Below are 57,671 nucleotides of genomic sequence, written 5' to 3' on the forward strand. Positions count from 1 at the left end.
GTCGCGGGTCACGCCCGCGAGCGCGCCGGCGTACGGACGGAACCGCCGGCGGTCCAGGTGTTCCGCCGGGATCCGGTGGTGTCTGTCCCGAAGCTCGCTCTCAGTTGCGCGCCCTGTTCCGCTACCCCGCACCAAGCCCATCGCCACTAGCCTGGACCTCCTGGACTTCTTGGACCTCCTGGACGCGATCCGGGGTTCCTCGCGCGAGTGTCCTCAGCCGGGCGATCTCCTCCAAGCGGGGGTCGTCCTCAGCGCACGCGGTCCGGGCGGCGTCGAGAGCCGGGAGCGCGAGGTCGGGCCGTTCCTCGTTGAGGAGAACCTGGGCCCGCAGGATGTCCATGTCGATCGCCGCCGACAGTTCCCCCGCGTCTCGGCAGGCGGCCGAGGCACGTGCCGCGTCGCGGGCCGCTTCGGGACGTTCCGCCGCCACAGTGATTCGGGCGCGTGTCTCCGCCAACTGCGCCTCGCACGTGGCGCGGATCGCGACCGGTTCCACCGGCACGGCCGCCACCGCCTCCTCCGCGACGGGCAGACAGGCGAGCGCGGCCTCGGTGTCGCCCGACCAGAACAGGGCCTGCGCCTGTTGACACCGGCAGGACGCCGCCGCGACTTGGTTGCCGAGGACGGCGAAGACCTCCGCCGCCTGTTGGAAGCGTTCCGCGGCCTCGGCGTCTCGGTCCAGCCCGTAGAGCACCATGGCCATGTCCTTGAGAGCCACGGCGACCGGATGCGTTTCCCCGCTCCCATACTCCTGTGCCTTGGAGACCAGGTAGGCATAGTGCTCGATCGCGGTGGTGTGCTCGCCGAGGTTGCGGTAACTGTCGGCGAGGATCAGCCAGCAGGCGTCGGCCCAGGCCGGGTTGGCCAACGTCCCCTCCGCCCGCTTGTCGAGCACCCGGTTCGCGATCCGGTTGGCGGCGTGGCGGGCCTCGTCATATCGGCTAGTGACGTGGCAGGCGGTGGCGAGGTAGTACCAGTGGTCGGTGCTGTCCAGATTGAGGGAGCTCAGCACGGTCACCGCGTCGGTCAGGTCGGCGACGGCCTCAGCTCCACGGTTCCCCTCCTCCACGAGGGCGCGACCGCGCTCGTAGCGGAGGTGGGCGCGTACCGCCTCGGGAGTGTTCGAGGGCAGGTGGTCCAACTGCTCCCGCACCAACGCGACGAACTCGGGAAGACGGCCGGCACGTTCGTGCGCGGACTCCAACCGCGTGAACGCGCTCATCGTCGCGGCGTAGGACCCGGCCGCGAGCAGGAAGTCCTTGGCGGTGGTCGCGAGGCTGATCACCCCCTCGGGCGCGGAACGTTCGTGCTCCCGCCAGAACGCCTCCAGGTCGGCGATGATGCCCACACTGAGGGGGTCGCCGCTGGCGGCGGCGTACTGGGCGGCGCGACGCAGCGCTGGGTAGGCTCCGTCCTCGCGCAGGATGACGAGCACCTGCGCCATGCGTAGCTCGCCCCAGGCGATCGCCCACGGGTCGCCGGCCTCGTGGAGTTCTCGGAGGGCGGATCTGGCCTCGGCGAGGGCGTCCTCGGCCCGCTGGTTGTGGGCGAGCCAGCGGGCGAGCCAGGTCCGGCAGAGGAGATGTCGACGATGGTCGTCGTTGCGCCGGTGTTCCTCAGCCGCCCGGCGCAGCCCGTCTCCGGTGTCGGCGTCCCACGCCAGTACGGCGTGGAGTTCGGTGATCCGACCCACCAGGTGTTCTGGGGGCTCGGCTGGAAGGGCGTCCAGGTAGTCCCGGGTCTCGGTGTCCTCTTGGGCCCGTTGGTGCCATTCGGCTCGCTCGAGCAGGTCCTCTGGGGACATGCCCCGTGGGGCGGGCGTCCGGCGCGGTGCTCGGCTGGTCGGCGTGAGCGGCAGGAAGTCGACGACCGGTTCCGCGGCGAGGAGGGACCGGATCCGGTCGCCCTGGGCGGTGGTTCCGTTGCGCTCGTCGAACCGTGCGGCGAGGTCGAGGGCCAGCTCTGTCATCTCCTGGCGCATGGTCGCGACCGGAGTGGTGGGGTCTTCGTGCACGCTCCAGGCGACCAGCTCCTCGCCGCGTCCAGCGTCGTCCAGCCTGCGCATGAGCAGCGCGATGGCCGCCGCCATCTCCATCGTGCCGTTGGGGCGGTTGAGGTCGCGCAGCCGGTGGGCCGAACGCCGCACCTCGATGAGCCCCTGGTCCTCGTTGCCGGTCATCGCGCAGAACTCGATGTGCATCGCCATGTACTCGATGCGGTACGGCCGCTCGCTGAGCTCCCACGCGGAGCGGCGTCGCGCGAGTGCCACGTCGCTGGTCGCGCCCGCCTTGGTCAGGGGAAGGAGCATGAGGCACTGGATGGGGGTAGGTGGCTCGTCGAACTCGACGTCGCCCACGAGCGCGGGGCGGGCGATCTCCCGCGCCCGGGCGAGGGACGTCTCGTCCCCCCGCCGAACCAGGCGTTCGACGTCCACTTCGAAGTCCCACACCGATCGCGGCCTGGGGCCGCCCGACTCCCACCACAGGCGATGGTTTCGCTCCTCTTCCTCCCAGTCGCAGGTGACCTGCGCGACCCAGCGCCTCATGTCGTAGACCGGATGGAGGTTGTGGCCGCCGGCCTTGAAACGCCGCTCGACGTCGCTCATCGCCTGGTCGAGCTGCGCCATGGTGATGTCGGGGAACTCGACCATGGTGTGCACGATGTGCGTGTACCAGAGGCGCAGCGCGCGGTCGTCCTCCGGTTCGAACAGTTCGGGCCGTTGGTCGTGGTCACTGAGGCACCGGGAGAACAGCGGAAACGCCATGTGCCACTGTCCGGCCACGCTGTAGGCGTCCGCGAGCCGGCGACGCGCCTCGAAGGCGAGCCGTGCGAACCCCCCGGCGTCAGCGTGGCGAACGACGTCCTCCATCGCCGCCTGCTGCGCCTCGCCGAAACGCATGGCCGAGGCCTCACTCAGCCGCTCCCGCAGTTCCGCTTCGCCGCGACTCATGGCTTTCCTCCCGGGGGCATCGCCCAGTCCAACAGGCCGAGGAAGGACTGGTTGAGTAGTGCGCTGTCCTGCGAACGCAACGGATGGTGCCCGTGCAGCAGTGCCTGGCCGTACAGCGCTTGGACGGCGAGGCCCACGAGGTCCGCGCTGGGCAGGTCGATCATCCGACGCAGCACGGGACTGTTCAGGTTGAGCACGAGCTGCGGTCGACGAGGCTCCGGGCTGGTGTCCGCGGACCCCACCGAGGACAGAACCGCGGACCACAGGTCGTCGGCCGACTCTCGTGCCGCGCGCATCTCCTCGGCCTGGATGGCCTGCCTACTCACCAGGTACAGCGCCGGAAGGGACGAGGGGTCGAACGCACGGGGCAGCGGGTCACATCCCAGTGGTTCCAGCACGCGAGTCGCCGCGCTCAGCAACGGTCCCAGCCGACGCTCCTCCTCCGCGTCGGGTGCCGCGAAGCGGGTGGTGAGCTCGCTCGGTTCGAGGGGGCGCACCTCGAGCGCGCGGTCGAGGGCCGACAGGCGTCGCATGATGTCGATGTCGTAGGCGTAGCCCCCATTCACCACGCCGATCCCCTGCGCGTGCGCGACGGCGGCCAGTTCTCGGAACCCGTCGGCGGTGGTCGTGTAGCGGATGACCGGGTGGGTGCGCCGGAATTCCGCGAGTGTCACGGGGCCCTCGTTCGTCTCCATCGGCCACCAACGCTCGACGATCCGCAGCATCTCGGTGTCGTGGAGCGCTAGGGCCTTCACTCCGAGGTGGTGGACGGTCAGGAACCGACGCAGTCGCCGGGGATCGGTGCTGGCCAGGCGTACGAGCCAGTCGCGGATCTGACTTCCCAGGGCCTCGCGGGTCCGTGCCAGCAGGTCGTCGTCGTAGACCTCCTCACGGCTGGCGGTCGGCCGCAGCTCGCTCGTGTCCACCACGCAGCGGACGAAGAACGCCCAGTCCGGGAGTAGCTTCTCCACCCCGTCGGCGACCAGCATCCGGCGCAGATACACCCGGTGCCCCGCTCGCTGCGCCGGGTTGGCGGAGGTGGGGAGAACGAAGGCGAGACCGGAGAGTCCGGCCTCGGGGACGTGGAGATGGATGACGTCGAAGGGCTCGAAGCCGAAGAGCCGCTCCGCGTAGGAGGACAGCGCCGCCCCGCGCCTCTCGGGCGTCGAGTGGCGGGTCCGCCAGGGCAGTTCACCGGCGCTCACCACCTGGCCCGCCACCGTGACCGGGATCGGTAGCAAACCGCCGTACCAGGTGGCCAGCCGCGTCACCGTGTCGCCGGCCAGCCAGTCCCGCATTCCCGGACGCGGGACGAGCGTGACGGTGGTGCCCGGCTCGGATCGTTGTTCCTCCGCCCGCTCTACTCTGTAGCGCCCGTCCGCGAAGCCGGTCCAGGCGACCGTCGGGCCACCGTGGGCGGAGCGGGTGCGCACCCGGATCTCGTCGGCCACGAGGAAGCAGGACAGCAGTCCGATCCCGAACTGCCCCAGGAACTCCTGGCGCGCGAACCCGAGTTCGTCGCGCTTGGAGCTGCGACCGATTGTGGCCAGCAGCTCGTGCACCTCCGTCTCGGTCAGACCGATGCCGTTGTCGTGGACGCGCAGCGTTCCGTCCCCGGTGCTCTCCCACGGCTCGACGGACACCGACGGGGCCGTGTCCGGGTCGAGCGGCGCCCGTGCGCCGCACGCGTCGACGGCGTTTTGCAGCAGCTCCCGTACGTACACCCGTGGACTCGTGTAGAGGTGGCGGCTGAGCAGGTCAACGACCCCGCGCAGGTCCACCTGAAACGCGCGTTCGGTCACCGTGCCCCCTTTGTCGATCACTCGAGACGGCCAGGAGTATAGGAAACAAGGGGGATCCACCCGAACACACTTACGCTCGTTCGCGGCCGGCTGGTGGGCGGCGAGCGGAAACGCGTGGTATTGGGGGCGCCGCCGCCCGCGACCGGCGATTCGTGGGTCACCCCCGGGCCCCACGACTGGCCCGGGCGCCGACCGCTCCGCCGGTGTCGCGGGTCCATCGACGACTCCAGGCGCCCCAGGTCCCCGCCCAGTGCCGTGGCCACGTCGGTCTCGGGACGCTCGGACCAGTGCGGGGACGCGTGGTACGTCGCCGGCCAGGTCTTCCTGGCGAGTACCGCGACGAACACGTGAGGGGCGCGACTACTCGTCCGCCTCGCGCGCGGCGGCGAGCGCGTCGTCGACGGCCGTCTCGTAGTCGCCGAGGAACGTTGGCTCGGGGTGGAGGACCATGGTCGCCAACGCGGACACCGCGGCGGGGACCTCGCGCACCCATCCTTGGATGGTGCCCCCGGTCCGCTCGCTGATGGCGGAGTCGGCGACGCCGACCGTGTCGATGCCGGCGCTCTGGCACAGGCGCACGGCACGCGGCAGGTGGAAGTCCTGGGTCACGACCGTCGCCGCGTCAACCCCGAACACCTCACGGGCCCGAGCACAGGAGTCCCAGGTCGAGAAACCGGCGTAGTCGGCCGCGATGTGCTCGGCCGGAACCCCCTCATCCTCGAGAAAGTCGCGCATGGTGTCGGTCTCGTTGTAGTGGTCGACGCTGTTGTCACCGCTGACGAGCAACACCTCCACGCTGCCGGCGAAGTACAGCTCCGCCGCCAGCTCCAACCGACGGGCCAACACCCGCGACGGCTCCCCGTCATCCCGCACCCCCGCCCCGAGGACCAGACCGACCGGGCGCTCGGGCACCTCGTCGGCGGTGTCGTAGCGGTCGTCCGCGGTTCCCGAGACGATCCACACGAACGGAACGAAACCAGCCACCACCGCTACGACGCACAGGACCGCCATTAGCCGCCAGCGGGAGAACTGCCGGCGCCGCTTTTGGTTGGGCCCGGTGGTCCGGGTGGAGGGAACTTCCTCGGAGGTCGTCACATCCTGTAGGACGAGCGAACCGGTAGACGGGTTCCGGTCCCACATCAGCGGTCGTCGAGGGAGGTGAGCGTCCCGCAGCCTCGTCCCAGCGTGGCGGGCGTGGCCACGGGTCGACCGGACGTTCGGCGCTCGGGAGACGTCGGGGTGACGCCCACTCCCTGGCCTCCACACCCGAACCGGACGCCGTCGGCGACACCGACACACCCCACGGTCAGGGCGGGGGTTCCTGCCGCCGCTTTTCGGTCTTTTCGGGATGCCATAAGAAGGACCGGATACCACTAACGAAGAACAGAGGGACACAAACGACGCAATCCTGGCGATGTTGAATTAGTGCGGACGAGTGGTGACGTGTTTTCTGGGGGCTTGGTGCCACCTGATGCTCTTTGGGTCATTGTGCCGACTCGCCCCATCCGCCCATCCGAGTTTCGGCTGGTGTGGGGAACGAATATACCGGGTACGGTTGCCCGAATATCCATTTCCACACCACTCGAAAGCAATTCCCGTTTCTACTGCAAAAACGCTCGTTGCTGCGGTCTCGTGTTGCGCGTAAGGAAATGGCGGCTAATGGGTGATGGTGTCGATGTCGTCCCCGCGCCGCCTCCACACTGATTCCAAATGGTGGTGCTTCCTGTGACCGAGACGGCCGAGTCGAGCCCTGTCCCGCAGCACGAACAACGACCGATGAGCCTTGGGACGTCGGCGGCGCGCAACCTGGCGACGACGACGAAGTCCGCCCCACAGATGCAGGGGGTGACGTCACGGTGGCTGCTGCGGCTGCTGCCCTGGGTGCAGGCACGAGGCGGCGTCTACCGGGTGAACCGCCGACTCGTCTACACGATCGGTGATGGTCGGGTCTCGTGTGTCAGCACGGGGGCCGAGGTGAGCGTGGTGCCCGCGGAGCTGCGCGAACTCCCGGCACTGCGGGAGTTCGGCGACGACTCGGTGTTGGAGGCGCTGGCTGGGCGGTTCGAGCAGCGTGAGTACGAGCCGGGCGACGTCATCGTGGAGGCGGGGCAGCCCAAGGACGCGGTCTACGTTCTCGCGCACGGCAAGGTGAACCGCGTCGCGCGGGGCGAGTACGGGAACAACGTCGTCCTGGACGTGCTGGTGGGGGGCAACTACTTCGGCGACGACCTCCTCACCGGAGCCCAGGACACCTGGGATTTCACCGCGAAGGCCAGCACCCGATGCACGGTGCTCGCCCTGTCACAACGCGCCGTGGGCGAACTGACCGAACAGTCCGACGCTCTGCGCGGGCACGGTTCGGATCGGGTGTCAATCGGTGCGGGTGAGTACGAGTGTGGACTGGGGCTCGGACTTCTGGGGGCCGGGCTCTTCGCCGGCGTCTTCGAGGCCTTCGCGGTAGAAGTGGATCGTCATCGTGTCGCCCTCGAAGGTCAGCTCCACCTCGTCGCTGGGGGTCCAGAGCGAGGCGCTTTCCCGGTCCACACAGCGATAGGCGTGGACGTTGGCCACTCCCTGCCCCGTGAACGCGACGTTCGCGTCATAGCCGTCCTCGTTGTCGTTGACGCCGAGCAGTCTGATCTCCGTCGAACAGGAATCGTCATCGGGCACCCGTAGTGCGGCGGCCCGCTCCCCGGTCTCGACCTCCGCCGTGAAGAGGTTGCCCGAGTCGGCGACACCTTGCCAGGTCCCGGCCTCCTCTTCGGAGAATCGGTGACCGTCGCTTCCCGCCGCCCCGTTTCCGCTGTCCCCCGCTTCGCCACCGACCTCTGTGCCATCCCCCGAGGTGCCCCCCGCGCCCAGCGCGTGCCCCAGCAGAACGCCCGCTCCGAGAAGACCGACGGCGGCCACCGCGCCGACCGGGAGGAGCCACCGGGGTGGTCGCCGCGGCGGGGTCGGACCGGCGTGCGACGGACGTGGGTTCGTGTTCGGGGTCGACCATGGCACCGTGGCCGTCGCGGCGGACGCACCGTCAATCACGGCGCTGTGAGCCTCCTGGACCGCCTGGTCGAGACTGGAGGCGTCAGTGGGGCGTTCCTGTCGACCAAGGAGGGCCATGAGCAGGTCCACCGCCCCCGGGCGGGCGGCGGGGTCCTTCGAGAGCGCGGCCGCGGTCAGCGGACGCAACGGTTCGGGAATCGCGCTCAGGTCAGGTTCGGCGTTGAGTACGTTGTGCAGCACGTTCGGGACCGTGCTTCCGTCGAACGGCGAGGCCCCGGTCGCGGCGAAAACCAGAACCGCACCCCAGGCGAACACGTCAGAGGCGAAAGTGGCGCTCCCGTCCGTGATCTGCTCCGGTGCCATGAACGACGGAGCCCCGACAGTGGAATTCGTCAACGTGCCCGTGCCTTCGGTGATCTGGGCGATGCCGAAGTCGATCACTCGTGCTCCCCCCTCGCCGAGAAGCACGTTTCCGGGCTTGAAGTCGCGGTGCACGATCCCGGCCTCATGGATGGCGACCAAGGCGGTGGCCGTCGCGACCGCGAGACGGATGAGGTCGCCGCCCACAATGACGCCGCCCTGACGAACACGCTGATGCAGTGACAGACCCTCGACGTATTCGCTGACGATGTAAGGAGTGTCGGCCTCGAAATCGGCCGCCAGCACCGCCGCGGTGCAAAAGGAGGCGACCTGGCGAGCGGCTTCGGCCTCGCGGACGAACCTCTGGCGGACACCGCTCTCACCTAGCGCTTCGTGGCTCAGGCACTTGATGGCGACGCGGGCCCCGTCCTGGTCGCGCTCGGCGAGATAGACGGTGCCTTGACCCCCCGCTCCAAGGCGGCCGAGCAGGTTGAAACCGGCGATGTTGGGGGGATCACGGTCCAACAGGGGTGTCGGATCAGGCATATGGTGCTCCCGAGGGGTGAGGCCCCACCGGCGGGGATCGACGTGGCAGGGAGTCCTCGACTGTCTGGGATGGGTGAACCCGTCTTCGGTCGGAATCGGACGGAAACGACGCGCTCCTCGCCGAGTGAACGCTGCGGTTTCGCTGGCTTCTCGATCCCCCTGACTACCGCTGGATCCGCACGTCCCGAGCGTCCCCGATGTCCGCGAAGGAGATGTCGACGGTGGTGCTGCCGGGTGTGATGGGCAGGAACGCGTAGTAGTTGTGGGTCCGTTCGGGTCGGATGATCAACGCGCTGAGGTCGCTTCCGGACGCGGAGGTGCACAGACAGGAGGGAGAGAAGTCGTCCCCGTCGAGGGACTCCACCCGGAGGGGGTGTGCCGTGGCGTCGCCGTCCACGAGACTCACGGCGTGCGCGGAGTGGACGCGAAAGTCCATCCACGACTGCCCCATGTCCAGTCCCACCCCGATGTTCTCGTCCTCCGGATTGGTGACCTGGTACGTCAACAGCGCGGTCGAGTCGGTCACCGCGCGCAGGTCGGTGAGGGCCACGTCGGCTTGGAGTTCGGGGTTGTCGGGGTCGCCCGCGGGTCCCGTGAAACTCACGTCCTCGGGGGCCGTGCCCTCGCTCCGCTCGGGCTCCTCCCCCGTGACGCGTTGGTCCACGGACGCGTCCTTGGGCACGCTGATCGTCACTCGACGGTTGAGTGCGCGGCCCTCCTCGCTGTCGTTGCTGGCGATCGGGTCGTCCGCGCCGTAGCCCTCCGTGGTGTAGTCGACGTCCGCGTCGACCGACTCCTCGAGGCCGTCCCGCACAGCGTCGGCCCGGTCCTGGGACAGGGGGTCGTTGATGGCGTCGTCGCCGGTGCTGTCCGCGTGGCCCTCGACCGTGACCTCAGCGGCCTCGGCGTCCTCGATCTGGCCCGCCACGTCCTCGATCAACGCGTCCGCTTCGCCGGTCAGCTCTGACTCCTCGACGTCGAAGAGCACGTCGGTGGAGAGGTTGATGTTCGTGGCCTCACTGTCCTCGATCACCGTCTCCTCTTCGGAGGTCACCACCGACTCCAATTCCGCGGGCTGCGGCTCGGCCTGGGGGGCGTCCGCGGGCGCCGCATAGTCCAGCCCGTCCGGCGCCCCCTCCTGAACCGGGACGTCGACGAACGGCGGTGCCACCCTAGTGACGACGGTTAGCTCCTCCACGTCCTCCGGAGGCGCCTGGAGGACGGCGTACCCCTCCCAGGTATCGCGCTCGCTCCCCGCCGAGCCGAGAGTGCTTGCGTCCCCGGTGTCACTGCACAGGCAGGACCCCTCATCATCGACGAAGGGCTTGTGCAGCACACGCCCCCCGGGATCCAGCCACGCGACTCCCGTGAGCACTTCCCCCGCTGCCTGTTGATACTCGTCGTTCAGGAGGGTGTAGAGGGGCTCCATGTTCGCCGGCAGCGACGCGTCGCCCTCGTTGACCAGGGACATCTGGGCGACCATGTGGTCGTCGTCCACCCGGTGCAGGCTGATGTCGGCTCGGGCTTCGGGCAGCGTCCACAGGTTGGTCTCCTGGGACTCGGGGTCTTCCGGTCGTGCACCGGAGTCCCCCTGCTCACCGTCTTCCCGCTCTTGGGGCTCGCTCCCCGACTCCGGTGCCTCCCCCTGACCTGACGCGCAGGCGCTGACGAACAGTAGGACCGCGATCCCCGCCACACGAACACAGTGAGCGGTCGGACTCACCGCAGCGTAGAGCCAGCGCATTCCCGTTCCCTCGATCGTGGTTACCCACTCTGGGTCAAGCTCGCCGCGAGTCTCGCACTCACCCTCACCCTCGTCAACTCCTTTCGGGCAACACCGAATTGATTCGAGGAGGATCGGATCGTATCGGCGGCGTGGATGGACCCTTCAGCGACGGCTACCCTTGCGGCCATGAGTGTGCCGACCCGAGGAGAGACCGCCCAACGCAGGCGGGAGAGCGCGGATTCCACCTCCAGCCAGCGTCTGGTTCGACGGGAGCAGATTCACTCGGCGTTGCTGGCCATCATCGAGACCACGGGCAAGTCCCTTGGTGAGATCCAGCTCAGCGAGATCGCCGCTGGCGCCGGCCCGACGGGCATCAGCCCCGCGAGCGTCTACACCTACTACGCCTCAAAGGAAGACATCCTGCGGGACGCGGTGGAAGCACGGGTCACAGCGTCGCTGGCCGACTTCGACGCGCGCTTTCGCCGCACTGAGAGTTTCGGCGAGTACATCAGTCGGATCGTCGACCGTGTGATGGCGATGTGGAACGACAACGCCGCACTCCTCCGCTCCGCCGCTGGACTCGCCGCCAGCAGCCCGGAACACCAACGCTGGTGGCAGACCTTGTTCAGCCCGTGGGTCACTGAGATCCGCGTGGCGGTCGAGGAGGCACGAACCGCCGGGGAAGTCCCCACTGTGCCCGGCGATCTCGAAATGATGGTCACCGTCTCCGCATGGGCGGTCGCGTCGAGCTGCCAGCAGCTCGTGACCACCCCCGAGCTGGCCGAGCGACAGGACCTCGTCCGGGAGACACTCACCCTCACCTGCCGCCGCACACTCGGGGACCCGTGTTGAGCACGGGCGTCGGCCGAGGCGTCACGACTGTTCGCGGTGACTTCCCCGCGGGAGTCCACGGCCGATAAGCGCACCATCCCCGTGTCCGGCCCGATCCGAGTCTGACTCACTCGGACGCACGACGAAGGCCCTGAGTTGGATCGCTCCTACTCAGGGCCTTCGGTTGGCGTCTGTGCCGTGGTGCACCATCAGGGACTCGAACCCCAAACCCACTGATTAAGAGTCAGTTGCTCTGCCAATTGAGCTAATGGTGCTGGTGTGGTGGTGGGCGGGCCTGTCCGCTCACCGGCGAGTTAACTCTAGCAGCGCCGGGGAGTGCTCGCGAACTGGATTTGCAGTGAGGACTCCCACCACCGGGGTTACATCATCGCGAACACGGCGATGATGATGACGGCCACGAGCGCGACCGCGGCGATGATCCCCAGGACGATGGGGAGCACCGGGCGGTGCGGGGTCGGCTCCTCTTCTGGGTTCTCGCTGACGAAACGTTGGAACTTTCCGGTGGTCGCGGCGGGATCGATGTCGCCGTCACCGTTCTGCTGTGCCATGTGATCACCCTAGCGATTCCTGTGTCACGCGCGAACCGGCCGATCACAAACTCTTCTCCCTGTTGGCGTCGGTGGTGGGGTGCGGCTTGTCCGGCCCGAACAGGGCGGATCCCACGACGGCGATCAGGGTGTTGAGCGCCAGCCCGACGACTCCGGCGTGGATCCCGAAGAGGGTCCCGGCACCGGCCAGCGCCATGCCGCCGGACAGGACGGCGCCGGCGAGCATCCCGACGAACACCGGGATCCGGGCCATGCGCTTCCAGTAAAGACCGATGATGAACGCCGGGGCGATCTGGATCAGCAGCTCGAACTTGAGGACGAAGATGTTCACGAGCAGCGTCGGTGGGTTCCAGGCGAGCACGAGCAGTCCCGCGACGGCGAGGAGCCCGGCGACCTTGCCGACCAACAGCGCCCGCTTCTCGCTCGCCCCGGGGTTGATGTGGCGCTGGTAGAGGTCGCTGGAGACGATCGAGGAGAAGCTCAGCAGCACGGAGTCCGCGGTGGACACGATCGCCGCGATGATCCCGCCGAAGAGGAGGATCATCATGACGTAGTAGAAGGGTCCGAGGGCGGCGACGTCGTTGGCGATCCGGCCGACCAGCTCCTCGGACTCACCGTCGGACAGTCCGGGATAGAGCTGAATTCCGATGATTCCAACGACGAAGATGACCGCCGTGGTGACAAGCGGCATCCAGGCGATCCACGCGAACGATCGACGAAGGGTGCGGGTGCTCTCCGCGGCGTAGATGCGCTGAATGGCGTGCGGATACACCGCCGCCCCGATCCCCACCAGCACCAGCATCGACAGCCACGACACCGACCCCTCGAGGGAGGGGACGGCCGCCTTGTCGGGTTCTTCGGTGACGACGTGGGTGAAGGCGTCGCCCAGGTCGCCGCCGATGAGGACCAGTCCCCCGATGACCAGTACGGCGACACCCACCAGCAGGGCGACACCCTGCATGACGTCGGTGAACGCGACCGCACGCATTCCGCCCATCCACGAATAGGCCACCATCACGAAGACGAAGCCCAGCATGGCGACCTGGTAGGGGACGGTTCCGCCGGTGAGGCCCGCGATTCCGTGCCCCATCGCGACCAACTGCTCCAGCATGAAGTTGCCCAACCCCCACAGCATCAGGAGCGCGGCGAGGACGGAGATCGGCGCGTAGTCGAAACGGTGGCGCAGCCAGTCCGTGGGTGTGAGGAACCGTTCGCGGCGCGCGATGCGCTGGAGCCTCGGCGCGAAGAGCAGGTAGCCACCGATGATCACGGTCATGAACATGACCGACTGCCACCACTCGAACCCGAGCCGGTAGGCGGACGGAGCGTAGCCGACGATGTTGTTGCCGCTGTACTGGGTGGCGTACAAGGTGAAGAACAGGACGATGATGCCCAGGTGTCGGCCGGCGAGATAGTAGCTCTGCATGCTGTCCCGCACACCGACGCGGGTCCGGCTCACCCACCATCCGATGCCGAGCATGGCGGCGCCGTAGGCCACCAGCACGATGACGCCGGGCGGACCGGCGAAGGTCAGGTCATTCATCGGTGTCCTCCTCGTCGGCGTCGGGCCACTGGGTCGCGCACAACCAACTGAGATAGCCGCACAGGGCGACCGAACCGGCGAGAGTGGTCCAGGCCCAGAGCGGAAGCCCGAGCACGACGGGTTCCAGGGTTCCCGCGGGCCAGTACCAGGGGACGGACACGAGAAGGATCAGCACGAGGACGACCCACAGCCACGGCCGACGGATCGGCTCGGCTGGAGGGGCCTTGGGGTGAGGGGACACGGCACTCCTACATACGGACAAGACGCAGATATCGCACAGGGGTCCGTATGTTAGACGTCATCTCAACAGATGGATACACCGGCCTACGGGTAGGGCCGGAGGGATCGGGGGACGGAGGACCCGGCATCACCCGAGGGCGACCTCGGGAAGCGCCAACAGCGCGGCGTGACTATGGGCCGGCGCGCCGTGGGAGCGCAGCGCGATCCCGGCCGCGCCGAGCGCGCCGTCTCCCGCGAACACCGGCTTCCGACCGAGGCGGCGCCGCAGGCGTCGGACCACGAGCGACCCGACAGGGCCACTGTTGAGCACGGAGCCCGAGAGCACGACGGTCTCCTCCGGGCCCGGACGCAGCGCGGTCACGTTGTCGACGAGCCGCTCCGCGGCGGACGCGGTCACCCGGCAGGCGACGGCGTCACCCGCGTCGGCCGCGGCACCGACTGTCGGCGCCAGCAGACCAAGTTCGGCGGGCGGCCGGGAGTAGACCGCGGCGCGCAGGTCCTGGGGACGGTGCGGGTCCACTCCGAGCTCGAGCGGCAGCAAACGTCGCAACACCGTGTCCGCGCCGCGATCGTCCCAGGCGGCGAGCACCGCGCGAAGTCCGGCCAGCGCGATCCACACGGCCGACCCCTCGTCACCGAGAAGCCATCCGTTTCCGTCACAGCGTCGCACCACGGTGTCGTCCTGGATTCGCGCGGCGACGGCGCCGGTCCCGGAGATGAGGACGAGCCCGCCGCGTCGCTCGGTGCCGGCGGCGAAGGCGACGGAGATGTCGTCGCGCACGGTGGGAAGCCCGGGCAGTCCGAGGCCCCGCCATACGCCGTACACCATGTCCGCGGCGTGTGGGGCGCTGGCGACGCCGGCCATCCCGACGACCCCCCGCCGGATCCGGTCAGCCTGGACCGAGGCGATCGCGCCGCCGATCGCGTCCCGGAGCGCGTTCTCTGGGTAGAGACTGGAGTGTGGATTGGCTCCCGCTCCCCTCCCCCGGCCGCGGACCAGGCCGTCCTCGTCAGCCACAACGCAGGTGGTGCTGGTCCCACCAGCATCGACACCGAGTACGAGTTCTCCCACCGGCACCATTGGTTCCTCCCCTGGACCAAACACGCGTTGATTATTCGGAGTTGGATCACAAAACGTCCGCACGTTACTACGCTGAGCGTCCACCGAGTGCACGTATAGCTCCGATAACGAAAAGTATTGACGAACTCAAAGCCGACGAAGGAAAATTTCATACATGGCAACAATTGATCCCTCTCCCGACGACACAACGCCCGACACTTCCGCCCCGACACGTGCCGCTCCCAGCACGGTAGTGCGGATCCGGGCGCTCATCCCCTCCCTAGCGCCAGCGGAACGTCGGGTGGCCCGGGCGGTGGTGGACAATCCGGACCACGTCACGACGTGCTCGATTACCCAGCTCGCGAAGGAATGCGGAACGTCCGAGGCGACCATCATTCGCTTCTGTCGCACAATCGACTTCTCCGGGTACCGTGACCTGCGAATCACGCTCGCCACGGAGTCGGGACAGGCGCGGAGCGCCGGGCAGGAGCATCGGGACATCGGTGGTGACATCAACCCCGACGACACTCTGCTCACCGTGGTCGAGAAGATCGCCTACACCGACGCCCGCGCCGTCGAGGAGACCGGCGCGCAGCTCGACATCGAGGAGCTCCGCCGCGTCATCCTCGCCCTGTCCGGTGCGCGACGCATCGACATCTACGGAGTGGGCGCGAGCGCCTTCGTCGCCGCCGACTTCCAGCAGAAACTGCACCGCATCGGAGTGACGTCCTTCGCCTGGTCCGACTCCCACACCATGCGCACGAGCGCCGCGGTGCTGGAGGACACCGACATGGCGATCGGGGTTTCCCACAGCGGTGCCACCACTGACACCATCGCCGCCCTCGCCCAGGCCCGGGCCCGGGGGGCGACCACCGTGGCCATCACCAACTTCCCGAGATCCGCCATCACCGAGACCGCGGACCACTGCCTGACCACCGCGGCTCGGGAGACGACGTTCCGATCAGGAGCCACCGCCAGCAGGCTCGCGCAGCTCACCGTGGTGGACTGCGTTTTCGTCGGACTCGCGCAATTGCGCTACAGCGACAGCCGCGCAGCCCTGGAGTCCACCTTCGAGGCCGTGAAGGGGTTGCGCATCGACCGTGGTGAACAGCAACGTCGAGCCCGGAGCCGCGATGACTGAGTCAGTGCCCGTCATGCACGCCCCCACGGAAGAACGCAACCACGACACCCACGACATCGACCTCCTGCCCAGCCTCGGCATCCTCCAACACATCAACACCGCCGACGCCACGGTGCCCAACGCGGTCGCCCTGGTTCTGCCGCAGCTCGCGCGGGTGGTCGACGCGGCCGTGGAGCGGGTACGCCACGGTGGTCGCGTCCACTACTTCGGCGCCGGGACGTCCGGTCGGCTCGCCGCTCTGGACGCGGCCGAGGTTCCGCCCACCTTCGGTGTGCCTCCTGACCTGTTCGTGGCTCACCACGCGGGCGGCCCCCGGGCCCTCTCCCAGTCCGTCAAGGAGGCGGAGGACGACGATCGGCTCGGCGCGTCCGACGCCGCCTGTGTCCACGCGCAGGACGTCGCGATCGGCGTCACCGCGAGTGGCACCACCCGCTACGTCGGGGGCGCGTTACGGGAGTGCCGCAGGGTGGGCGCCGTGACCGCCCTCATCAGCGCCAACCCGGGGTCCCCACTGGCCCACCAGGTCGACGTCCATGTCGGCGTGGACACCGGAGCGGAGGTGATCGCGGGGTCCACCCGCATGAAAGCCGGAACGGCGCAGAAGCTACTGCTCAACGCGTTCTCCACCGCGACACTCGTCCGGTTGGGCTGCACCTTCTCCAACCTGATGGTGGGTGTCGACGCCGGAAACGCCAAACTTCGTGGCCGCATGGTGGGACTCCTCGCCCAGGCCACCGGCTACACCGAGGACACCTGCGCCGAGACCCTGGCCGAGACCGGCGGCAACACCAGGGTCGCCCTGGTGAGTATGCTCGCCGGCGTACCGGTCGAGTCGGCGGTCATCGCCCTGCGCGACGCCGGTGGTTCCGTACGTGGAGCCCTGGAGAGCCTGGGCACCGGCCCGACCACTCCGACCCACGTCCCGGACGCGACGTACCCCTAGTCCTCCACGGTCCGGCACTCCGCTCCCCCGTCGTCACGGACCCATCACGCATGCCCCGGTCGTCGGCAACGGTGCGCCGACTTCACGACAACCCACCGACCGCACGGGGGACGGGCCGACACGACTCCCCCACGACTCTCGTCCGCTCCACACCACTCACCCGAACGGCCACTGCCACGGCACGACAACACGTGACGCGGAGCACACCGCGGTGGGCGGGTGCTCCCGCCCACCAGCGCGGGGCCGGCGCCCCACACGGTTCATGGGAACCGGCGACTACTCGCCCGATCCCCCGTCGCGGACCCAGCCTTCCGACCCGTCCGAACCGAACAAAGGCACGTACGCGTCCCGCTCGGCGGGCAGTCCCCACGCCGCCGCGAGCTCGCTGACCTGGCTGTGTTCCCACGCCTGGGGTGACAGAGTGGCGACGGCGGCCAGGGCCTGTCGCCCGTGCGCGTCGACGGAGTCCGGGGCGACGTCACCGGAGGCCTGGGACCGTGGGCCGAGGGCGAACTCCAGGGCGTCGGTCACCAGGAGGGTCGCGTCGACCTCCGCGTCCCACACCGCGCACAACGTGCCGAACGCGTCCGCCTTCGCGCCCCTTGCCCGCTCGCCCAGCAGCCCCGCCGTCAGCATCAGGTGGGTGTGGTCGTCGACGTCGGCGTAGGGCGAGGGGAAGATCTCGTCCAGGTCCGGCGCGGCCAGGTGCGGCAACAGGACCTCTGTGGTGTGTTCGGGAACCTTGGTACCGAACACGTGCACCTGGCCGACGGCCGCCGCGATGCTCGTGGCGTCATCGGCGTCGAAGACCTTGGACTCGAGGAGTTCCAGGGCGCGGGCGTCACTCTCGTCGCTGAGCACGCCGATCGCGAACAGCGCGGAGGGGAGATCCTCGTCGGGAATGTCGCTGAGTCGCTCATAGGCGCGCAGGAGGGGAACGAGCCGGCTGGCCTCCTCCGGGAAGAGCGAGAACAGGTTCGCGGCCTCCTGGGGGACGTACTCGCGGTTGCGCAGCACGGGATCGTGCACGAGGCGCATGAGGCGCGGTATCCGCTCACGGATGGCGTCGTGGGTGGCGAGCTCCGCGGCGACGAGGGCGCCGCCGCCGGTCGTGAGCGCCTTCAGTTGGGTGGTGTGCCGGCGATGCCGCTGTTCGGTGGGCGCCTCGGCGATCCACGTCCGGTAGCGGTCCGTGGCCTCGTCCACTGTGTGTCCGGAGACCCACGCCACCTCGTCGCGCCAGAGCTGGACGTCGCGCGGACGGGGGATCGCGTCGCCGGGGCGGCCGGCGGCGAACTCGTGCAGCAGGGCGAGCACGTCGTAGGGGCGGACCGTCGCCGCGTCGGTCGCGATACGAACCAGGTAACTGACCACACCGGGTGCGGCCACATGCCCCGGAGCGGGATAGTTCAGGAGCTCCGCGAGGGCATAGCTGGCCTCCAGCGGGTCCTCGCTGTGGTGAAGTTCCGCGAGGAGTTCGGGAACCTGCTCTCCTCCGTCGCCCACCCGGCCGCGCCAGTCAATGTCGCCCACACCGCTCAGTGGGCCGTCACCCGAGTCACTCAGCATGCTCATGACCCTATAGTCTCGCCGCGCGTCCTCGGCGCCCCGCGGTTGACCTCCGCGCCGGGCTTCGTCGACCGGATTCGGACGTCCGTGGTGGGCGCCGCCGTCCCGTGACCGTGTACGCGGCCCGCGACGGTGGTGCGCCGTCCCGCGAACCCGAGGAAGGCGGCTCAGTCCGCGATCCAGCCTCCGCCGGCGACGAACCGGTAACTGCCACTCCAGCTTCCCCAGGAGGAGGACTCGACACCATTGCTCTCGGTGGACTCGTAGGAGTCCTCGCCCGGCTCGATCACGATGGTGACCGTGCCGCCGTCCTCGAAGGTGATCTCGCCGGCATGGACCGCGGCCAGACACACCGCTGAGTCGTCGGTGTAGAGCTCATCTCCCCACAGGGGACCCGCGCTGTCCTCATCGCCGTCGGCTGGGCAGTCGTAGACGAACTCGGATCCGTCCTGGCCACGGTGTTCCCGGGGGGTGGTGGACCAGTCGGCCTCCTGGATCGATCCGTCGCCTCCGTCGCCCGATTCCCCGCCCTCGTCAGCGTCCTCCTCGGCGGCGTCCCCGCCGTCCTCCGGCGCGGTCTCGGCGTCCTCTGGTGGGGGCTCCTGCTCGGAGGAGTCCCTCCGCAGGCGGTGAGTAACAGACCGCTCAGAACCGCGGTCAGCGCGATCCCCGCTTTCGCCGTGTGTGCTTCGTACCGCATCCTGCCCGTCCCTTCTGGTCGTTCCTGTCGTCGGCGGCGCACAGCGTACAGCAGTAGTGTGCGCCGAATCACGGCGGGTTACCAGGCGAGGGCGATCGTCGCAGGTCATCGGACACGAACCGGGTGGACCCGGTGCGGCCCACCGCGCGGGGGTCTACTTCCGGCGCCGGACGCGGCCGTATCTCGTGCGCAGGTACCCGCCCTTGCACTCACCCGTGATGCGCACATGGGGCATACCGTCGGCGCCGCCGACCTCGTCGAGCTTGTTGACCACGTGCCCCATCCAGGAGGTGTCGAGGTCCAGTTGGGCGGTCACGCCGGGCGGGAAGATGAGGTCGGCGGAACCCCAGGAGAGAGTCACCTCGATCTCCACCTGGGAGGACTGGAAGCTGGCCTCACGGAAGTCCAGGCGGGTCGCCCCACCTGGGTTGCTGAGGACGATCTTGTGCGGGACCACCCACTGCCCTCGGCGGATGATGTTGCCCATCTTCTCGCGGAGCTCCAGGACCTCACCACCCTGCCGGGCGAGGTGGGCCGCGCCGGCGGCGGGCGCCACCTGCCCGTCCGGCAGGTCCGCCGTGATGGGAATCAGGTCACCGTAGGTACGCGCCTGGTAAGTGCGCTCGAGACGTTCGTCCAGCTCGTCCAGCGCGATGCGCCCCTCGGCCGCGGCCTCACGGAGCCGTTCGGCGACCTGGTCGCGGTCGGAGTCGGCGGCACGCATCGAATGCGGGTCGATACTACTCACGGCTCTCCTGGCATCGGGGTGTGCGAATCAAGACTAATCCCTCCCAACCCCATCTCTCGGCAGCGGATCCGGACGTGGCTCCGCTCGTGTGGCCTTTGGGTCGAGGGCGGAGGCGGAGGACGGCCATCGCGGCGGCCGTGGGGTTCTCATTCCGCGGTGTTCGGCCCGCCGACGAGTCCGGGGGCGGTTCCCGTTCGGCCGCGCGAGCGAATCACGGTGGTCATCGGGAGGGTGAAGGACCAGTTCTGGTTGGCCGGGCTCAGGGAGGTACCACCGGGGGCTGGCGGCTCGGGCGAGCGCGTCGGCACGCGGCAGGCACCGATCTGACACAACGGCTGATGAGCGCACTCCGACCGGCGCCGCGAAGGGTGGAGACCTCCGCGTCAGCGCCCGGCGCGACCTTCCCCACCGATTCCTCGACTGAGTCTTCAATCGCCGCCAGCGCGGCTGCGCCCCCTCCCCCCGGCACGAGAACCCGCGTTCCCGAGCGCTCTCACCCCCGACCTCCCAGCGGTGGCGTGACGTCCTGGACCCACTGGACAGCGGCTGCCTTGGGCAGGTCCGGTCACGGGTCACCGGCGCGGCGGTGGGTGGGCCGGCCCAGACGCGGGCCGGCCCAGCCTTTCAGTGGTCATGAGCGGCGGAGCGCTCGGTTCAGCGTGCGATCAGTCGCGCGGGAGGAGCCGACTGGGTGTGTCCGCGTAGGAGAGGTAGAGGGAGTCCCGTGCGCTCATGGCGGCCGCGTAGAGGACGTTCCGTTCCGTGGTGTGGACCTGGGCCAGGCTCACGGGGTCGCCCCCGGTGGAGCGCAGCGCGGCGCGTGGGGGAACCAGTGTCTCCCCCAGCCCCACCAGGGCCACTCGGCGGAACTCCTGCCCCGCGAGCTGGTGCATCGTGTCCACCCGCACCGCCCCGGGATCGTCCACGGCGGTCACGGGCGCCGTACGGACGCCCGCCGCCTCCAGTTCCTTGCGCAGCCGTCGCACGATCCAGTGGTTGCGTCCGGCGACGGCGATCGCGTGGGGTTCACCGTCTCTCTCCACCCAGTGACCCACCAATCGGGTCACCGCGTCGTATTCCTCGGCCCGACCTGTCGCCTGGTGGACGGTCGGCCGCGGCCCCCGCAGAGTGGACCAGGGCGCTCTGTGCGTCGTGTTGGTCCGGATCCCGGTGGCGAACTCCTCGATCTCCTTCGTCGTTCGGTATCCGTCGCGGAGGATGCGTGCCCGGCCGCGAACGTGGATTCCCAGGGCGGCCAGTGACACCCTCGGTTCCGTCACCCGTTGCGCGGGGTCGCCGGTCAGGAACACGTCGTCGGCGCCTGGCGGCACGATCGCGCGGACGAGCCGCAGGTGAGTCGGATGGAACGCGTGGACGGCGTCCACCACCACGTGTCGGTAGCGCGGCCCAGCGCGGCGGACGGTCTCCGCGGCCCGTGCGGCGAGGTGGATCCGGCCCCAGTTGTTGTGGGCCCGCATCGCTCCGGCGTAACGCTGGATCGTACGCCACACACCACGCCGGTACTCCGGCGCCAGGTGGACGCGGCGGCCGTTACGGTCACACCGCAGATACGCCGCGGGATCGGCGATCTCCTGGGCGAGGAGGACATGCTCCCACTCGTCGACCAGGAACCGACCGGTGAACGGAACACCGTCGGCCTCGGCCATCCGTTGCCAGTCCGCCACGAGCTCCTCCCGCGTCAGCACCTGCGGGCGATGACCGATCGACTCCGCGACGACGCCCTGGGCGAGTCCGCCGATCGTCGTCACGTCGAGCCTGGCGCGGTCATCACTGTCGCCGAGCAGCTCGTCCAGGTGGTGGGACAGGGTCTGTGCCCGTGCCGCCTGCGCCGTGACCAGGAGGACACGTTCGGGAACCCCGCCCGCCGTCTCCGCCTCGGCACGGCCGCCAACCCGTCGCGCCAGGGCCCCGGCCCGGTGCAGTGGGATCGTGCCGATCCCCGTGGCCGGCGAACCGGTGACCTGGGTCGATCCAGCGAAGTTTCCGTGGGTGAGGGGACGGTGCCGCGGATGGAGGTAGGTGCGCCAGGGGCCGAACGGGGCGTTCACCACGGCGGTGAGAGCCGCCGGCGCGACGATCGGTTCGTCGTTGACCCTGGGGAGCCCGGTGCTGGGGACACGCGGAGCGGGGACCGTGCCCAGTGGCGTGGTCGGCTCGGGCTCGGGGGTGTAGGCGTGGGCGTACGCCAGGGCCTCGGCGCGTGGCCGCACCGTGACCAGGCAGTACAGGTCTTCGCTTCTCGGCACGATGACTCCGGACCAGTCGTCGTCAAGGCTCAGTACTCGTACCTCGTTCGTCCCAACGCTTGTGTCAACACCTCGGTCGGCGATGAAGTCACGCATCACCGACAGTGTCGCGAGTTGTATGTCGCGGTCCATCTGGGAGAAGTCGTCCAGAAAGCTGGGGGCTATCGCGAGCTGAGGCACAGGTTCCTCCGTAAGGCCATGGATCGCGAGGGGGAAGGAGGCCACCGCGGCCATCGCGTCCATATTGGTATTCCTACGCCTCGGCGGATTTCGGCAAACCGGCCCACACACCGGAAACCCGAGAAGGAAAACGTGCGATCAACACTCCAGGTTATCGCTGGTCATCGACGCCATTTCGCACCCTGGTTCGGTCGATTGCACCGACACCGCCCAGAAGGGGCCCTCACGGGCATGACAGCCCGCGATCCCGGGAACCGAAAGGCTGTTTTCGACCTCGCCGAATTTGGGCCGGCGGTTACCAGAGGTCCTCCCGGCGGAAGAGCGCGCCGCGAACCTGGTCGACCCGCTCCCGCGCGTATCCGGGCTTGATGACGTGGTTGATGAGGGCGAGGCGCTCGTCGTGCGGCAGGAAGGCCGACTTCATCGCGTTGACCGTGAACCAGCTCAGGTCGTCCAGGGTGTAGCCGAACGTGCGGCACAGCGCCTCGAACTCCGCCGTCATGGAGGTGTCGCTGAGCAGACGGTTCCCCGGGTTGACGGTGACGCGGAACCGCAGTCGGCGCAGCATGTCGATCGGATGCTCGGCGAGCGAGTCCACGACGCCCATGTGCACGTTCATGGTGGGGCACAGTTCCAGCGGAATGCGCTGGTCCCGAATGTAGGCGGAGAGCTGCCCGAGCTTGTCGCCGTCGGCGTCGCGAACGATGTCCTCCGCGATGCGCACACCGTGGCCGAGCCGGTGCGCCCCGCACCAGTGCACCGCCTCCGCGATCGACGCCACACCGAAGTCCTGTCCCGCGTGCAGCGTCAGGTGGAAGTTCTCCTGCCGAATCCGCTCACAGGCGGCGATGTGGCGACTCGGCCGGTCGCCGTACTCCGGGCCGGCGACGTCGAACCCGACCACACCCGCGTCCCGCTGTCGAAGCGCGAGGTCGGCGATCTCCATCGCCGCCGCGGACTCCCGCAGCGCCGTGAGGATCACCCGGGCGGTGATGTCCCCGCCCCGGAAACGCGCCTGCGCCATTCCCACCCGCAGGCCCTCGAGCACGGCCTGGGTGGCCCCCGCCAGGTCGAGGTCCTGGCGCGTGTGCTGTTCCGGGGCGAAACGGATCTCCGCGTACACCACGCCGTCCACGGCGAGGTCGAGTACGGCCTCGCGGGCGACCCGCGACAACGCCTCCTCGGTCTGGGTCAGGTCGACGACCGGCTCCTGTCGCGCGAGGTACTCCTCGATCGACGCGGTCGGCGCGGTGTCCCGGAACCACCGCGCGAGCCGGTCCGGCTCCGTCGCGGGGAGCTCCCGCTCCGCTTCCCGTGACAGCGCTGTCAGGGTCGACGGCCGCACGCCGCCGATCAGGTGGTCGTTGAGCACCACCTTCGGCAGCCGTTGGATCGTCCTCCCGGTGAGTTCAGCCATGTTCTCCTTGTCCGCGTTGTGCACGCGACGCGCGCGGCCCGATCGTCCCGCGTCGAGCCGGTGCGCCGCGCCGTGGGTAAATTGCCGAAATCATACCCCAGGGGACCAGGCACGATGCCCGCCCCCACGCGGAGACACACGCCACTTCTCGTCGGCTCGCCCCGACTCCATCTGGGAGGGGACGCTCGGTCCACGCACCACGCTGGCCCGTCCCGGCGTCCGCGACCGGTTCGCCGACGCGCGGGCCCCGGACCGGCCCGCGAACTCCCGTCGCAGCCCGGCGTGGGGGTGGGTGGGACGTACCCGCCACCCCCACGCCGGTGACCGCGGGTTCCGGCGACGGGGACCGCTGAGGGCCCTACCGCTCCTCGTCCTCCCATGGCCAGCTCGCCCGCACGCCTCGCTCGATCAGTGGGATCAGCGAGAACGCGGCGTCGTTCAGGCCGGCGAACGTGTGCCGGTTGTCGACCCCGGACGGCCCGTGCCCGGCCCGGTATCCCACGAGGTTCCACGTGTAGACCGGAACCTCGGTGGGGACCTCGGCGGTGGGCCTCGCCCCTCGAGACCGAGGGAAGGTCTGCTCGTCGGTGACGATGACCACGCGGTCGTGCCGGCGATAGTTCCTTCGCACCGCCTCGGCGGTGTTGGTGCCGCCCATGCTCTTGAACCGCTCCAGGATCCGCAGCAGGGCGTCGCCACGGTGAACCGGGACCGGCTCGTTGTTGGTGCCGAACTGCACCAAGTCGGCCTTCTTCGCCCGAAGCGCCAGCCCCGCGCCGAAGATCGCCGCGGCGTCGGCCGAGGTGAGGGTCGACCGCTGCGAGAGGCGACCGAACATCGACCCGGAGCGGTCCACCAGGATGAGCGTGCGCCCCGGCAGAGACGGAACGTTGGCCAGGGACGCCTGAAGCGCGCGCTCCAGCGACTCCGCCCACCGCAGGCTCGGCGCCGCCCGGTAGGCGGCGAGGAACCGCATCGGCATCTGCCGGGACCGCGCGACCGCCTCGGGATCCGCGAGCCCGGCCGCCACCTCCGCCGCGACCGTGTCACTGACCCCCGCCTCGTCGAAGTTGCGCAGGTTGCGCAACCGCGCCATGTAGCCCATGGACGGAATGATCCGTTCCCACGCGGTCGCGTCCAGCGGCCCCTGGATCCACCCGGCGAGCGATTCCCAGGTCATGCCGGCGTCCTGGAGCCGTCGCGGCGCGTCCTCCTTCTCGAGGAACGCCCGGCGTTCCTCCACGGGGAGGCTCTGGAGCGCCTCCCGGGCTCGCAGGGTCGCCAGCTCGGTCGGAATGGCCTGGTCCCGCCCGTGCCTCCGGTCCAACGCGTGCTGGAACAGCACCCCCTGACGTTCGTCCCGCGTGGTGGGGTGGGTCAGGTCGAGCACGTCACCGAACCGGTAGGCGTGGCTCTGGGTGTCGTACTTCAGCAGCGAGCGCTCGTCGTACAGCCGAACGACCGCGTCGGCGACTCCACGCTTGACCGGCTTGGGGATGGACCGGCCGTGGCGGCCCATCCAGTAGGCCAGGGCCTCGCCGGGCTCGTCCGCGCGCCGAAGGACGGAGGCGACGAGCTGCCGACTGTGACCGGCGGCTCCCGCGTCCAACCGGGCCTTCGTGGCCTCCAACGCTCCCACGAGCGCGGCGGAGCGCAGGTTGGCCTTCTGGCGCAACCAGGCGAGCAGCGCGCCCAGCCACTCGACGTCGGACACCGCGAGCTCGGCCACGAGAGCGCGGAACCGTTCGTCCCGTTCCCCGGCTCCCTCGTAGAAGGTGTCCTCGCCCACCATGGATGACACGGCCAGCACGAAGAGTTCCGAGCGGGTGTCGCGCAGATATCCGGGGGCGCCTTCGTGGGTCCGGGCCGTCGGGCGTGTCTCGCCGCTGACGGGGCTGGTGCCACGGGCCGTCGCGGCGCGGTTGTTGAACTTCGCCATCGCGCACCTCCTGCTGTCCGTTCGTTCGCGGCTCGAGCGGAGGCGGCGGTGTCACGTGGGGAGTACCCGAGATCGAGTCGGCGACGGAGGGCAATCGCCTACACCGCACCAATCGGCGGCGGCTGAAGTATCCGTCACCGGCGCACCGGGAAACTCCACGTGTCACACCGCGCCCCTCCCGAGATCAGGGCGACAACGGTGTCCACGTGACCGTCGTGGACCCCGAAGGATCCACGGCCGTCCCGCTAAGGATTCGAACCTTTGGGTGCCAGAAGTAACCGTTGTCTACGCACCGGGAGGCGCGTGGGAAAAACACTAGGCGTCTCTAATCGCGCCCACAACACATTTTTTCGACGACAGCCAAAGAGAATGGGACACCTAGGGGAAACGGACGTGGGTGGAGAACGGGAAAGGGACGCCCGAGATCGAGGTCGGCGACGGAATTGGTGCTCTACCTGGCTGAGCTACGTGCCCGTGGGCCCGGCGGGATTCGAACCCGCGACATCCCCATTAACAGAAGTATCCGTCACCCGCGCACCGGGCATCCCTGTATTTCCGCGTGTTTCACACCGTAGCAGCCACCCGAGTTCACGGCGAGATCGGTTCACACCCGATCGCGACGATCCGACGAATCGACGACGACCGATGTCCAGGAGTCGCACCTGGATTAACACGAAGTAACCATCTCCGCGCACCGGGAGGCGCACTACGAGAACTGTAAGCACGGCGCCTTGGCGGCACAAACGAGTTTTCCCGAAAGGGCTCCGCGGGCGGCGTGGCCGCCCGCGGAGTGGGGTCACGCCTTGGCGCCCACCGTGCGACGCAGCCACACGGCGATCAGCTCCAGCAGCATCACGACGGAGAACAGCAGGATGATGATGAAGGTCACCACACCGAACTGCAGGACGTTCGACGCGTTGAGCAGGTAGAAACCGATGCCCCCCGCGCCGACGATCCCCAGGAGGGTCGCGGAGCGGATGTTGACGTCCAACTGGTACAGCAGGTGCGCCACGAAGGACGGCATCGCCTGGGGCAGGGTCGCGGCGAAGAAGACCTGCGCGCGGGACGCACCCGTGGCGCGCAGCGCCTGCTCCGGCCCTGGGTCGACCTCCTCCACGGAGTCGGCGACGAGCTTGCCCAACAGACCACAGGCCCCGATGGCCAGCGCCAACGTACCGGCGACCGGCCCCAGTCCGATCATCACGACGAACATGATGGCCAGGATCAGTTCCGGGACACCGCGCACGAACACGATGAACATGCGGCACAACTGGCCCACCCACCGGTTCGGCGCGACGTTGCGGGCCGCGAGCACACCGATCGGAAGCGCGAGGACCGCACCCAACAGGGTCGCGGCGAACGCGATCTGCAGGGTGACCAGCAATGCTTCCAGGAGCACGCCCAGGATTCCGCCGGTCTCGGGCGGCAGGAAGCGCAGCAGGACCTCGAAGATCTCGCCACCGGTGGCGAGCATGCCCCGGAAGTCGGCGGCGACGGAGCCGATAGACGCCAGGATGATGGCGACCACCAGGGTCACGTAGCCGGTACGCACGACCCGCCGGCCGGTCCAGGGCGGTGTGGTGCGCCCCGACTTCACCGCGGCGGCCGAGCGCGCCCGGGGGTCGTTGTCGGTACGTGTCGCGGCGCTGACCTCGGCACGACCCGCCTTGATCCGTCGGATCACGAACCCACTGATGCCGGTCGGCCCGGCGTCACTGCCCGGTCCGAGCACCGCGCGGCGCACGGCCCCGGAGATGAGCTCGATCACGACGCAGAGGATCAGCACGATGAACGCCAGCGCCATACCGCGCTGGTAGTTAAGCACCCCGAGGGACTCGGAGATCGCCAGGCCGATTCCGCCGACACCCACGAAGCCCAGGACGACGGAGATCCTGAGGTTGATGTCGAGCCGGTGCATGGCGGTGGCGATGAAGGCCGGCAGGACCTGCGGCAGAAGCCCCGTCCACAGTTCCTGCGCCCGACTGGCGCCGGAGGCGCGGATGGCGGTGCGGGGGCCCTCGTCGACCTGCTCGATGGAGTCGGCGTACAGCTTGCCGATCATCCCGATGGAGTGCAGCCCCATGGCGAGGACACCGGTCGCCGCGCCGATCCCGAAGATCCGGAAGAAGATGATCGCGAACACCAGGTCCGGGATCGCGCGGGCGACGACGATCACGGCGCGGGAGCCGTAGCGGACCCCACTGTTGGGAGCGGTGTTGCCGGCGGCCCAGATGGACAGCGGGATACTGACGGCCACGGCGAACAACGTCGCGACGATCACGATGGCGAGGGTCTCGCCCACCAGCGCCAGGATCTCCGCCGGCTCCGGGAAGTCCAGCGGCAGCATGCGACTGACGAAGTTGGCGGCGTTGTCCAGACTGTCGATCAGCGTCGCGACGTTGATCCGGAGCTCGATCAGGGACCACACACCGGCGACCAGCATCGCGAGGACCGCGAGCGTGGCGACCGCTGAGTTCAGCTTGGGCCGGGCCAGGGTTCGGCGGGGCGGAGTGTCCCCAGGGCCGTCGGGGGATGCCGCGGAACGCGGCTCGGTCACGGTTGTCATGTTTACTCCGCGACCGCCACCGAGCTGACCGGCGCGCTGACCCGCTCGTAGATGGCCATGGCGTCGGCACGGTCGACGTCGGCGACCGGCGTGTCCATCACCATCTGTCCGGTGTGCAGGCCGACGATGCGGTCGCCCCAGCTCAGGGCGAGGTCCACCTGGTGCAGGCTGCACATGACGGTCAGCCGGTCCTCGATGGAGATCTCGCGGATCATGTCCATGACTTGGGCGGAGGTCTCCGGGTCGAGGGAGGCGACCGGTTCGTCCGCCAGGAGGATGTCGGGGTGCTGCATGAGGGCACGGGCCACGGCGACCCGCTGCTGCTGGCCGCCGGACAGGGTGTCGGCGCGCTGGAAGGCGCGGTCGGCGATACCGACGCGGTCGAGCTGCTCCAGTGCCTCGACCCGCACCTCTTTGGGGTAGGTGGGCAGGGTCAGCCGTGGGCCGCGCAGTCGGGCCAGCGCCCCGGAGCACACGTTCTCCAGCACGCTGAGCGGGCCCACCAGGTGGAACTGCTGGAAGATGAATCCCACGCGACGGCGCAACTGACGGAGTTGACCGGTGCGGGCGTTACCGACATCGGTGCCCAGCACGCGGACGGTTCCGCTCGTTGGGCGCTGCAGACCGTCCACGTGCCGCAGCAGCGTGGACTTCCCCGACCCCGACAGCCCCAGCAGCACGACCACCTCGCCGGAGTGGATCGTCAGGGAGATGTCGTCGAGCGCGGTGACGTCGGGTTCGAAACGCTTGGAGACGTTCTCGAACTGTACGGCGATCTCGCCGCCGGGGTCGGTGTCCACTGGTTACTCCTCTATCGCCTTACTTGTTGCCGTGATCCCAGCGGATCAGTTGCGATCCTCAGCCGCCGCTGAGCGGCTGCCACGATCCCGGCGGATCAGAACGATTCGCACTGCTCGGCTTGGGTGACCTCACACACCTCGGCCAAGTCGTCGAAGTAGTCGTCCGGGACCGGCTCGTAGGCATAGACCCGCTGGTCGCTGATCTCGCACTCGTCCTCGGACTCGCAGTATCCGTTCTCGACGAGGTAGGGGATGTTCACGTTCTCCGCGAGCGCGGTCATGATCGTTTCGTGGAGCTCCGGCTCCAGGAGGTCACTGACGACCAGCGGGGCGCTGGCGATCATCGCGGACTCCCACACGACCTTCAGGTCGCCGTCCTCGAGGTCACCCGATTCGATCAGGGTCTCGTCGACCATGCTGTCCAGCGCGAAGCCGGCGTCGCAGTCGCCGTTGGCGACGCTGATGGCCGAGGCGTCGTGGCCACCGGCCATGACCTCCTCGTAGTCGCCGTCCTCGATGCCCGCCTCGATCAGGCCGGCCTGCGGGTACATGTAGCCGGACGCGGAGTTGACGTCGACGAAGCAGAGGGTCTGGCCCTCGAAGTCCTCGATGCTGTCGATGTCGGAGTCACCCTGGGTGATGCCGTAGGCGTAGTACCCGGCGGGCTCGCCCTCCTCCTGGATCATCACACCGCCGACGGACAGCTCGACGCCATCCTGGTCGGCCATGTAGTAGGCGAAGGGGCCGTACTGCGCGAGGTGGACCTGGCCGTTGCGCTGGCCTTCGATGACCGCCGCGTAGTCGGTCGCCAGCTCGAAGGTGACCTCCTTGCCGGTCTCGTCGGCGAGCATGTCCATGACCGGCTGCCAGGTGCCCTGGAGGTCGGTGGCCTCCTCGGCGGGAACGGCGCCGAGAACGATGGTGTCCGGGTCGATCGAACCCGTGTCGGCCTCGTCTCCGTTGCCCCCTTCCGAGTCATCGGCGCTGGGGCCACACCCAGCGATGGCGAGCAGAGCGGCGGAGCTCAGCGCCAGGGCCTTGAACCCACGGCGTCGAATCTGGGGCATTGGGGGAGTCCCTTTCTGATGATGGCGCACACACGCCGAAAACGTCGCAAACCTACGCAGATCCACCATGGCGTCTCTGTGGTCTCAGGCTCGGACAACGAGGTGACACCACGGTGAACGCCTCATCCCGATACCGCAATCGCGCATGGCCGCGAATGAAGCTTGACATGAGGGAAACACCCTCGTCACTACTGGGGGGTACGAAAGATCGTCAACATCCTCCAATGTCACGATCCGCGCTGTTGACGCAGCGCAGCGTGGAGTTCGGCGATGTCCGCCCGGATGGCGGCGTTATCGTCCCGCAACGATCTGACCTCTCGCAGGATTGACTGACGAGACGCGTGCGCCTCGTCGTCTTCGTCACTCAGCGCGACGGTTTCGAACGCGTCGACGGCCACCGCGATGAACCAGTTCAACACCATGAACGTCGACAGCAGGATGAATCCGACGAAGAAGATCCACGCCAACGGCTGTTGCTCCATGATGGGTCGCGCGACCCCTGACCAACTGTCGGCCGTCATGATCTGGAACAGGGTGAACAGCGAGTCACCGAGTGTCCCGAAGTGCTCCTCGTCGACGTCCTGGAACAGCATCGTCGCCATGACGCCCGCGCCATACATGAGCATCAGGAGGAGCACGCCGATCGACGCCATCCCCGGCAAAGCCCGGAGCACGCCCGCCACCACGCGACGCAGGGAGGGAATGGCCGAAAGCAGCCACAACAGGCGGAGTACCCGCATCACCCGCAGAACCGTGAACGGCCCTTGCGGGGGGATCATGGCGACCGCCACGACCACGAGGTCGAAAACGCTCCATGGATCCCGGAAGAAGCCTCGGCCGTGGACCCACAGGCGCGTCATGATCTCCACGACGAAGACGGACAGGAACAGGTAGTTGGCCGCGCGCAGGAGGACCGCGTGGGTGTCCCGCACCCAGCCAACGGTTTCCAGGCCAAGAACGGCCGCGTTGACGAGGATCAGCGTGATGATGACGTTCTGGAACGCCCGAGATTCCACGATCCCTCGTACTCGGTCACGCAGATCCACGGGCCCCCTCTCCGACACACGCCACGTTCTCACCAGGCGGAGATCCTAACCCGACATACCGCGAACAGGAACGCGAGGCAGTAAACCGACATAACGCCGAATCCGAACCGTCATCCGGGCGATAACAGTTCTTTCTCCGATCGAGATCTTCGGTTCCTAGCCGGCGGGGTAGGCGGCCCTGATGCGGTCCGCGAAGGGGGCGAACTCGGCCCCGTGGCGGAACGCCGAACGCATCGTCTCGGGATCGGCGACGCCTTGGCCGGCGATGTCGAAGGCCGTGCCGTGGTCGACGGACGTACGCAGGATGGGCAGGCCCACCGTCACCGAGATCGTGCCGTTGAAATCGAACGTCTTGGCGGCGATGTGTCCCTGGTCGTGGTACTGCGACAACACACCGTCGTACCGGTCGTCAGCGAGGAGCTGGTGGAACACGGAGTCCGCGGGCACGGGCCCGACGACGTTCACGCCGCGGTCCCTCGCGGCGCGGACCGCCGGCTCCAGGTGCACGATCTCCTCGTCACCGAAGGCACCGTTCTCCCCGCCATGGGGGTTGATGGCGGCGACCGCCAGTCGGGGGTGGTCGTGACCGAAGACGCGGAGCGCGGTCAGGGCGGCGTCGATACTCTCGGTCTGCTGCGGGACGGACACACGGTTCAGCGCCTCGCGCAGGGACAGGTGCCGCGTGGCGAAGAAGATCTTCTTGCCACGGACCACGAACATGGTGCTCTGGTCCTTGGCCCCGGTGAGGGCGCCGAGCATCTCGGTGTGCCCGAGGTGCTCGCTACCCGCCGCCCAGATCGCCTCCTTGTTGATGGGGCCGGTCACGATCCCCGCGACGTGTCGGTCCAGGGCCGCGCGCGTGGCCACCTCGATCGCCCGCACCGCCGCCTGGCCCGCGCGTCGGTCGACCGTGCCCCAGGGCAGTTCCGTCTCGCCCAGAACCGCGATGTCGAGGCAGTCGACCACTCCTTCCCGGGCGTCCGGGAGGTCCCAGGAGTTCAGCACCCGCACCTCGGCGTCGAGGCCACATACGGCCAGGGCACGGCGCACCGTCACGGGGTCGCCGACGACCACGCCCCGCGCGGAGAGTGCCTCGGTGTTCTCCAGCAGCGTACGGACGGTGATCTCGGGGCCGATCCCCACGGGATCTCCCATGGTCAGGGCCAGGGTCGGTCGCTGTGTCACGTGTTCTCGTCCTCCCGTCGCACCTGGGCGCTGACTCGTCGGCGCCCAGCACGCACCGCCTCACGTACCGTCTCCAGGCACGCGGCCACGGTGTCGTCCTCTCCGATCAATCCACCCTTGGTCACCACGGGGGTGCCGTCCAGCACACCCCCGCTGAGGGTTCCGAACACCGCGAGCGGAACCACCTCCCCTCCCACCTCGAACGCGCGGACCTGTCCATGCTCCAGCACGGCCGCCGTGACCGAACCGCCCGTGGTGAACAACCCGCTGGGTGGCTGCCCGAGCCGGAACGCGTCCAGCGCCATTCCGGACAGGGCCGCGGGCAGGTCCTGACGGGCCGCGCGCGGCAGGTCAACGACGTCGCGACTGGTGGAGGCCGTTCGCAACACGACGACGTCGGGAAACGCGTGCCTCCGCAATTCCGCGGCGAGCGTCGCGACCACTTCTCCACGGTGCCGGGGGTCGGCGTCGAGCCGGCGCACGTCGACATCGACGAACGTCGCGTCGTCGGCCACACCGCGCCATTGACGCCGGGTCAGTGACGTCGCGCTGCCGACGATCGCCAGGATCGGCGCGACCCGCGTCTCGCCCTCGGTCAGCGCGAGGGCCCGGGCGAGAAACGCGCCGAACGGCCCCGGATCCACCGCGAGCCAGGCCGTGCCGTCTCGCCGCGACACCTCGGCGGCGGCGTCGGCCACCATCCTCAGGTGGTCTTCGGTGACCGCGTCGGCGAGGACCACGGGCTCCTCGCCCTCGGCGAGGGCCTCGACAAGTCCCGGCGCCGTGACCTGCCCAACCGGCACGTGGCGCACCGCGAGGTCGGTCTGCTCGGCGAGGATCTCGGCGACAACGCTCGTGCGCATCGGGCATTCCGGGTCGACGGCGAGCTCGGTGTCCTCCAGTCGGACACCGCCCAGGAGCTGGACCCCGTCCACCGTGACCCGCCCCGATTTGGGGTGCGCCGGGGCGAGCAGGGCCCGGACCCGAGCGGGGGCGGGGTCGGTGGTGGCGTAGGCGGAGCGCAGGGCCGCCGCCAGCTCGCTGCCGATGTTGCCCCGCAACGTGGTGTCCGTACGCTTGACGACGAGCCGTACCGGCCCCGCGGCGGCGACGGCGTCCGCCACCCGTCGCCCGGCGAGGTCGGCGGGCAGGTGCCGGCTGTCGGTGTTCACCACCAGCACGTCGTAGTCACCCGCGCACCGCGCCACGTGGTGCGCGGTGACGGTCGCGGTACGCATGCCGTCGCGCGCGAACCCCGCACCGGTCGCGTTCGCACCGGTGACGTCGTCGGCGACCACCAGCACCTGCGCCATGCTCCACCCTTCCGATCGGTACGTGCCGGGACACCCTGTCCTCGTGGCCGTCAGTTCAGGATGAGCGCGGCGACACCCAACAGCGGGAGGCTCGCTGCCCACAGCAGGGTCGTCATGCCCGTCCACATCTTCATCGCCGCCCCACCGGACAGTCCGGTGAACCGGGTGACCACCCAGAAGTAGGAGTCGTTGACGTAGCTGAACACGAACGAGCCAGCGCACGCCGCGAGGACCGCGAGTACGGGGTTGAGTCCGCCGGCCTCGGCGATCGGCGCCGTCAACGTCGCCGCCGTGATGATCGCGACCGTGCCCGACCCCTGGGCGATCCGCACGAAGGTGGAGATCAGGAACGGGAGGAGGAACAGTGGGACGGGCCACGCGGCGACCATGTCCGCGAGGGCGTCGCCCACGCCGGACTGGCGCAGCACCTCTCCGAAGGCCCCACCGGCTCCGGTGATGAAAACGATCATCCCGGCGGATGCGGCGGCCGCGGTGAGCCAGCCGACGACGGTGGAGCGGCGGGTGCCGCGTGGGGGCAGGAGGTAGACGGCGATCGCGAGGCCGATCATCAGCGCGACGGCCGGCTGCCCGATGACACCGAACACGTTGTCGAGCGTGGACTCCGGTGCGACCGCGTTGGTGACCGTGTCGCCGATGATCAACAGCAGAGGCAACAACAGCGGGATCATGGCCCGGAAGGCCCCGATCTGGGGGTCGGGCGGCTCCTCGGTGATGGGACGCATGGCTCCGCCGCCACCGGGGACGGCGATCATGCCCTCTTCCGGCGCGCCCACCGTCGACTCCGCCCCGCTCTTGCCGGGCACGAGCGACGGGTCGACCTGGCTCTCCAACCGTGGCCCCATGATGCGGGCGTAGGCGACCACGACCGGGAACAGCGGGACACAGAACAGCGCGCCCGCGAGGATGATGGCCCCGAGGTCCGCGCCGAGGAGGCCCGCGGCCGCCAGGGGTCCGGGCGTGGGAGGCACCATGTGGTGGGTGATCGACAGCCCGCCGCCCAGCGCGATGGACATGACGACGAGCGGTTTTCCGTACCTGCGGGCGAGGGAGCGTGCCAGGGGGTGCAGGATGACGAAGCCCGAGTCGCAGAAGACGGGGACGGACACTATCGCTCCTGTGCCCGCCAGGGCGACGTCCTCCCGGCCTCGTCCGGCGAGGCGGACGAACATCTTCGCCAGGGCGTCGGCGGCGCCGCTCTCCTCCATGACCTTGCCGATCATCACGCCGAGCGCGATGACGATGCCGATGCCGGCGAGGGTGTTGCCGAAGCCGGTGGTGATGTGCTCCAGGAGCTCCGCGGCGGGCACTCCGGCGATGGCGCCGGTGACCATCGCCCCGGCCAGGAGCGCGACGAACGCGTCCAGGCGGGACCATATGACGAGGGTGATGATGGCGGCGAACCCGAGCACGAGCGCCGCGAGCAGCTGAATCTCCATGCTGCCTCCGGGGGAAGGTCAGGCGGCGCCGGCGGACCCTTCCGGCCGGCGCACGGTGATGGGGGCACACCTAGGGTCGTCCGCGAGCGCGGTGCGGCCTTCGGTGGTGAGGGTGTCGTCGGTGATGACCTGGTACGCGTCGGGCAGCCGTGCCCAGTGCGGGAACGGCTCGGCCCCGATCTTGCTCGCGTCGGCCACCACGACGACACACGTGGCGCGGCGGCACTGGAGTTCCTTGACCTCCGCCAGCTCCGCGCTGCGACAACTAATCCCGAGGGTGGGGACGAGACCGTCCGCACCGATGAACGCGATGTCCGGGGTGACGCGGTCCAGCGCCTCCCGGACGAGGTCACCGACGAACGAGCCGCGCCGGTGCCGCAGTCGACCACCGGCGACCGTCACCTCAACGCCCTCCGCCTCGCACAGGGCCCACAGGGGGCCGGTGCCCGTGGTGATGACGGAGAGGGGGGACGCGGAGCTCGCGAGCTTCTCCGCGATGTAGGTGGTGGTACTACCGGCGTCCAGCAGGACCGTGGGTGAACGACCCAGGTCGAGTCGCGCCACCATGTCGACGGCCCGTTCGGCGATGCGCCGCTTCGCGGTCGCGTGCTGGCGGGACTTCTGCGCGACGGAGAGTTCCGTCCCCGCACCCAGCGGGAGCGCACCCCCGTGGGTGCGGACCACCTTTCCCGCACGCTCCAACTCCGCGAGCACGCGTCGGACGGTGGACGGACTCACGGCCAGCAGCGCGGCGAGGTCGTCAACGCGGTGAACGCCGTCGACAACCGCGTCGTACAACCGCTGATGACGTGGCATAACCCTCCAATGCGCTCAAACCACGCAGACACTCCCGAAAGTATGCGTGTTTCGCGCACGCCACACAAGCCCCGCGATCATCTCCTCCTCACCCGCGCCACGTCCGACGCAGGCGCGTCTGGTCCCCCACAGTCAGCACCACGCGGCATGGGGAGAACATCGGCGGAGCAGGACCGTCACGCTCGGGGGTAGTGCGGGCAGGACCTCCGCACACCCCGAAGGCGACGGCGTGCCTGGGGGCCCGTGGACCTTGGCCGAGCGTCGCGTGGTGGAGCATGCCCGGGCATGCAGTGCGGTGTGTGGCGCTCCGCCGATCGCCAGCCCACGGGCAACGCTCACGCTGGGCGCGGCGATGGTCTCTCGACCCGTCCCGGCCCGCCCGGGCGGCGAGGACGAGCGGGAGCCGCCCGCTGCGAACTCCCCTGGCGACGAACCACGCGGGCGGGGCGTGTCCGTACCGGCTACCCGTAGCTCCGAGGACCTTCCGTGACCCCCGCAGTGGGCGAAACGCCTCCGTCATGGGCAACGGTGTGGACGACCCCACCCGCGTCGGGCCGTCCCGGCGGGGTCACACCTCCACGACCCGCCCCTCGGCCGCGCTCCGGCGCGCGGCGGCGATGACCTCGAGGCCGTGGATCACGTCATGGGTGTCGACCGGGACGGGCTCGCCGAGAGCGACGGCGTCGCGAACCCCGACCCAGAACGACACATAGGCGCCAGACTCCGCGGGGACGGGATGGGTGTCACCCGCGACTCCGAGACGCCCGAGGGGTGGCTCCGGTTGCGGTCCCCAGTCGGGGGACGCTCCGGCGGTGTCCACTGTGTAGGCGCCCTCGCTGCCCAGGAGTCGGAATCGGGGGCCCGGTTGGGCCGCCACCCAGCTCATCGCGACAGAGGAGCGCACCCCGCCACTCGTGTGGGTGAGGGTCAGGTACGCGCTGTCCTCCGCCTGGACGCCGGGGCGGATGGCGTCGAGCTCGGCGTACACGTGGCTGACCGGGCCGAAGAGGTTGACCGCCTGGTCGACGAGGTGTGGTCCCATTCCGTTGAGGATCCCGCCGCCCTCGGCCGCCGTTTCGCTGTCGCGCCATGTCCCCGCGGCGTGGGGCCGCCAGCCCTCGAAGCGGGACTCGAACCGGTGCACACGGCCGAGCCCGCCACCGTCGACCACGTTCCAGAGGGTGAGGTAGTCGGTGTCCCACCGTCGGTTCTGGTACACGGTGAGGACCAGTTCGAGCTCGGCCGCGCGGGCGTCGAGGTCGCGCGCGTCGGCGGGGTCGAGGGCCAGAGGTTTGTCGACGACGACCGAGAGCCCGCTCTCCAGCGCCTGACGCGCGAACGAGGCGTGTGTCGGGTCCGGGGTGGCGATCACCGCGACGTCGAAGTCGACCGCGTTGTCCCACAACGTGTCGATGTCCGGGAGAACGTGGGCGTCGGGATGCTCCCTTTTGGCGCGCGCCTGTCGGTCCGGGTTTCCGGTCACGATCCCGGCGAGCCGCAGGCCCGGTGTGGCGACGATGTACGGGGCGTGGAACAGCGCTCCACCTCGCCCGTAGCCGACCAGGGCGACCCGGAGTTCTCGATCAAGCGCAACCATGCCGCCATTATCGCGTCACTCCCCAATGTTCAGACGTGGACCGCGCTGTCGTCGCCTTCGGTGGCGACGGTGTCGCGCGGGTCCCCGGGCACGAAGCGGGGGCCGCCGGTCCCCCCGAACCGACGGCCCCCTACGGACGGCATCCCCCCGGTGCCGCCCTGGCGCCGGCGGGGCGCCAACATCCCCCTTGAGTTGGGGCCCCGCCTCCCTTATGGCCTTGTGTGGCGGACACTGCCGCCGTGGTCCCTCACGCCGCGACCGGCTCCTGCTGGGCCGCCGGACGCAGTGCCAGCTCCAGGACCTCCCGCACGTCGCTCACGGCGTGCACGGTGAGCTGGGACAAAATGTCCTCAGGGACATCATCCAGGTCCGGCTCGTTGCGTGCCGGGATCAACACTGTTGTTATACCCGCGCGATGCGCCGCTAGCAGCTTCTGCTTCACTCCACCGATCGGGAGCACCCGGCCGGTGAGCGAGACCTCGCCCGTCATCGCGACGTCGGATCGTGCGGCGCGCCCGCTGAGAAGCGACGCCAACGCCGTGGTCATCGTGATACCGGCGCTGGGACCGTCCTTGGGCACCGCACCAGCGGGAACGTGCAGGTGGATACTGCGGTCCTTGAGGTCACCCACGGGCAGTTCCAGTTCAGCGCCGCGGGACCGCAGGTAGGACAGCGCGATCCGCGCCGACTCCTGCATGACGTCGCCGAGTTGCCCCGTGAGCGTCAACCCGCCAGCACCGGACTCGGCGTCGGCCAGCGACGCCTCGACGAACAGGACGTCTCCGCCCGCACCCGTGACCGCGAGCCCGGTCGCGACACCCGGAACGGACGTCCGATCCGCTGATTCAGGTGTGTGCTTGGGCCGCCCAAGGTACCCGCGAAGGTCCCCGGTGTCGACCGCCACGGGGAGCTCGGTGTCCCCCACCGCGACCGACGCGGCGATCTTGCGCAGCACCCGGGAGATGGACCGCTCCAGGTTGCGGACGCCCGCCTCGCGGGTGTACTCACCAGCGAGGACACGGAGTGCCTCGTCGGAGAGCCGTGCCTCACCGTCGTCGAGCCCCGCGCGTTCCAGTTGCCGTGGCAGCAGGTGGTCGCGGGCGATGGTCACCTTCTCGTCCTCGGTGTACCCGTCGAGCCGCACCACTTCCATCCGGTCCAGCAACGGCTCGGGGATGGCCTCGAGCACGTTGGCGGTGGCGAGGAACACGACGTCGGACAGGTCGAGGTCGACCTCCAGGTAGTGGTCCCGGAAGGTGTGGTTCTGCGCCGGGTCGAGCACCTCCAGCAGGGCCGCCGTCGGGTCGCCCCGGAAGTCCGAGCCCACCTTGTCGACCTCGTCGAGGAGCACGACGGGGTTCATCGAACCGGCCTCACGGATCGCGCGCACGATCCGGCCGGGCAGTGCACCGACGTACGTCCGCCGGTGGCCGCGGATCTCCGCCTCGTCCCGGACGCCTCCCAGCGCGACGCGGGTGAAGCTCCGGCCCATCGCTCGGGCGACCGATTCGCCGAGGGACGTCTTGCCGACGCCGGGTGGACCGACGAGCGCGAGGACGGCACCGCTGCGACGCCCTTCGACGATGCCCAGCCCGCGCTCCTCACGCCGCTTGCGCACGGCCAGGTACTCGACGATGCGTTCCTTCACATCATCCAGGCCGGCGTGGTCGGCGTCCAGGATCTCCCGCGCTCCGGTGATCTCGTAGGTGTCCTCGGTGCGCTCGTTCCACGGCATGTCGAGGATGGTGTCCAGCCAGGTGCGGATCCACCCGGCCTCCGGAGAGGAGTCCCCGGACCGCTCCAGCTTGTCCACCTCGTCCAGCGCGGCCTTGTGGACGTGTTCGGGCAGGTTCGCGGCCTCGACCCGCTCGCGGTAGTCGTCCTCCTCGGAGCCCGGCTTGCCGTCCAGCTCGTTGAGCTCCTTGCGGATGGCCTCCATCTGCTTACGCAGGAGGAACTCACGTTGCTGCTTGTCGACGCCGTCCTGAACGTCGGAGTTGATCTTCTCGGTGACGTCCAGCTCGGCGACGTACTCGCGGGTCCACTCGATCAGGTGGGTGAGACGGTCCGCGAGGTCCCGGCTCTCGAGCAGTTCGAGCTTGTGCTGTGTGCTGAGGAACGGCGCGTAGCCCGCCCGGTCGGCCAGGGCCGCGGGGTCGTCGAGCTGTTGGACCGAGTCCAGGATCTGCCACGCCCCGCGCTTCTGCAGGTACGTGGAGAACACCGTCTTGAACTCGCGTGCCAGTTCCGCCAGCTTTCCGGGAACACTGCCCGGCTCGTCCTCGTAGGTCGTCGCATTGACCCACAGCGCGGCACCGGGTCCGGTCGTTCCGGCACCGACGCGGGCGCGCGCGGTTCCGCGAAGGACCGCGGCGGGCTCGCCCTTGGGAGTGCGGCCGACCTGTTCGACCAGCGCCACCGCGCCGACCGGAGCGTAGGACCCGTCGATTCTCGGCACGATGAGCACACGCGGCTTGTCCGCGGTCTCGGCGCCGGCCTGAGCCGCCTCGATGGCGGCCCGGACATCGGAGTCGGAGATGTCGACCGGCACCACCATGCCGGGCAGGACGACATCGTCGTCAAGCGGAAGGACCGGCAGGGTCACCTGGGTAGCAGTCATGAACTCCTCCTAGTTGAGTCACTTAAGCTCAATAAACAAGAGTCCAAGATTGTTCCCCGATCCGTGTTCGCCCACAGCGATCACCCACACGGACGGGATTACGTGGCCGCTGCGCCTACGCCGTGGCGCTTTCGCGAAGAACCCCGTCGAACGTCACGACCGGCATGACGCTTGGTGCCGGACTGCGCTGGTCAATGGGGATAGACGGCGGGAGCTCCTCGCCCAGAAGCAGGCCACGCACCACCGCGCGGCGTACCCGTCGTCGTAGGTACAGAAGCGCTGCCGGAACGCCGCGCGGAGTTCCGCGGCGCGGTGGTCCCGCCACGCCCCCGACCGCACGACGTCGATGAGTCGGTCCTCGGTACGCACCACGGTTCCGGGGCTCTGCCCCGGGGGCGCCGGACGTGATGTCGACGTAGACACCCCGCGATCCGGCGTAGACGTCCCAGTCGGGCACGTATCCGATGATCGGGCGGTCGAGGTTGGCGTAGTCGAACATCACCGACGAGTAGTCAGTGATCAGCCCGTCGGCGGCCAGGCACAGCTCCTCGACGCGCGGGTGGCTCGACACGTCGCGGACCAGACCCCGCTCCTCCAGTTCGGTGATGAGTTGTTGCGGGCCGTAGGAGTAGTGCGTCCGAACGAGCAGGAGATGGTCCGGGCCGATCGCCCGGGCCACCCGCTCCAGGTCCAGCAGCGGTACGTAGCCCCTTCGGTAGTCCCGCATCGTCGGCGCGTACAACAGGACGAAGCGGTCGGACGGCAGGCCCAGCCGCGCACGGATCTCCGCCACGTCCTCGGCGGTGCTGGTGTAGTAGACGTCGTTGCGCGGGTAGCCCGAGGCGACGTTCTGGTAGCTGCCGGGGTAGACCCGCCCCCAGGTCTCTGCGGAGTGGTCGTTGGACACCAGGCTGTAGTCCCAACGGTCGACGCGCCGGAGCAGACTGTGGAAGCTCGTCCCCGCGGCCGCCGCCGGGAACTCCTGTTGGTCCAGCCCCATGTACTTCAACGGGGTGCCGTGGTGGGTCTGGATGTGTACCTGACCGGGTCGCTTGACGATACGGTTCGCGAAGTTCACGTTATTGACCAGGAACTTCGCGCGAGCCATCACTTCGGCGTAGCCCCGCGAGCCGACCGTCACCCAATCCACGCCCGACGGCACCATGTCCGCGTCGCCGTCGCGCACCACCCAGACCCCGCGCATGTCGGGGGCCAGTTCGCGCATGGCGTCGTAGATCGCGGCGGGGTTACAGGACGGTGGCCGGTACCAGTAGGAGGCGAACACCGCGAGTTGGTCGTCCAGGGGGCGGGCACGCTGGACGGAGTAAGTCACGCCGCGGGCGACGCGACTCGAGGCTCGTCGGACCCACCGGCTCGCGGCACGCGCCTGTCGGACGCTGTCACGGCCGACGCGCAGCCCGGTGAGGCTCAGGTGGCTTCCCCGCTCGATGGCCCGATTGGTGCGTCCTGGCGTCCGCTCCGTCGTCTCCCCGTCGGCGGGTGCCAGCTCCGCGATACACGCCGCCGCGTCCCTGAGGTACTCACGCCGATGGGCCCGGGGAATCCGGTTGGAACGGATCAGACAGAAGGTGAAGTGCTCGACCATCTTTCGGTGGAGTTTCCCGCGCACCTCTTCGGACACCCCCGCGCGGTCGACGAAGGCGAACAGTTTCCGGTATTGGTCGAAGATGTCGAAGTGCTTCTTACCCGCCGACGCCGTGATGGCCCCTTCACGGCGCTGCCGATAGTTGAGGCAGGGACGCGGAAGACACATGATCTTCTTGGCGGCGACCATCGCGGCATAGGAGAAGTAAACGTCCTCATAAATTCCGGGCTCGAAACGCAACTCGATACGACGCAGAAACTCCGTCTTGTACGCCTTATTGCAAGCGATATGGAAAATCTCCACCATTTCTGGCCGTTCGTCGAGGGAGAACGTCGACTCGTCGGTGGACCGGAGCAGCTCCTGGAACACGCTGGCGGCGACCCGACCCGTCCAGTAGGACCGCACATGGTCGAACACCAGCAGATCCGGAAACTCTCCCAGTTCGAGGCGTCGGTTGATCGCGGCGAGTGCCCCCGGCTCGTACGTGTCGTCCCCGTCCAGGAACAACACGTAGTCGCCTCGGGCCGCGTCCAGCGCGATGTTGCGCGCCAGACTCAGCCCCCCGTTCCGGGAGCGCGAGATCGTCCGGACTCGGGCGTCCGCCCGGGCGTACTCCTCGATCACCTCCGCACTGCCGTCCGGAGAGGCGTCGTCGACGATAACCACCTCGAGGTCGGTGAATTCCTGCTGGAGAACCGAATCCAGGCAGGCACGCAGGTAACTGCGCACTCCGTACACGGGAACGACAACAGTGAATCGCGGCACGGCCCACCAACCCCCACCTTGCGAAAGCCCCGGAAAACCGACAGCAAAAAGCGTGCAAAACAAACACACACCAGAACATCGAAACTCAATTGATACTAACAAGGCCATTCTGGATTTACTGGGTTTGCCGACCTGACACACCGGACGGATGGGTACGAGTCGCCTCCGCGGCGACCTACTAGTCGACGAGGCCGGCTTGGTGGGCGAAGACGGCGAGCTGTGCCCGGTCGCGGGCCTGGAGTTTGACCATGGCGCGGCTCACGTGGGTGCGCGCGGTGGCGGGACTGACGACGAGCTGTTCCGCGATCTCCTCGTTGCTGAGCCCCTCCCCCACCAGGCCCAGCACCTCCTGCTCCCGCTCGGTCAGGTCCTTGATCCGGGGATGTGGGCGGGCGCGACCGCGCCGGGTGGCGAAGTGGGCGATGACGCGTCGGGTCACCGTCGGTGAGAGCAGCGACTCGCCGGCGGCCGCGAGCCGGACCGCACGCAGCAGTTCGGCGGGTTCACCGTCCTTGATCAGGAACCCCGCCGCGCCGGCGGCGAGAGCGTCGAACACGTACTCGTCGAGCTCGAACGTGGTCAGCATGACCACCCGGGTGTCGGCCAGCGCGACGTCGGCGGCGATCTCCCGCAGGGCGCCGATCCCGTCCAGGACGGGCATACGCACGTCCATCAGCACCACGTCGGGACGGTCCCGCCGCGCGAGGCGGACCGCCTCGGCTCCGTCCTCGGCCTCCCCGACGAGCTCCATGTCGTCCTCGGCGTCCAGCAACACGCGCAGCCCCATCCGGACCAGTGCCTGGTCGTCGGCCACGAGAACTCGGATGCTCACGTCTCCCTCTCCCCACGTTCCCGTTCCCGGTTGACGGGTAGCTCCGCATGGACCTCGAAACCTCCCGCGGTGCGTGGGGCGGCTCGCAGCCACCCGCCAACGGCCTCGGCGCGTTCCCGCATCCCCGCCAGTCCGTTTCCGTCCCTCGGCGGTTGGGCCGGGTCGGCGAGGCCGTTGTCGGTGACGTCGACGACCAACCTCTCCGCGCCGTACCGGATGGTGACCCACACCGACGCGTCGCCCGCGTGTCGGACCGCGTTGGTGAGCGCCTCCTGCACGATCCGGAAGGCGGCGTGGTCCACGGTGGCGGACACGTTACTCGGATCGCCCTCGACGTCACGAGAAACGCGGCGTCCCCCTGCACGCACGGATTCCACGAGCTCGTCCAGGCGCGCGAGGCCCGCCAGTGGTGGGGCTGGGGCGTCGCCGGGCTCCGTCGCGTCGCGGAAGACGGCGAGGGTTCCCCGCAACTCGTCGAGCGCCTCCTTGCTCGTGGCACGGATCGCCTCCAACGCCACGGCCGACTGCTCGGGACGCTTCTCGAGCACGTGCAGGGCCACGCCGGCCTGCATGTTGATGACGGAGAGGCTGTGGCCGACGACGTCGTGCACCTCCTGGGCGATACGCAGACGTTCGGAATAAGCGTGGCGGTCGAGTTCGGCGGCACGCTCCCGCCCCACGCTCTCCCTGCGGGCCCGGAGCAACATGCCGAAAGCCGCGGCCACCCCGAATCCGAAGAGCGCGCCCACCTGTCCCAGGATCGCGCCAAGGTCCGTCAACCCCAGGTAGGGCGCGGAGGCGTGACCGGCGAGAACCACGCCGACGAGCACGACGGTCCACGGGAGGAACCGCCGGGGCGGCAGGTGGGCTCCGGCGGAGAAGGTGACGAACGCCAGCAGGAACATCATCGGCCCGTAGGGATTGCCCAGGGCCAGGAACACGAGCACGGCCACCGCACACCCCACGAACGCGACGCGGGGCGCCACCCGGCGCAGCGCCGTCGCGGAGATCGCCGCGACGATGGTCACATAGGCGCCGGCCCCCAGAGCGGACCCCTGTGGGGGAAACCCCTGACCGTCGTAGCCGGGACCGAAGGGCGGGCCACCGTGGGGCGACGCGCCGTCGAACATCGCCTGGCCACGCGTCGCCACCACGACGACCAGGCCGAGCACCAACGCCAACGAAACATCGAGCGCGAGGACCCGCCCCACGCCCGTCCGACCGCGTCCTCCCTGGTCAGTGCGCACAGTGCGACCCTAACCCGCGGGGCTCCAGCTCCACATCCGTCACAGCGCGTAGACCGCGTACGCGCCGGGACGCACCTCAAGAGCAGCGCCAGAGGCGACGCGCCGCGTAGACCCGGAGATCGATCCTGACGGCATGAACACAGTGTCCGCATCACTGGCAACGGTCGCCGGCCCACCGAGTTGGGGGTCCGAGGGACCGATGTTCGCCGGCCCGATTGGAGTCCTCATGTGTCTGATCCCGCTACTCATCCTTCTCCTGGTGGCATTCTTCCTGTTCCGTCGCTTCGGCCCTCCGTCGTGGGTGCGCGACGGCGGACGCCCACACGGATTCGGCCCGAGGCAGGAGACGCCCGATGACGCCGCGCGGCGGTTGCTCGCCGAGCGGTTCGCCAAGGGAGACATCACGGTGGAGGAGTTCCTGGAGCGCGCGAGTGCCCTGAACTGGTACCCGGGCGGCGAGGGAGACAAGAAGTCGTGACCGCCCACCCCACCGGCGACCGGTCCGCGTCCCCACCCAAGGCGTGGACCGGTCGGCCAATGCCATGGTTCCGCCTGGGGCGACGCTGGCGGGCGCTCGTCGTCACGGTGCACGCGGCGAGCGGCGTCGGCTGGCTGGGAATCCACACCAGCGTGCTGGTGCTCGTGGCCACGGCCGCCTTCTCCGGCGCCGACCCCGCCGCACCGCTGACCGCCGCGGCCACGCTGGTTCGCACGCTCGTCCTGCCCGTCAGCATCCTGGCCTTGGTCACCGGGCTCCTACTCTCCCTGGGAACGCCCTGGGGATTGGCGCGTCACTATTGGGTGCTCGCGAAACTGGTCCTGACCCTCGCTCTGGTCCTGGGGAGCAACCTCAGCATCGGACCACAGGTGGTGGCGATCGCCCACGCGGCGTCGACCCCCGGTGTGGAGCTGGCCCCGGTGGACGTGACCCGGACGGCGATCGCCCTGGCCCTGTCCGGCGTGGTGCTGCTGACCGTGACGGTGCTATCCACCACGAAGCCGTTCGGGCGCGTCGCGCGTCGCCGAACCGCCGGCGGCCACGCACGATGAACTAACACTCACATCACGCGGCGCCCGGCTACTACCGGCGGCATCGGCCACACGCTAGCGTTGTGCGCCATGGCTGCCTTTGACGACGACCTGCGCCTCGCCCACGTCCTGGCGGACGCGGCCGACGACCTCTCCTCCCGCCGCTTTCGCGCCCTTGACCTTCACGTCGACACCAAACCCGACCTGACGCCGGTCAGCGAAGCGGACCGAAACGTGGAGGAGGCCCTACGCAGCACACTCGACCGGGCCCGTCCGCGCGACGCCGTGCTCGGGGAGGAGTACGGCAAGACCGGGAACAGTCACCGGTGCTGGGTCATCGACCCCATCGACGGGACCAAGAACTACATCCGTGGCGTGCCCGTATGGGCCAGCCTCATCGCGTTGTTGGACGGCAACGACCCCGTCGTCGGCGTCGTCTCCGCCCCCGCCCTGAACCGTCGTTGGTGGGCCCAACTGGGCGGCGGAGCCTGGACGGGGCGCAGCCTCACGAAGGCGACCCGCTGCCAGGTGTCCGGCGTGAGCGACCTCGGGGACGCCTCCCTGTCCTTCTCCTCCCTCACCGGGTGGGAAGAACGCAACCGATTGGACCCGTTTCTCGGTCTCACCCGCAAGGTGTGGCGGACCCGCGCCTACGGTGACTTCTGGTCCCACGTCATGGTCGCCGAGGGCGCGGTGGACATCGCCGCCGAACCAGAGCTCTCCCTGTGGGACGCGGCGCCACTGCCCATCATCCTCAGCGAGGCCGGCGGACGAGCGACCAACCTGAGCGGCCGCGACTTCGAGGACGGTGGCCCCTTGGTATGCACCAACGGCGCCCTCCACGACGCGGTGTTGCTGCAACTCAACGGCGGCCCCACACCGGTCCAGGACCGTTGACGGGGTCGTGACACGCTCCCGGTGAGAGGCACTCGTCAGTACCCGAGTTCACCGCCTCCACTCGACTCGAGCAAAGAAACTCCCACGTTGGTGTCGAGAACCCGCGGTCGGCTCCGTCCCTGGGGATGAATGCGACCACGACGGGTCGCACCAGAACGGAGGGCAACCACAATGGCCAAGTACCTGCTGCTCAAGCACTACCGAGGCGCACCGGCCCCGGTGAACGACGTGCCCATGGACCAGTGGACGCCAGACGAGATCTCCGCCCACGTGCGGTACATGGAGGACTTCGCGGAACGGCTGCGCGAGACCGGAGAGTACGTCGAGAGCCAGGCCCTCGCCGCGGAGGGCACGTTCGTCCGCTACGACGGCGAAGGGCGGCCACCCGTCACCGACGGGCCGTTCGCCGAGACCAAGGACCTCATCGCCGGTTGGATGGTGATCGATGTCGACACCTACGAACGCGCGCTGGAACTGGCCGGCGAACTCTCGGCCGCCCCGGGTGCTGGTGGCGAGCCGATCCACGAGTGGCTCGAGCTGCGCCCGTTCATGGGGGCGCCCCCGACGATCCCGGAGTGATTCCGCGTGGACGAGGTCCTGATTCGGACTCTCACCCCCACGGTGATCGGTGTCCTCATCCGCCGCGGCGCGGGTTTCGCGGCGGCCGAGGACGCCGTTCAGGACGCCTTGGTCGAAGCCGTACGCACCTGGCCCGACGGCCCACCGCGGGACCCAAAGGGATGGCTGGTCAGCGTGGCCTGGCGCCGATTCCTGGACGCGACCCGTGCCGACACGGCACGACGGCGCCGTGACCAACGCGCGGACGAGGAACCCGCGCCCGGCCCCGTGACCAACGTGGACGACACCTTGTGGCTGTACTTCCTGTGTGCCCACCCGTCCCTCACCTCGTCGTCCGCGGTCGCGCTCACGCTCCGGGCCGTCGGTGGGCTGACCACACGCCAGATCGCGCGGGCCTACCTCGTGCCCGAGGCGACCATGGCGCAGCGCATCAGCCGCGCCAAGCGCACGGTCGCCGGCGTACGGTTCGACCGGCCCGGCGACGTCGCGACCGTGCTGCGCGTTCTCTACCTGGTGTTCAACGAGGGCTATTCCGGCGACGTCGACCTCGAGGCCGAGGCCATCCGACTGACCCGACAGCTCGCGACCGTGGTCGACCACGAGGAGGTCATGGGGCTACTCGCGTTGATGCTGCTGCATCACGCCAGGCGCCCCGCGCGCACCACCGCTGACGGCGCCCTGGTGCCTCTCGCCGAACAGGATCGTGGTCTCTGGGACACACGCCTCATCGCCGAGGGGATCGGGATCCTGCGGGCGGCCCTCGCTCGCGACCGGTTGGGCGAGTACCAGGCGCAGGCCGCCATCACGGCACTGCACGCCGACGCCGAGACCACGGCGGAGACCGACTGGCCACAGATCGTGGAGTGGTACGACGAGCTGGCGCGGATCACCGGGAGTGCCGTGGTCCGGCTGAACCGCGCCGTGGCCGTGGGGGAGGCCGACGGCGCCCGGGCCGGCCTCGTCGCGCTCGCGGAGCTGGACCCGTCCCTGCCTCGCTACTCCGCGGTGGCCGCGTACCTCCACGAACGGGACGGGGACCCGGCGACGGCCGCGAGGCTCTACGCCGAGGCAGCGCGCCAGGCACCGAATCTCGCCGAACGCGACCACCTCATGCGCCAGGCCGCCCGCCTCAACTCCTGAGAGGTGCAGGCGGTTCACCACCGCGCCTCGGGAAGGTCCAACGCCACCACCCGCCCCGGACGGCTCCCCAGCGGGCGGGAACCCTCTCGATCCCCCATGACGCCCCGTCTTGCCGTCGAACCGCTGTCACACGCACGAGGCCTGGTTCGTGATCGGTCTCGAACCAGGCCTCGACGCGGTGAACTGCGGACCGCTCCTTGGACGACGCAAAAGAAGATGGGCCTAGTCGTTGCGACTAGGCCCATCTGAATCTCGTAGCGGGGGCAGGATTTGAACCTGCGACCTTTGGGTTATGAGCCCAACGAGCTACCGAACTGCTCCACCCCGCGTCGGTGTGTGTCTTTACTTTAGCGTGCCGGACCGTTGAGTACCAAATCGAGCGGGGCCGGCCGGGTGCGCCGGCCGGCCCCTGAGGGTTACTCCTCGGTTGCCTCGTCCTCGGTGGCTCCGCCGTCGGATGCTTCGGCGGCGCGTTCGAGGGCGTCCTGGAGGCGTTCCATGGCCTCTCCGTAGGCGGCGAAGTCGCCGTCCTGGAGAGCCTGGTCGCCTTCCTCGTAGGCGTCGGCGGCGTCGGCGAGGGCGTCCTCGACGGTCTCGTCGCCGCCCGTGTCCTCCTCCTCGGTCCCCGCTTCACCGTCGGGAACCTCCTCGAGCGGCCCGTCTCCCTCGTCGAAGAGGTTGTTCAGGGCGTCCTGGAGGTTGTTGCCCACGGCGACGTCCTCACCGAACCCGACGAGGACCTGCTGCAGCAGCGGGTACGACGCCTGGTCGCCGCCCTCCGCCTGCACGTAGACCGGTTCCACGTACAGCAGCCCGCCCGCGAACGGCAGGGTGAGCAAGTTACCGAAGGTGACGTTGGCGCCCTGTTCCAGCGGCAGCAGGACGTCTCGGACGGACTCGTCGGCCTGCATCTGGTTCTGCATCTGACCGGGACCCTGGATGGCGGTCCCTCCGGGCAGTTGCAGGATGCGTATCTGGCCGTAGTGCTCCGACGAGGGCTCGTTGTCCACCGCCATGAACGAGGCGAGGTTCTCTCGGCCTCGAGGCACGTAGGAGGACGTCATGGAGAAGCTGGGCTCGTCGTCGCCCGGGAAGTGCAGCGTCTGCCGATACGGCGGCACCGGGACGTCGTTGTCGGTCGTCGGGTCGTTGGGGACCTCCCAGAAGTCCTGACCACCGTAGAACTCGTCGGCGTCCTGGATGTGGTACCGCTCCAGGGTCTCCCGCTGGACCTTGAACATGTCCTCGGGATACCGCAGGTGGTCGGCCAGCTCGTCGCTGATCTCGTCCTTGGGCGTGATGGCGTCCGGGAAGGCCGACTGCCACGTGTCCAGGACCGGGTCCTCCTCATCCCACTCGTAGAGGGTGACGGTGCCGTCGTAGGCGTCGACCGTCGCCTTCACCGAGTTCCGGATGTAGTTGATGTCGTTCCGCGGTTGCGTCTCGAGCTGCTGCGTTCCCTCGTTGACGGCGTCCGCGGTCGCGGTGTCCAGGTCGATCGGCGTGGAGTAGGGAATGTTGGACGACGTGGTGTAGGCGTCCACGATCCACTGGATCCGGCCGTCGACCACCGCGGGATACGGTGCGGTGTCCACCGTGAGGAACGGGGCCACCTTCTCGACCCGCTCCAACGGGTCCCGGTTGTACAGGATCCGGGACTCGGCGTGGATCTCCCGGTTGAGCAGGATGTCCGGCTCGCTGTACTTCACGGCGTACAGGATGCGGTCGAGGAAGTTGTTCAACTGGACGCCGCCCTCACCGTCGTAACGGTTGGTCGCCTGTCCACCTTCCTCGTCCTCGGTGAAGCCGTCGCCCTCGCCCTCGCCGCCCTCTTCGGCGCCTTCGTCGGCGGGTTGCTCGTCGGCCGGAGCCTCGTCGGCCTCGTCCGCGCCGTCGGCGGCCGTCAGGGCCTCGGACTGCTCCGGCGCCGTCGACTCGTCGGCCTCCTGGTTGGCGGCCTCCTCGTCACCGGTCTCCAACCCCTCGACGTCGACATCCTCACTGGTGGTGATGTCGCTCTCGCCGGTGTCGAGCGGGTAGTCGTACTCCTCCTCCGCGTCGACGATGACGTACTCGGCGCCCTCACGGCCGTAGTAGATCCGGGGCTCGTACTCCCCCGTGACCTCCTGCAGGTCGCCCCGCGGCGGGATGTCGTACTCGGTGTAGACGGGACGGCCGTCGGTGTCCACCTGGTTACCGGCGGCTGCCACGAACCCGAAGCCGTGGGTGTAGATCATGTGCCGCGTCAGCCAGTTGTCCTGGCCTTCGGGCGGACCGTCGAGTTCACGCGCGGCGATGATGGTGTCCACCATGGTGCCGTCGGGCATCTCGTAGCGGTCGACGTCCAACCGTTCGGGGAACTGGTAGAAACCACGCACCTGCTGGGTCTGCTGGAACGTCCGCGACACGACGTTGGGGTCGACCAGCCGGACGCTCGGAATCGTCGCGGCCTCCTCCGCCAACTGGCTCGGGTTGAGCTCCGTCTCGGCGTCGTAGCTGATGACGTCGGTGTCGTCGATATCGTAGGCGTATCTTGTCGCCTCGATATTGTTCTGGATGTACTCCCGTTCCATCTGCTGCTCGTTCGGGTTCACCTGGAACTGCTGAACGATCGCGGGCCACACCGTACCGATGAGCACGTGCGCGAGCACCAGCAGACCAAGGCTGGTCAGCGGCACCATCGCGTTGCGGAAGTAGATGTTGGCGAAGAACAGCACCGCGCAGAAGATCGAGATGATCACCAGGATGGTGCGTGCGGGCAGGACCGCGGCCATGTCCGTGTGGTGAGGGCCGAAGGTGTAGCCCCGGTCGGAGAAGGCGAGCCCGTACCGGTCCAGCCAGTATCCGGCGGCGCGCAGCAGCACGAACACACCGAGCATCACCGACATGTGAACGCGGGCGGCGACCGTGGCGCGCTGTCCCGGTGTCTGCAGCCGGATGCTGCCGTAGAGGTAGTGCGTGACCACCGCGGCGATGAAGCCGATGATGACGGCCGCGGAGAGGTACCCGAGGATCGTCTCCAGGAACGGGTAGCTGAACGCGAAGAACGACAGGTCCATGTTGAACGCTTCGTCTTCGAGTCCGAACGGCGTGCTGTTGAAGTACAGCAGGTACGCCTGCCATTCGGCGCTCGCCGAGATGCCCGCGAGGACCCCCAGGAAAGCGACGATCAGCCAGAAGACGAGCCGCTTGCGCGTCTGGATCGTCGTACGGTACCGGTCGAGACCCTGCTGCTCGGGGCTGTAGGGCGGGTTGACGACACGGTGGCGGTACGCCATGTAGATGTTGACGCCGACCACGGCGCCCATCAGGAGCGCGCCGATGACGAACATGATCAGCCGGGAGCTGATCTCAGTCAGGAACACGTCGGCGAAGCCGATCGCGCGGAACCACTTGAAGTCGGTCCAGTACGTCGCGGCAAGCACCACCGCCGCCACGAGGGCGAGGATCGCGATCGCGACGGGGACAAGCAACCGAGAGCGTCGATTCGTGTTCGCGCTCGGCGCTCCGGGTCTTGCGAAGCTCACGCCTCCCCCTTGAGATAGCTCTAACTCGGGTATGGGTGTATGGATCCTGGGCGTCCGAGGGAACGTCGCACCAGAAACGGGCCCACACGTGGGGCCTTCACGTTGGCAACTTATCCGGAAGCCGTTCAGTTCCCGAAATGCCGCGCGGTGCCAAGTTGTTATCGGGAGGTTGCTCTCGCGGTGGCACCACTCCCGCGCGCCCTATTCTGCCTGCCCCCAGCCGGGCGCCCGTACCACCCCGCGACTCACTGGCACGTGGGCAGCGCGTCGGTGTCGCCGTCGTCGCGGATGACGTCGAGGGTGGACGTCGCCTCGTCGAGGGTCTCGACGGGGACGACCCGGATGTCCTGCGCGGCCGACTCCAGGGTTTGGGAACAGCTCTCCGCGGCGACGAGGAAGTACTCCGCTCCCTGCCGCTCGGCGCTCACCATCTTCTGGGCGACTCCGCTCACGCCCCCGACGTCCCCCTGGGGAGTGATGGTCCCGGTTCCGGCGACGTAGTGGTCGCCGGTGATGCTCTCCTCGCTGAGTCGGTCGATGATGCCCAGCGAGAACATCATTCCGGCACTGGGGCCCCCGATTTCGCCGACGCTGATGTCGACGTCGAACGGGAACTCCATGTCGCTGTCGATGAGGATGCCGATGACCGCGTTGCCCTCACCGTCGTCGACGGTGGGAACGGACAGGTCCTCGGTCTCGCCGTCCCGCTTGACGGTGATCTCGACGGAGTCACCGGGCTCCCGGTCCCTGATCCGCTGCGCGGCGTCGTCCTGGCCCTCGACGGGGTCGCCGTCGACCTCCGTCAGTACGTCCTCCGGTTCGAGCACGCCGTGGGCCGGCATGTCGTCGGGAACGTCGCGGACGACGGGAACCTCGGAGTAGTCGATGTCCAGGTGGCTCAGCGCCGCGGCGACGGCCAGCTTCTGGGAGCTGTCCATCATCAGCGTCTGGTCCTCGCTGACCTCCTCGACCGTGCGTCCGGGAGGGAACACGGCCTCCTCGGGGAGGACGGCGCTCGTGGGAGCGATCCAACCACTGAGGGCGGTCAGTAGGTCGATCCTGTGGTTGGGGCCGCCGACGTACTGGACGGTGACCATCGCCAGGCCGCCCTCGTCGTGCTGGAAGCTCTCTCGCCCGTCGACCTGGATGATGGGCTCGTCGTCGTGGTCGCCCAGGGTGTTCAGGGCGACTCCCGGGGAAGCCACGAGGTAGGGCACCGGCATCCGGAAGAGGGCGACGCCCATGGCTATGAGGATCACGCACGCGACGATGAGGGTGATCCAGCGACGCCACGGCACCTCGTCACGCCGCACTGACTCGTCGGTGAGGTCGGGAATCAAGGAGTGCCCACCCACTCCTCGGCACCGTCGACGAACCGCTGGTTCTTCCAGATCGGCACGCCGGCCTTGATGTCGTCGATCATGCGACGGCACACGGTGAAGGCGACGTCCCGATGCGCCGCGGCCGCGGCGACGACGACGGCCGCGTCACCGATCTTCAGGTCACCGACGCGGTGCACGGCGGCGACGCGATACACCGCGCCGCGTCCACCGGGGCCCTCGGTTCCCTTGGCGCTGTCGGTCAGGATCTCGCGCAGGACGTCCCGGAGTCGGTCCTCCGCCGTTGGATGCGCGGAGTACGACAGGTCGGTCACGCCCCGATCGTCGTCGTGATCTCGCACCGTGCCGATGAAGAAGGCCGTGCCACCAGCCCGGTCGTCGCGGACGGCGTGGAGGACCTCATCCACCGACAACGGGGTTTCGCGCAGCTCAGCAAGCATTATCGCGTCCACCCGTTGACCGTATCAACTCCCCGGCTTCAACGCCCGTTACGGATATGCCGGACGTGGGCCGCACGCTGCGATCCCTCGCGTCCGACCAGGGGCCCGTTGAAAGCGCGTGGGGGCCCAGCACCCCGGAACGCGACCTGGACACATGAGGACAGTCGGGACGGTCCGGATCCCAAGACCACGGGGGCTTGGCGGCCCTCGCTGTCGCTGCTCAGGCACTGGCCCACCGCCGGTGTCGCGGGCGTCACCGCGGGGACACCTGGGATGTGCTTTGGGCGAACCGGAGCCAGATTCGGTGTTCACCTCGAGGTATGGCGGCTAACGTGGCAGGCACGGACACGTTTGAAAACACTGCTGCCTAGCTGCCCGAGGTCGAATCGTGAGTGACCTACCCTTTGGTTTCAGCATGCCGAACGATCCCGACGACGAGTCGCGGCGGGGGTCCGGCGACTCCGGCAGCGGTTCGGGCAACTCCCCGGGCTCCTCCGGTGGGGATTTCCCGTTCGGCGACCCACAACAGATGGCGCAGATGTTGCGCCAATTCGCGGACATGATGTCCCAGGCGTCGACGCCCGCCCCCGGTGGCGGCGGCGACACCACCGTCAACTGGGACATGGCCAAGAACATCGCCCGGCACACCGTCGCCGAGGGGGGCAAGGACCCCAGTGTCACGGCTGGTGAGTACGCCCACGTCCAGGAGGCGCTGCGCCTCGCGGACCTGTGGCTGGACCAGGCCACCTCCCTTCCCTCCGGGCTCACCTCCATGGAGGGGTGGAGCCGTTCGGAGTGGGTCGAGAAGACGATGCCGAGCTGGACCGAGCTGTGCGAACCGCTCACCGGCCGCATCGTGGAGTCGATGAACGCCAACCTTCCCGAGGAGATGCGCTCCATGGCGGGCCCTCTGGTGGGGATGCTGCGCCAGATGGGTGGGATGCTCGTCGGTCAACAGGCGGGCCAGGCCATCGGTGAACTCGCCAAGGAGGTCCTCGGCTCCACCGACGTGGGGATCCCGTTGGGTGGCGAGGGGCGCGGTGCCCTGATCCCGATGAGCGTGGCGCAGTTCGGTGAGGGGCTGGGTGTCAGCGAGGAGGAGGTACGCCTGTACCTCGCCGCCCGCGAAGCGGCACACCACCGCCTGTTCGTCCACGCGCCGTGGCTGCGCGCCCACGTGACCAGCCTGATCGAGGAGTACGCGCGCGGCGTGTCCTTCGACATGAGCGGGCTGGAGGAGAAGCTGGGCCAGGTCGACCTCAACGACCCGCAGGCCATGCAGGAGGCGCTGGCCGGAGGCGAGGGGCTGTTCCAACCCCAGGAGACCCCGCAGCAGAAGGCGTCACTCGCCCGGTTGGAGACCGCGGTCGCGCTCATCGAGGGGTGGGTGTCGGTCGTCGTCGACGCCGCCGTCGAGGAGCGACTCCCCCAGTCCGCGGCGCTCGCCGAGGCGATCCGGCGCCGACGGGCCACGGGCGGGCCGGCCGAGCGGACCTTCGCCACACTGGTGGGTCTCGAACTGCGTCCGCGCCGCCTGCGGGACGCGGCCGCGCTGTGGCGGGCGGTCACCGACGCCCGAGGCATCGAGGGCCGTGACCACCTGTGGGAGCACCCGGACCTCCTTCCCGACGCCGAGGCCCTGGACGACCCGGACGCGTTCATTCGCGGCCGTGCCGACGCCGACGAGTTCGACCTCACCGAGCTGACCGGAGAGGCGGACGGCGACTCCACGGGCGCCCAGGACGATGGCGAGGACGGAGCCGACGGCGGCACGGAGGGTCGGACCTCCTAGTCCACCGCTTCCGCGCCCCACATGGTCCACCGACGTGTGTGGGGCGCCGGGACCGTCCCCCCGCGTTCTCTATTCGAGGGGTTCCGTGGTGTCGACGCGGGTCGACGTGGCGTCGAGGCGGGGGGCCTCGTGCACCCCCTCGAGGTAACCGCGGGCACGCTCGGTCTTCGGGTAGCGGTTGACCAGCGCCCAGAAGTCGGGGCCGTGGCCGGGGATGATCAGATGCGCGAGCTCGTGGACGATGACGTAGTCGATCACCCACTGGGGCATGCCGATCAGCCGGCGTGAAAGCCGGATGGAGCCGTCGGCCGGCGTGCATGAGCCCCAGCGCGTGTTCTGGTTGTCGACCCACCGGACGCTCCGTGGCTCCATCCGCCCGTCGAGGTACCGCGCCGCGAGGTCCCTGGCGCGCCGTTGGAGCGCGGTGTCGGTGGGTTGGCGCCGACGCTCCCGCGCGTCCAGACGCCGAAGCATGCGCTCGACCCAGATCTTCTCCTGCGTCGCGGAGAAGCTGGCCGGCAGTAGGACGACGGTCTTCGATCCCTCGCGGTAGGCGGACACGGTGCGCCGCCGCCGGGAGCTCCGGCGCACCTCTACCTCCGGCTGCGGTGGCACGAAGTTCACGGTAGCCCAGAGTGGAGATTTTCCACAGGGGGCGGTGGGGTGGCCCACCGCCCCCGCTGGTCAGGAAGGTGTGATTCGGTCGCGTCTCCGACGGTTTCGTGTCCCGTCCCTAACTCGGGTCCTGGACCGCGGAGACTCCGTGAGACCGTTCTGAGCGCGACGAGCCTGCTCATGGCTCGGCTCGATCCGGCTTTCCACCTCGACCACGTATTCAAACAACATCGACAGCATGGGATTCTCTCTCGTTCTCTCTCGAAGGGTCAGGCGGCGATCGGCTGCTCGTCCTTGCGGGGGCGACCGCGGGGCCGCTTGCGGGCGACGATCTTCCCGGCGATGAAAAGCTGACCGCCCCACACGCCGTGCGGCTCCCGCCGCTCGACGGCGCCGGACAGGCACTGCTCCTTCACCGGACAGTCGGCACACAGCGCCTTGGCCGACTCGATGTCCGACGGGGACTCAGCGAAGAAAAGGTCCGGCCGCGAACGGCAGGGGATCTCCTCTTCCCCCAGCCATGAACTCTCCAGAACCGACGCAAGCATCGGTTTCCTCCCTGGTTACGGTGTGATCACGCGGGTTGGCGACAGGGACTGCCGGACGGTGTTGATCCGGCGGTGGGGGCCGTGAACCGGTGATCCCACGAGTCCGCACCCAGGTGGGAGGGCTATCGAGAGATAGGAAACGCGGCCCCTCTACGACGGGGCCGCGGTCGACGGAGGGCGGTCAGCCGATAGGAGCTGACTGCTTCCGGGAACGCTGCCCCGCGACGCGCTCTAGGCGTTCGAGGGCGAGCAATGGGGTCTCTGCGACCGTCAGAATCTGCGTATCGTCGAGCCGTCCCCAGCCACACACGTGGGTGGGAAGATCGGATGCCGCAAATCCATAGCCGGCGGAGTCTCCTCTGTGGGACACCCGCGCGTGGTCGGACGCGCCGACGAGGGCGTGGTCGACCAGGCTCAGGTTGGCGACGGTCGTGTGCAGAGGCATTAGCTTCGTCTTCACAGGACCCACCTCCTTCTCCTTCGACTCACACCCGCGGGAATCTCCGCGCCGGGGTTAACAACGCTTCTACGTTAGACACTTCCGCGCAGGGCGGCAACATATTTTTGACCTGCGACGACGAGAAAATCGGGGCCGAATCCCGCTAGTTGCGGCGGAGCCGCTGGCCGCATGATTCTCCGGCGGCGCAGCCGCCAAACAAACAGAGTCCGCTCATCACGGCCGAGCCACTGGTCGCGGGATTCTCCGGCGGCGCAGCCGCCCAACAAACAGAACCCACTCGTCGCGGCCGTCCCGGGACGGCGGACCGCCCTGAGACACGGCCGGCGACCGACGGTGGGATGGTCTCCCGGGTACGGGGCGCTACGAGTCGGTCTGGGGTACCCGGACCAATCCTTCTTGCACCACGGAGCAGACGAGCTCTCCCTCGCGGGTGTAGACGAGGCCGCGGGCGAGCCCGAGTCCGTTGCTGGCACTGGGGCTCTCCTGGTCGTAGAGGAGCCAGTCGTCGGTGCGGAAGGGACGGTGGAACCACATGGCGTGGTCCAGGCTGGCCATGAACGTGCCTTCGAGCCCACGGCCGTGTGCGAGGAGTACGGAGTCCAACAGGGTCATATCGGAGGCGTAGGTCATCAGACACACGTGCAGCAGCGGGTCGTCGGGGACGTCTCCGTCGACTTTCAGCCACACCCGGTTGCTTCTCGTTCGCAAGTCGGGGTCACGTTGGGCCTCGAAGGAGAGGGCACCGACCGGTTTCAGCTCGAACGGGTGCCAGTCGTAGAACGCGGGTGTGGCACCGAAGAGTGCCCGCATCCGCTCCTTGGCGGTGCGTAGCTCCTCGGGTGCGGCGACGTCCGGC

The 57,671-nt window shown here is 68.9% G+C and carries 45 protein-coding genes, 2 tRNA genes and 1 pseudogene (1 of these 48 only partly in view); 10 read left to right on the plus strand and 38 right to left on the minus strand.

Features of this window, described 5'->3' with window-relative positions; translation table 11 throughout:
* Window positions 1–121 precede the first annotated feature (121 nt).
* From J4H86_RS09925 to J4H86_RS27425, 4 genes are all read right to left on the minus strand, one after another.
* Window positions 122–2,950 (minus strand): tetratricopeptide repeat protein, encoded by a 2,829-nt coding sequence (locus J4H86_RS09925; protein WP_236543222.1) that lies wholly within the window; start codon window positions 2,948–2,950, stop codon window positions 122–124.
* Window positions 2,947–4,752 (minus strand): HSP90 family protein, encoded by a 1,806-nt coding sequence (locus tag J4H86_RS09930; RefSeq protein ID WP_236543223.1) that lies wholly within the window; start codon window positions 4,750–4,752, stop codon window positions 2,947–2,949. Before J4H86_RS09930 ends, J4H86_RS09925 begins: the two co-directional genes overlap by 4 nt.
* Before the next feature lie 360 nt (window positions 4,753–5,112).
* Window positions 5,113–5,847 (minus strand): SanA/YdcF family protein, encoded by a 735-nt coding sequence (locus J4H86_RS09935; protein WP_394356470.1) that lies wholly within the window; start codon window positions 5,845–5,847, stop codon window positions 5,113–5,115.
* 756 nt (window positions 5,848–6,603) lie between these two features.
* Complete coding sequence (locus J4H86_RS27425) at window positions 6,604–6,894, minus strand: hypothetical protein (RefSeq protein WP_330932548.1); 291 nt, start codon at window positions 6,892–6,894, stop codon at window positions 6,604–6,606.
* Between J4H86_RS27425 and J4H86_RS27430 the strand changes: the two are divergent.
* A pseudogene (locus J4H86_RS27430) lies at window positions 6,850–7,026 on the plus strand (cyclic nucleotide-binding domain-containing protein); the annotation flags it as partial. The gene J4H86_RS27425 and the pseudogene J4H86_RS27430 sit on opposite strands and share 45 nt — an antisense overlap.
* A 96-nt stretch (window positions 7,027–7,122) precedes the next feature.
* Here J4H86_RS27430 and J4H86_RS09945 read toward each other — a convergent pair.
* Together J4H86_RS09945 and J4H86_RS09950 are read right to left on the minus strand one after the other, a co-directional pair.
* A complete protein-coding gene (locus tag J4H86_RS09945; RefSeq protein WP_236543224.1) occupies window positions 7,123–8,658 on the minus strand; it encodes a serine/threonine-protein kinase in 1,536 nt (511 codons plus the stop codon).
* Window positions 8,659–8,821: 163 nt separating this feature from the next.
* Window positions 8,822–10,402 carry an OmpA family protein gene (locus J4H86_RS09950; protein ID WP_236543225.1) on the minus strand — a complete coding sequence of 527 codons (1,581 nt, stop codon included), beginning with the start codon at window positions 10,400–10,402 and terminating at the stop codon, window positions 8,822–8,824.
* 168 nt (window positions 10,403–10,570) lie between these two features.
* Here J4H86_RS09950 and J4H86_RS09955 point away from each other — a divergent pair, with 168 nt between their 5' ends.
* Complete coding sequence (locus tag J4H86_RS09955) at window positions 10,571–11,236, plus strand: TetR/AcrR family transcriptional regulator (protein ID WP_236543226.1); 666 nt, start codon at window positions 10,571–10,573, stop codon at window positions 11,234–11,236.
* Window positions 11,237–11,414: 178 nt separating this feature from the next.
* Here J4H86_RS09955 and J4H86_RS09960 read toward each other — a convergent pair.
* The 5 genes from J4H86_RS09960 to J4H86_RS09980 all read right to left on the minus strand — a co-directional run bounded on the left by J4H86_RS09960 (window position 11,415) and on the right by J4H86_RS09980 (window position 14,648).
* Window positions 11,415–11,490: transfer RNA gene (locus J4H86_RS09960), tRNA-Lys, on the minus strand.
* A 105-nt stretch (window positions 11,491–11,595) separates the two neighbouring features.
* A complete protein-coding gene (locus tag J4H86_RS09965) occupies window positions 11,596–11,784 on the minus strand; it encodes a hypothetical protein (protein WP_236543227.1) in 189 nt (62 codons plus the stop codon).
* 43 nt (window positions 11,785–11,827) lie between these two features.
* Window positions 11,828–13,327 carry a sodium:solute symporter family protein gene (locus tag J4H86_RS09970; protein ID WP_236543228.1) on the minus strand — a complete coding sequence of 500 codons (1,500 nt, stop codon included), beginning with the start codon at window positions 13,325–13,327 and terminating at the stop codon, window positions 11,828–11,830.
* Window positions 13,320–13,568: a hypothetical protein gene (locus tag J4H86_RS09975; protein ID WP_236543229.1), complete on the minus strand. Its 249-nt coding sequence runs from the start codon at window positions 13,566–13,568 to the stop codon at window positions 13,320–13,322. Before J4H86_RS09975 ends, J4H86_RS09970 begins: the two co-directional genes overlap by 8 nt.
* 126 nt (window positions 13,569–13,694) lie before the next feature.
* A complete protein-coding gene (locus J4H86_RS09980; protein WP_236543230.1) occupies window positions 13,695–14,648 on the minus strand; it encodes an N-acetylglucosamine kinase in 954 nt (317 codons plus the stop codon).
* Between the two features lie 154 nt (window positions 14,649–14,802).
* Between J4H86_RS09980 and J4H86_RS09985 the strand changes: the two genes are divergently transcribed.
* Window positions 14,803–15,768, plus strand: a complete 966-nt coding sequence (locus tag J4H86_RS09985) for a MurR/RpiR family transcriptional regulator (protein WP_236543231.1) — start codon at window positions 14,803–14,805, stop codon at window positions 15,766–15,768.
* Entirely contained in the window at window positions 15,761–16,711 is a 951-nt protein-coding gene (locus tag J4H86_RS09990; RefSeq protein WP_236543232.1) for an N-acetylmuramic acid 6-phosphate etherase, read from the plus strand. The genes J4H86_RS09985 and J4H86_RS09990 overlap by 8 nt, the downstream gene beginning before the upstream one ends.
* Window positions 16,712–16,987: 276 nt before the next feature.
* Here J4H86_RS09990 and J4H86_RS09995 read toward each other — a convergent pair whose 3' ends face one another.
* The 19 genes from J4H86_RS09995 to J4H86_RS10085 form a co-directional block, all read right to left on the minus strand.
* Entirely contained in the window at window positions 16,988–18,286 is a 1,299-nt protein-coding gene (locus tag J4H86_RS09995; protein ID WP_236543233.1) for a hypothetical protein, read from the minus strand.
* A 161-nt stretch (window positions 18,287–18,447) separates the two neighbouring features.
* Window positions 18,448–19,089 (minus strand): LCCL domain-containing protein, encoded by a 642-nt coding sequence (locus J4H86_RS10000; RefSeq protein ID WP_236543234.1) that lies wholly within the window; start codon window positions 19,087–19,089, stop codon window positions 18,448–18,450.
* Between the two features lie 45 nt (window positions 19,090–19,134).
* Complete coding sequence (locus J4H86_RS10005) at window positions 19,135–19,728, minus strand: DUF1707 SHOCT-like domain-containing protein (RefSeq protein ID WP_236543235.1); 594 nt, start codon at window positions 19,726–19,728, stop codon at window positions 19,135–19,137.
* 665 nt (window positions 19,729–20,393) lie between these two features.
* Window positions 20,394–22,238 carry an AAA family ATPase gene (locus J4H86_RS10010; protein ID WP_236543236.1) on the minus strand — a complete coding sequence of 615 codons (1,845 nt, stop codon included), beginning with the start codon at window positions 22,236–22,238 and terminating at the stop codon, window positions 20,394–20,396.
* 232 nt (window positions 22,239–22,470) lie between these two features.
* Window positions 22,471–23,592, minus strand: a complete 1,122-nt coding sequence (locus J4H86_RS10015) for an adenosine deaminase (protein WP_236543237.1) — start codon at window positions 23,590–23,592, stop codon at window positions 22,471–22,473.
* Window positions 23,593–23,950: 358 nt separating this feature from the next.
* Window positions 23,951–25,531, minus strand: coding sequence for a TROVE domain-containing protein (locus tag J4H86_RS10020; protein WP_236543238.1), 1,581 nt, complete (start codon window positions 25,529–25,531; stop codon window positions 23,951–23,953).
* Between the two features lie 796 nt (window positions 25,532–26,327).
* Window positions 26,328–28,097: a phosphonate ABC transporter, permease protein PhnE gene (gene phnE, locus J4H86_RS10025; protein WP_236543239.1), complete on the minus strand. Its 1,770-nt coding sequence runs from the start codon at window positions 28,095–28,097 to the stop codon at window positions 26,328–26,330.
* Window positions 28,098–28,099: 2 nt separating this feature from the next.
* On the minus strand, window positions 28,100–28,897 hold the full coding sequence (gene phnC / locus J4H86_RS10030) for a phosphonate ABC transporter ATP-binding protein (protein WP_236543240.1): 798 nt from the start codon (window positions 28,895–28,897) through the stop codon (window positions 28,100–28,102).
* A 95-nt stretch (window positions 28,898–28,992) separates the two neighbouring features.
* Window positions 28,993–29,964, minus strand: a complete 972-nt coding sequence (locus J4H86_RS10035) for a phosphate/phosphite/phosphonate ABC transporter substrate-binding protein (RefSeq protein ID WP_236543241.1) — start codon at window positions 29,962–29,964, stop codon at window positions 28,993–28,995.
* A 227-nt stretch (window positions 29,965–30,191) separates the two neighbouring features.
* Window positions 30,192–30,980 carry an ion transporter gene (locus J4H86_RS10040; RefSeq protein WP_236543242.1) on the minus strand — a complete coding sequence of 263 codons (789 nt, stop codon included), beginning with the start codon at window positions 30,978–30,980 and terminating at the stop codon, window positions 30,192–30,194.
* Between the two features lie 186 nt (window positions 30,981–31,166).
* On the minus strand, window positions 31,167–32,195 hold the full coding sequence (gene pdxA, locus J4H86_RS10045) for a 4-hydroxythreonine-4-phosphate dehydrogenase PdxA (protein WP_236543243.1): 1,029 nt from the start codon (window positions 32,193–32,195) through the stop codon (window positions 31,167–31,169).
* Window positions 32,192–33,508: a four-carbon acid sugar kinase family protein gene (locus J4H86_RS10050; RefSeq protein ID WP_236543244.1), complete on the minus strand. Its 1,317-nt coding sequence runs from the start codon at window positions 33,506–33,508 to the stop codon at window positions 32,192–32,194. Before J4H86_RS10050 ends, pdxA begins: the two co-directional genes overlap by 4 nt.
* Window positions 33,509–33,558: 50 nt before the next feature.
* Window positions 33,559–34,965 carry a GntP family permease gene (locus tag J4H86_RS10055; RefSeq protein WP_236543245.1) on the minus strand — a complete coding sequence of 469 codons (1,407 nt, stop codon included), beginning with the start codon at window positions 34,963–34,965 and terminating at the stop codon, window positions 33,559–33,561.
* Between the two features lie 18 nt (window positions 34,966–34,983).
* On the minus strand, window positions 34,984–35,781 hold the full coding sequence (locus J4H86_RS10060) for a DeoR/GlpR family DNA-binding transcription regulator (protein WP_236543246.1): 798 nt from the start codon (window positions 35,779–35,781) through the stop codon (window positions 34,984–34,986).
* Between the two features lie 568 nt (window positions 35,782–36,349).
* Window positions 36,350–37,378, minus strand: a complete 1,029-nt coding sequence (locus J4H86_RS10065; protein ID WP_236543247.1) for a Gfo/Idh/MocA family protein — start codon at window positions 37,376–37,378, stop codon at window positions 36,350–36,352.
* 247 nt (window positions 37,379–37,625) lie between these two features.
* Window positions 37,626–39,998: an endopeptidase La gene (gene lon / locus J4H86_RS10070; protein ID WP_236543248.1), complete on the minus strand. Its 2,373-nt coding sequence runs from the start codon at window positions 39,996–39,998 to the stop codon at window positions 37,626–37,628.
* Between the two features lie 115 nt (window positions 39,999–40,113).
* Window positions 40,114–42,369, minus strand: a complete 2,256-nt coding sequence (locus J4H86_RS10075; RefSeq protein ID WP_236543249.1) for a bifunctional glycosyltransferase/CDP-glycerol:glycerophosphate glycerophosphotransferase — start codon at window positions 42,367–42,369, stop codon at window positions 40,114–40,116.
* A gap of 178 nt (window positions 42,370–42,547) precedes the next feature.
* On the minus strand, window positions 42,548–43,201 hold the full coding sequence (locus J4H86_RS10080) for a response regulator transcription factor (protein WP_269134547.1): 654 nt from the start codon (window positions 43,199–43,201) through the stop codon (window positions 42,548–42,550).
* Window positions 43,198–44,448 carry a sensor histidine kinase gene (locus J4H86_RS10085; protein ID WP_236543250.1) on the minus strand — a complete coding sequence of 417 codons (1,251 nt, stop codon included), beginning with the start codon at window positions 44,446–44,448 and terminating at the stop codon, window positions 43,198–43,200. The genes J4H86_RS10080 and J4H86_RS10085 overlap by 4 nt, the downstream gene beginning before the upstream one ends.
* Window positions 44,449–44,674: 226 nt before the next feature.
* Between J4H86_RS10085 and J4H86_RS10090 the strand changes: the two genes are divergently transcribed.
* The 5 genes from J4H86_RS10090 (at window position 44,675) to J4H86_RS10110 (ending at window position 48,093) form a co-directional block, all read left to right on the plus strand.
* Window positions 44,675–44,926 carry an SHOCT domain-containing protein gene (locus J4H86_RS10090; RefSeq protein WP_236543251.1) on the plus strand — a complete coding sequence of 84 codons (252 nt, stop codon included), beginning with the start codon at window positions 44,675–44,677 and terminating at the stop codon, window positions 44,924–44,926.
* The gene (locus J4H86_RS10095) at window positions 44,923–45,498 is read left to right on the plus strand and encodes a hypothetical protein (RefSeq protein WP_236543252.1); all 576 of its coding nucleotides are present in this window, start codon (window positions 44,923–44,925) and stop codon (window positions 45,496–45,498) included. The genes J4H86_RS10090 and J4H86_RS10095 overlap by 4 nt, the downstream gene beginning before the upstream one ends.
* 69 nt (window positions 45,499–45,567) lie before the next feature.
* Window positions 45,568–46,374 carry a histidinol-phosphatase gene (hisN, locus tag J4H86_RS10100; protein WP_236543253.1) on the plus strand — a complete coding sequence of 269 codons (807 nt, stop codon included), beginning with the start codon at window positions 45,568–45,570 and terminating at the stop codon, window positions 46,372–46,374.
* A gap of 171 nt (window positions 46,375–46,545) precedes the next feature.
* A complete protein-coding gene (locus J4H86_RS10105; protein WP_236543254.1) occupies window positions 46,546–46,953 on the plus strand; it encodes a YciI family protein in 408 nt (135 codons plus the stop codon).
* Window positions 46,954–46,959: 6 nt separating this feature from the next.
* Window positions 46,960–48,093 carry an RNA polymerase sigma factor gene (locus J4H86_RS10110; RefSeq protein WP_236543255.1) on the plus strand — a complete coding sequence of 378 codons (1,134 nt, stop codon included), beginning with the start codon at window positions 46,960–46,962 and terminating at the stop codon, window positions 48,091–48,093.
* A gap of 255 nt (window positions 48,094–48,348) precedes the next feature.
* Here J4H86_RS10110 and J4H86_RS10115 read toward each other — a convergent pair.
* From J4H86_RS10115 to J4H86_RS10130, 4 genes are all read right to left on the minus strand, one after another.
* Window positions 48,349–48,422, minus strand: a tRNA-Met gene (locus J4H86_RS10115).
* Between the two features lie 87 nt (window positions 48,423–48,509).
* Window positions 48,510–51,566, minus strand: a complete 3,057-nt coding sequence (locus tag J4H86_RS10120) for a UPF0182 family membrane protein (protein WP_236543256.1) — start codon at window positions 51,564–51,566, stop codon at window positions 48,510–48,512.
* 299 nt (window positions 51,567–51,865) lie between these two features.
* The gene (locus J4H86_RS10125) at window positions 51,866–52,864 is read right to left on the minus strand and encodes a YlbL family protein (protein ID WP_236543969.1); all 999 of its coding nucleotides are present in this window, start codon (window positions 52,862–52,864) and stop codon (window positions 51,866–51,868) included.
* Window positions 52,865–52,956: 92 nt separating this feature from the next.
* Window positions 52,957–53,412, minus strand: coding sequence for a molybdenum cofactor biosynthesis protein MoaE (locus tag J4H86_RS10130; protein WP_236543257.1), 456 nt, complete (start codon window positions 53,410–53,412; stop codon window positions 52,957–52,959).
* A gap of 376 nt (window positions 53,413–53,788) precedes the next feature.
* On the opposite strand from J4H86_RS10130, the gene J4H86_RS10135 reads away from it, so the two are divergent.
* The gene (locus tag J4H86_RS10135; protein WP_236543258.1) at window positions 53,789–55,192 is read left to right on the plus strand and encodes a zinc-dependent metalloprotease; all 1,404 of its coding nucleotides are present in this window, start codon (window positions 53,789–53,791) and stop codon (window positions 55,190–55,192) included.
* A gap of 69 nt (window positions 55,193–55,261) precedes the next feature.
* Here J4H86_RS10135 and J4H86_RS10140 read toward each other — a convergent pair whose 3' ends face one another.
* The 4 genes from J4H86_RS10140 to J4H86_RS10155 form a co-directional block, all read right to left on the minus strand.
* Window positions 55,262–55,807 carry a M48 metallopeptidase family protein gene (locus J4H86_RS10140; protein ID WP_236543259.1) on the minus strand — a complete coding sequence of 182 codons (546 nt, stop codon included), beginning with the start codon at window positions 55,805–55,807 and terminating at the stop codon, window positions 55,262–55,264.
* 269 nt (window positions 55,808–56,076) lie between these two features.
* On the minus strand, window positions 56,077–56,355 hold the full coding sequence (locus J4H86_RS10145; RefSeq protein WP_236543260.1) for a WhiB family transcriptional regulator: 279 nt from the start codon (window positions 56,353–56,355) through the stop codon (window positions 56,077–56,079).
* A 181-nt stretch (window positions 56,356–56,536) separates the two neighbouring features.
* Complete coding sequence (locus J4H86_RS10150; RefSeq protein WP_236543261.1) at window positions 56,537–56,815, minus strand: hypothetical protein; 279 nt, start codon at window positions 56,813–56,815, stop codon at window positions 56,537–56,539.
* A gap of 360 nt (window positions 56,816–57,175) precedes the next feature.
* Window positions 57,176–57,671: the 3' portion of an acyl-CoA thioesterase gene (locus J4H86_RS10155; RefSeq protein WP_236543262.1), read on the minus strand. 380 nt of this gene lie beyond the right edge of the window; only the last 496 of its 876 coding nucleotides appear in the window; its start codon lies off the right edge, out of view — the gene reads right to left on this strand; its stop codon occupies window positions 57,176–57,178.

Origin of the sequence: Spiractinospora alimapuensis (genome assembly GCF_018437505.1) — a bacterium.
Taxonomy (GTDB): Bacteria; Actinomycetota; Actinomycetes; order Streptosporangiales; family Streptosporangiaceae; genus Spiractinospora; species Spiractinospora alimapuensis.

Excerpts from the sequence above, each read along its gene's own strand:
- J4H86_RS10010 (WP_236543236.1), bottom strand. The coding sequence starts at position 22,238 with ATGGACGCGATGGCCGCGGTGGCCTCCTTCCCCCTCGCGATCCATGGC.
- J4H86_RS10050 (WP_236543244.1), bottom strand. The coding sequence starts at position 33,508 with ATGGCGCAGGTGCTGGTGGTCGCCGACGACGTCACCGGTGCGAACGCG.
- J4H86_RS09985 (WP_236543231.1), top strand. The coding sequence starts at position 14,803 with ATGGCAACAATTGATCCCTCTCCCGACGACACAACGCCCGACACTTCC.
- J4H86_RS10000 (WP_236543234.1), bottom strand. The coding sequence starts at position 19,089 with ATGACCTGCGACGATCGCCCTCGCCTGGTAACCCGCCGTGATTCGGCG.
- J4H86_RS09925 (WP_236543222.1), bottom strand. The coding sequence starts at position 2,950 with ATGAGTCGCGGCGAAGCGGAACTGCGGGAGCGGCTGAGTGAGGCCTCG.
- J4H86_RS10015 (WP_236543237.1), bottom strand. The coding sequence starts at position 23,592 with ATGGCTGAACTCACCGGGAGGACGATCCAACGGCTGCCGAAGGTGGTG.
- J4H86_RS09990 (WP_236543232.1), top strand. The coding sequence starts at position 15,761 with ATGACTGAGTCAGTGCCCGTCATGCACGCCCCCACGGAAGAACGCAAC.
- J4H86_RS09980 (WP_236543230.1), bottom strand. The coding sequence starts at position 14,648 with ATGGTGCCGGTGGGAGAACTCGTACTCGGTGTCGATGCTGGTGGGACC.
- J4H86_RS10145 (WP_236543260.1), bottom strand. The coding sequence starts at position 56,355 with ATGCTTGCGTCGGTTCTGGAGAGTTCATGGCTGGGGGAAGAGGAGATC.
- J4H86_RS09970 (WP_236543228.1), bottom strand. The coding sequence starts at position 13,327 with ATGAATGACCTGACCTTCGCCGGTCCGCCCGGCGTCATCGTGCTGGTG.
- J4H86_RS09965 (WP_236543227.1), bottom strand. The coding sequence starts at position 11,784 with ATGGCACAGCAGAACGGTGACGGCGACATCGATCCCGCCGCGACCACC.
- hisN (WP_236543253.1), top strand. The coding sequence starts at position 45,568 with ATGGCTGCCTTTGACGACGACCTGCGCCTCGCCCACGTCCTGGCGGAC.
- J4H86_RS09955 (WP_236543226.1), top strand. The coding sequence starts at position 10,571 with ATGAGTGTGCCGACCCGAGGAGAGACCGCCCAACGCAGGCGGGAGAGC.
- J4H86_RS10105 (WP_236543254.1), top strand. The coding sequence starts at position 46,546 with ATGGCCAAGTACCTGCTGCTCAAGCACTACCGAGGCGCACCGGCCCCG.
- J4H86_RS09995 (WP_236543233.1), bottom strand. The coding sequence starts at position 18,286 with ATGAGCATGCTGAGTGACTCGGGTGACGGCCCACTGAGCGGTGTGGGC.
- J4H86_RS10125 (WP_236543969.1), bottom strand. The coding sequence starts at position 52,864 with ATGGGCGTCGCCCTCTTCCGGATGCCGGTGCCCTACCTCGTGGCTTCC.
- J4H86_RS10065 (WP_236543247.1), bottom strand. The coding sequence starts at position 37,378 with ATGGTTGCGCTTGATCGAGAACTCCGGGTCGCCCTGGTCGGCTACGGG.
- J4H86_RS10055 (WP_236543245.1), bottom strand. The coding sequence starts at position 34,965 with ATGGAGATTCAGCTGCTCGCGGCGCTCGTGCTCGGGTTCGCCGCCATC.
- J4H86_RS09950 (WP_236543225.1), bottom strand. The coding sequence starts at position 10,402 with ATGCGCTGGCTCTACGCTGCGGTGAGTCCGACCGCTCACTGTGTTCGT.
- phnE (WP_236543239.1), bottom strand. The coding sequence starts at position 28,097 with ATGACAACCGTGACCGAGCCGCGTTCCGCGGCATCCCCCGACGGCCCT.
- J4H86_RS10020 (WP_236543238.1), bottom strand. The coding sequence starts at position 25,531 with ATGGCGAAGTTCAACAACCGCGCCGCGACGGCCCGTGGCACCAGCCCC.
- J4H86_RS10090 (WP_236543251.1), top strand. The coding sequence starts at position 44,675 with ATGTGTCTGATCCCGCTACTCATCCTTCTCCTGGTGGCATTCTTCCTG.
- J4H86_RS10035 (WP_236543241.1), bottom strand. The coding sequence starts at position 29,964 with ATGCCCCAGATTCGACGCCGTGGGTTCAAGGCCCTGGCGCTGAGCTCC.
- lon (WP_236543248.1), bottom strand. The coding sequence starts at position 39,998 with ATGACTGCTACCCAGGTGACCCTGCCGGTCCTTCCGCTTGACGACGAT.
- J4H86_RS10060 (WP_236543246.1), bottom strand. The coding sequence starts at position 35,781 with ATGCCACGTCATCAGCGGTTGTACGACGCGGTTGTCGACGGCGTTCAC.
- J4H86_RS09945 (WP_236543224.1), bottom strand. The coding sequence starts at position 8,658 with ATGCCTGATCCGACACCCCTGTTGGACCGTGATCCCCCCAACATCGCC.